The following is a 56775-nucleotide window of genomic DNA, read 5'->3' as shown; positions in this document are numbered from 1 at the left end:
CCCAAATTCATGATTTTGCGGGAGCGGCAACCAGAGCGCGCAGATCCGAAGGCCGGCCTCACAGCTTCACCCCCCGCAGCCGTAGCGCATTGCCAATCACCGAAAGCGACGACAGGCTCATCGCCGCCGCCGCAACGATGGGTGAGAGCAGGATGCCAAAGAGCGGGTAAAGGATGCCCGCCGCCAGCGGAATCCCCGCCGTGTTGTAGACAAAGGCGAAGAAGAGGTTCTGGCGGATGTTTCGCATTGTCGCCTCGGCGAGGTGTCGCGCCCGCACGATGCCGCCGAGATCGCCCTTGACCAGCGTGATGCCCGCGCTCTCCATCGCCACGTCCGCGCCGGTGCCCATGGCGATGCCGACATCGGCGGCGGCCAGCGCCGGCGCGTCGTTCACCCCATCGCCGGCCATGGCGACCGAGAGCCCTTGCTTGCGCAACCGCTCGACGAGGGCGTGCTTCTCCTCGGGGCTGACCCCGGCATGCACCTCGTCGATGCCCAGATCTTTCGCGACGGCTTCTGCCGTGGCTTCGGCGTCGCCGGTGGCCATGACGATGCGCAGCCCGGCCGCATGCAGGGCGCGGATCGCCTCGGGGGTACTTTCCTTCACCCGGTCGGCCACGGCCACCAGCCCGGCGGCGCGCCCGTCCACGGCGACGAACATCGCGGTCTTGCCTTCGCGCTGGAGTGCGCTGGCCCGGTCCTTGAGAGGGCCGAGGTCCAGGCCCTCATCCGCCATCAGCGCCGCGTTGCCGAGCGCCACGCGCTGGCCGCCGATGCGACCGGTCACGCCCTTGCCGGTGACCGCCTCGAAGTCGCTGGCCTCGCGCTCCGGCGCCCCGGCCTTGCGCGCGCCGGCGGTGATCGCCTCGGCCAGCGGGTGCTCGGAGCCGCGCTCCAGCGCGGCGGCGAAGGCGAGCAATTCGGACTTCTCAATGCCCTCCGCGGGCTCGGCGTCGGTCAGCGTCGGCTTGCCCTCGGTCAACGTGCCGGTCTTGTCGACCACCAGCACATCCACCTTCGAGAACCGCTCCAACGCCTCGGCGTCGCGGATCAGCACGCCCGCCTGCGCGCCGCGCCCGGTGGCCACCATGATCGACATGGGCGTCGCGAGGCCAAGCGCGCAGGGGCAGGCGATGATCAGCACCGAGACCGCCGCGACGAAGGCGTAGGAGAGCGCCGGGGACGGTCCGAAGACCACCCATGCAAGGAAGGCCAGCACCGCCACCGCGACCACGGCGGGCACGAACCACGCCGCCACCCGGTCGGCCATCGCCTGAATCGGCGCGCGCGAGCGCTGCGCCTTGGAGACCATCTCGACGATGCGCGACAGGGTGGTTTCGGAGCCGACGCTCTCGGCCCGCATCAGGAAACTGCCGGTCTTGTTGAGCGTGCCGCCGGTGACCGGCGCGCCTTCGGTCTTCTCGACCGGCAGCGGCTCGCCGGTGATCATGCTCTCGTCGACCGACGAACGCCCCTCGGTCACCACGCCATCCACCGGCACGCTCTCGCCGGGGCGCACACGCAAGATGTCGCCCGAGGCGACCTCGTCCAGCGGCACATCCTCCTCGGTACCATCCTTCACCCGCCGCGCGGTCTTCGGTGCGAGGTCCAAGAGCGAGCGGATGGCGTCGCCGGTGCGCTCGCGCGCCGCCAGCTCCATGACCTGCCCGACCAGCACCAGCACGAGGATCACCGCCGCCGCCTCGAAATAGACCGGCGTCATGCCCATGCCGTCGCGCATCGCCGCCGGGAAGAGCCCCGGCGCCAGCAGCGAGACCAACGAGAAGACATAGGCCGCCCCGGTGCCGAGCGCGATCAGCGTCCACATGTTGGGCGCGCGGTTGACGATCGAGGCCCAGCCTCGCTTGAAGAACGGCCAGCAGAGGATCACCACGGGCGTCGCCAGCGCGAACTGCACCCAGCCGAAGCGGCCGTGCCCGATCCAGTCGGCAAAGGGAAGGCCGACATGCGCGCCCATCTCGAGCAGGAAGACCAGCGCCGCGAGCGGGGCTGCGATCTTCAGCCGGCGTTTCATGTCGAGGTATTCAGGGTTGGGGCCGCTCTCCGCCGAGGGCATCAGCGGCTCCAGAGCCATGCCGCAGATCGGACAGTCGCCGGGCGCATCGCGGATGATCTCGGGGTGCATCGGGCAGGTGTATTTCGTGCCTTCGGGCATCTTCTGCGGGCCGGGAGTGGTCCCGAGATAGGCTGCGGGGTCGGCCTCGAATTTCGACTGGCAGCGCGCCGAGCAGAAGTAATGCTTTGCATCCTCGTGCTTGAGCATGTGCGCCGCGCTGGAGCGGTCAACCTTCATGCCGCAGACGGGATCGGTGGCGGTGAGATAAGCCTCCGGATCGGCGTTGAACTTCTCGCGGCAACCTTCGGAGCAGAAGTGGAAGAGGTGCCCGCCGTACTCGAGGCTGGGTTTGCCCGCCGCAGGATCCACGGTCATGCCGCAGACCGGATCGCGGGTGACCTCCGACGCCGCGCCATGGGGCGCTGCGCCCTGCGAGTCGTGAGCCTGGGTCATGGGAACCTCCGGTCGTCGTGGTCAGTGTCCCGCTACAAATGAGGCTTCCAGTGGGGGGAAGGTCAAGACGTTCCGGCAAGGTGCCGCCATGGGCGAGAGACGCGCTCGTGGCGTACATTATAGCTGCGGAGGACTGCGGGAGGGCCGAAATCGTTTGCGGGCGGCGGTCGTCCGGGCGTTGGGATGGAGGCTGCCTGAAGCCAAATTCCTGGAGAGACCGCATAGGCCTCACGAAGCCGGGATCGGATGTGTTGGCGCATTTGCGCAGCGTCAATGCCGAGAGGCAGGGTTGGTGGGAGACTCGAGAGTCGGGGAACCAGCTTTGGGAGGCCGGCGTGAAACGTCTTCTGTTCACAACAATGCTCCTCGCCACGCCTGCGATGGCGGACTTGGAGGGGGACGGTCACATGATGGACTGGGGTTTCGGCCACGGCGTGACGATGGTCTTCGGCCCGGTCCTGTGGCTGATCGTGCTCGGTGTCGTGGTTGTCGGGGTGCTCTGGTTCGTCCGAAAGAACGAGCTGGGAGGTGCCTCGAAAGGCCATCAGGCTTCGCTCGCGGAACTCGACATGCGCCTCGCGCGGGGCGAGATCGAGCCCGAGGAATACGCTGCCCGGAAGAAGCTGCTGGCGGGCTGACGGGGTACGGTCCGGGAGTGTCAGAAGCGGACCCCGGTCAGCGGAAAGCCCGGTATCAGCCCGGCACCGCCGCGTAGCCCGCGACCTTCAGCGACTGCAGGATCGCGTCCTCGTCGCTTGCGCCGGTGATGGAGATGGTTTTCGACGGCAGATCGCAGGCGACCTTTGCCATGGGCTCGGTCGCCGCGACGGTGTCCTTGATCGTGGCCACGCAGTGACCGCAGCTCATGTCTTCGACCCTGTAGAGGCTCATCGCGTATTCCTTTTCTGCTGTGCGACGGTAGAGGTAGGAGCTTCCCGCGCTGGAAGGTCAAGAGCGGTCCGCGGGGCTTTCTGTTGACGCCGATCCCGCTCATGACAACTTATGCGGGACTCTATTTTCCGTGGTTTCAACCCAGACCCGACAAGACGAATGTTTTGCCGTCTCAAGCCTATAGGCGTATAGTGGCGCCACTACCGCCGTCGTGCGGGAGAAGCCCGGGCGGCGATAGCGTGAACCTGAATGAGGAGGACGCTACCATGACATGCCCAAAAATCTACGCGACCGCAGGGACCTTGATCCTGCTCGCCTCAACGGCCCTGGGTCAGGCCACCGACGTCACCGTGGACAGCTTGATGGACCGGCTCGACGGCGTTGCGCCGGCGGCGGTGCTCGCGAATTCCACGCTGCTGAACCCCACCGCGAGCGGTGAGATGCAGGTCCTTCGCGAGGGCAGCAATGGCTGGACATGTATGTACCCCGGCACCAACCCGATGTGCGCGGACGGGGCGGCGATGAGCTTCCTGCAGGCCTGGATGATGAACGAGGACCCGCCGGACACGCTCGGCTTCGTCTACATGCTGCTGGGGGACGAGGGCGCCAGCAACACCGACCCGCATGCCGAGGGCGAGACAGCGGACAATCATTGGGTCGTTACCGGACCGCATGTCATGCTCCTGGGCAAGGGCGCTCAACCGCTGCTCGACAGCTACCCGACGGAGGTCCCGGAAGGTGCCGGCGCGCCGTGGGTCATGTGGCCGGGAACTCCCTATGCCCATCTGATGCTGCCGATTGACTGACGCCCCGAGGGTCGGTTCGTTCGGCCACGAGGGATCGGCCCTGCTTCACCGACGGGCACCAGACACATGTCCTAACTTCTACGGAAATGAGGTTTTGTGGCTCGTCTCCCGGGCGGCGCTCAGGGCTTGGTGCGCGATGATCTGCGGCGCCGGATCAATTCGGGGCGGCTCCCGCTCTGTCGGCCCGCAAGATCCTGTCAAGAGGGTAGGAGAGGCGGCTTCCCCCGACCACCTTGCCACATCCCCCGTGGGGGGATAATGAATCGGCATGACAAAGCCGCATCGCCATGCAAGCCACCCCAAACTTGTCGCCCGGCTGAAACGAGCCGAGGGCCATTTGCGCTCGGTTGTCGAGATGATCGAGGCGGAGCGCCCCTGTCTGGAGGTCGCCACCCAGCTGCAGGCCGTGGAAAGCGCCATTCGCAATGCGAAACAGGCGCTGATCCACGATCACCTGGACCACTGCCTCGATGCGGACAGCTCCGAGCACGACCGGGCCGAGCTCAAGGCCATCACCCGCTTCCTTTGAGGTCCCCATGCTGGACATCCTGAAAGACCGCACCTACCGGCATCTCTTCCTGGCACAGGTGGTGGCCCTTTTGGGCACCGGGCTTGCTACCGTGGCCCTCGGGCTGCTGGCCTACGACCTGGCCGGCGAGGGCGCGGCCATGGTGCTGGGCACGGTCTTCACCATCAAGATGGTGGCCTATGTCGGCATCGCGCCCATCGCCGGGGCTTTCGCGGACCGGGTGAACCGGCGGGCGCTGCTGGTGGCCCTCGATCTCGTGCGCGCTGCCTGCGCGCTGGCGCTGCCCTTCGTCACCGAGGTCTGGCAGGTCTACGTGCTGATCTTCCTGCTGCAATCGGCCTCGGCCGCCTTCACCCCCACGTTCCAGGCGACGATCCCCGACGTGCTGCCCGAGGAGGCGCGCTACACCCGCGCCCTCTCGCTCTCGCGCCTCGCCTATGACCTCGAGAACATCGTCAGCCCGACGCTGGCCGCGCTGCTACTGGCGGTGATGAGCTACAACACGCTGTTCCTCGGCACGGTGGCGGGCTTCGTCGGCTCGGCGCTGCTGGTGGTCTCGGTGCTGCTGCCGAGCCCCAAGGACTCCGAGCCGCGCGGCATCTACGACCGCACGACCCGCGGCATCCGCATCTACCTCGCCACGCCGCGCCTGCGCGGGCTGCTGGCGCTGAACCTCGCGGTCGCGGCGGCCGGGGCGATGGTGCTGGTGAACTCGGTGGTGCTGGTGCGCGGCACGCTCGGCCTTTCGGAGAGCGCGCTGGCCTGGACCATGTTCGCCTTCGGCGCGGGATCGATGGCGGCGGCTCTGCTGCTGCCGCGACTGCTCGACCGGCTGCCGGATCGTCCGGTCATGCTTGTGGGGGCCGGGCTGATGGTGGCGACGCTGCTCGGGCTGGCGACTGCCATCTTCGCCTCCGGCCTGCACTGGGGCGTGCTGCTGCTCGCGTGGCTGCTGGTCGGCTTCGGCTATTGCGCCGTCCAGACGCCCTCCGGCCGGTTGCTGCGCCGCTCGGCCCACCCCGAGGATCGCCCGGCGCTCTTTGCCGCGCAATTCGCGCTGAGCCACGCCTGCTGGCTTCTGTGCTATCCCCTCTCGGGCTGGCTGATGACCCGCTTCGGCGCGGTGCCCGCGCTGCTCGTCCTTGCCCTGCTGGCGGGGGCCGGGATCCTGCTCGCCCTGCGTCTCTGGCCGGCGGGCGATCCCACCGAGGTCGCGCACAGCCACGACAACCTGCCGCCCGATCACCCGCACCTGAAGGGCGGGCACCAACACAGCCATGCGCTGGTGATCGATGACGCGCACCCCCGCTGGGCGACGCGCTTCTGAGCGGCGCGGAGGTCACGCATGGTCGGCGCCCGCGCGCCCTGAACGAGGCGCGGGTCTTGTTCATTCGGCGCGAGGCTGAATGCGGATCATCTCAATCAAGAGTGCCTGCAAGCTCTTCGATGAGCAACTTGATGCGTTTGAGGCGCACGCTCGGGGGGCGCCCACGTGGCCAAATGGACCATAGCTCTTGGTACTGCGGGATTGGCAGCTTCGCGACATCCACACGATCCGCGAGAAGGAATGCCGCGAGGCCGCTGCGCGGCAACAGGGTGTAGCCCACACCTTCGGCGACGGGGGCCGGTATCTGGCCGATCTGGTTGACGTAGCTGCGAACCCTCAGCCTGTCCGATCCGGTAAAGGCTCCCGGGAAGTTCTGCGGCAAGAGATCGTCGGCGTAACGATAGACATCCGGATGCGCGATGAGGCCCAGGGTCTCGAGGTCGTCGAACGCGGCAACCCCGCCTGCCTGCATCGGTAGCAAGAGGCAGAGTTCCTCTTGCCCCACATGCTGAGCTTCGATCCGTGGATGCCCCGGGTCTTCGCCGACCACCCCGAGATCGAAGCGCCCGTCCAGGACACCCGAAAGGATGTCGGCCTGAGGTGCAGCCTCGACGTGGATCGCGAGGCCGGGAGCCTCCCGCATCAGCGCGATTGCGCGCGGGTAGAAAAGCATCGCGAAACTGCCCGAGCAGGCAAGCCGAAGCTCTCCGACATCCGGGTCATCCCGCGTGATGGCCTCGCGCAGCGCTCTTTCCTCGGCGCGCCGCGTCAGGCCGAGCTCTCGGAGCTTTTCTCCCGCGGTGGTCAGGCTGAAGCTCTTTCCATCCTGCGCGATCAACCGCTGCCCGAGCTGCTGTTCGAGCTTGCGCAGATGCTGCGAAACACCGGGCTGCGTCATGTTCAGCCGCTCCGCAGCGCGGGTGAAATGTCCCTCTTCGGCGAGGACGGTGAAGGTCTCGATCCAGGTGGCGTTGAGCATCGATTGATAACGTGGCGTTTGGATAAATATAAGATACGATAATTTCATATTGTGACATTGGCTGTCTACATCTCTTGCACCCCCAGACGACAGGAGATCGACATGAACACGACACCCCGCACGTTCTCGCATATTGGCCTCTCGGTTCCGGACCTCGACGCCGCGGTGAAATTCTATTCCGAAGTCATGGGCTTTTACGTGCTCATGCAGCCGAGCGAGATCGCCGAGGACGACAGCGCGATCGGTCTGATGTGCACCGACGTCTTTGGCCCGGGCTGGAAGCGGTTGCGGATTGCGCATCTCTCCACCGGAGATGGCATCGGTATAGAACTATTTGAATTCGCAGGGAACTATGTCCCCGAGGATAACTTCGCCTTCCGGCGGCACGGGACCTTCCATTTCGCGATCCAAGACCCGGATCTCGAGGGGCTGCTAGAGAAGATCGTCGCGGCGGGCGGCAAGCAGAGGATGCCGGTACGCGCATACTTCCCTGGTGAGAAGCCCTACCGCATGGTCTATGTCGAAGATCCCTTCGGAAACGTTTTCGAGCTCTACAGCCACAGCTACGAGCTAACCTACTCCAGAGGCGCCTACGCGTAGGCGACGGGGCAAGGCGATCCTCCGCGGTTTGCCGGGGCGCTGTTGTCAGCCCGGGAAGGTGACGGTGACCAGCAGCCCCGGCCGCGCGTCGCCGAGCGCCAACTCTGCGCGATGCAGGTCGGCGATGGCCTTCACCAGCGCCAGCCCCAATCCCGAGCCGGGGGTCGAGCGGCTGGCCTCGAGCCGCGCGAGGCGGCGCAGGACGTGATCACGCTGGCCCTCGGGAATGCCGGGACCGCCATCTCGGACCGCGAGCACCCGGCCGGTCAGCGAGATCCTGATCTCGGTGCGCGGCGCGTGGCGCAGGGCGTTTTCGATGAGGTTCGCAACCAGTCGCGACAGCAGGTGACGATCACCGCTCACCGGGAGCGGGGACTCTACTGAGCAAGTCAGCAGTCCACCACTGTCCTCGGCGGATGGGCCGTAGATCTCCACCATGTCTTCGAGCAGGCCACCGAGGTCCACGCGGGTGAACGCCTCGCGCCCCTGTCCGCCCTCGAGCTGCGCGATTTGCAACAGGGATTGGAATGTCGCGATGATCTGCGCGGTCTCGGTGCTCGCTTGTGCCAGCGGCTCGCGCGCCCGATCTGGAAGGTCGCTTCCGGCAAGCTGCTCCAGCCGCACCGCGACGCGCTGGATCGGGGTCTTGAGATCATGGGCAATGTCGGCACCGATCTGGCGGAGCGCCCCTACCGCGGCTTCCTGTGCCTCGGCCATGCGGTCGAGGTCGCGCGAAATATCGCCAAGGTCCGTGTCGGGATGCGGCGCCCCCACACGGGCAACGAGGTCACCCTCGCTCAGCGCGTGCCGCGTGCTGCGGATCGCCTCCACCCGCGCCGTCGTCCGGCGCACCACGACGATGCCGATGGCCGAGGTCAGCAGCAACGCCGGCAGCAGCGCGAAGCCGAGGATCGCAATGAAGGTCTCCTGCAGCTCGGACATGCTGTCGCGCCCCACCGCCACCGTCAGTGCGCCGCGTTCAAGATCGGCATGCCGCACAAGATAGCTGTCGGCGACCGGCTCGGGCAGGGCAACGTCGTCGTCTCCGACGATGCCTTCGGGCAGGTCCGAGGCGATATTGGCCACCGTCTGCCCGTCCAGCTCGAGCCGGATCAGCAACGCGCGCCGGTCGGCTGCGGCGGCGACTTCACCCGCACGCTCAAGCCGCTCTTCGGTCTCGGGGATCGCCCGGATTTCCTCGATGGTCTGGTCGGCGCGCAAGGCGATCTCGGCGCCGAGCGCCTGATGCATGATCACATAGGCAATGCCGAGCCCAACCGAGGTGAAGACGGTGAACACCGTGATCAGCACCACCGAGAGCCGCAGCGGCGTCGAGCGGAACCGTGTCATTCCGCGATCCGGTAGCCCGAGCCGCGCACGGTTTCGATCAGCGTCACCTCGAAGGGCTTGTCGACCTTGGTCCGGAGCCGGCTCATGTGGCTTTCGACGACGTTGGTCTGCGGATCGAAATGGATGTCCCAGACCCCCTCGAGCAGCATGGTCCGCGTCTGCACACGCCCTTTGCGGCGCAGCAGGTGTTCGAGCAACGCAAACTCGCGCGGCTGCAGGTCGATCGGCTGGCCGCCCCGGGTGACCTTGCGGGTCAGCAGGTTCATCTCGAGATCGCGCGCCCGCAGCACCGTCGGCTCGTCCGAGGGCGGCGGTCGGCGCGCCAGCGCGGCAAGGCGGGCGGAGAGCTCGCCGAAGGCGAAGGGCTTGGTCAGGTAGTCGTCGGCCCCGGCGTTCAGCCCGTCGATACGGTCCTCGATGCCACCAAGCGCGGTCAGCAACAGCACCGGCGCCGGGTTCCTCGACGCGCGCAGAGTGCGCAGGATCGACATGCCGTCGACATCCGGCACCATCCGGTCGAGCACCATCACGTCGTAGCTGCCCGTCATCGCCTGCATCAGCCCGTCGCGGCCATTGTCCAGCAGGTCGACCACATGGCCCTCGGCGCGCAGGCCGGTGGCGACGTAGTCTCCGGTCGTGGGATCGTCTTCGATGACGAGGATATGCATTGGGTCTCCCAAAGATAGGGGCGGCAGGGGAACCCTGCCGCCCGAGCGGTTGTAACGGACGGGAATGCGCCTGTCAGTCGTTGTCCTCGCCGTCCTCGCCCTGCTCGTGATCTTCGTCGTCATCGGTTTCCGTCACCTTGGTCACCGCGCCGCTGGAGGGATCGACGAACCAGGTCTGCATCGCGCTTGAGGCGTCGGCGATCTCGACCTCGTAGCCCCAGCTGCCCAAATCGTTGTCCTCCCAGCCCGCCGAGATCGCGATGCCGCCGGTCTCGTTCTGCGCGGCATCCACCGCCTGCGTCAGGGTCATGCCGCTCGCCTGGACCGCCTGGATTTCCTCGGCGTCCGTCATCTCCGCGCTCTTCTCGGTGCCGGCCCAGGCGGCACCGGCCTCGCCGGCGGCGAGGGTCACGGGGATCAGGCTCAGGGGGATGATGCGTTTCATGGGTCTTTCTCCTCTTCGGGCCCGGCGGCGTGCCGTGACCTCGTGACAGAGAGATGGACGGCGGCCTCTGGCGGCGCATGACGACGGGATTGATAATCCGTAATGCCGAACGCCGTCACATTACGGTTTCCCAACCTTCCCGTCAGACGGGCGCAGACCCCGGGCCCCAGAACGACCTCATCGACCATTTCGGTGAGGATTTCGCCATGAAACAACTCCTGCTCGCCACGGCGCTGATTGCCCTCCCCGTGGCGGTCTTCTCCGGCGTGGAGCATTTCGTCATCGGCGCCACCGCTGCTCCGGCGCAGCAGGGCGCGGGACCGTCGCTTGGCGATCTGTCGAAATTTGCGGCGATCGTGAGCGACACCCAGAAGATCGCGGCGACAGGTGATCTTGTCGCCGCCGAGGCGCGGATCACCGACCTCGAAACCGCCTGGGATGACGCCGAGGAGGAGCTGCGGGCAAAGGCCCCGGACCCGGCAGGGGTCGAGACCGCTCTGAGCGATCTTCGGGCCACCCTGGCCGATCCGACCCCGTTCGCCGCGGTCGGGGGCGCAGCTCAGACCCTGGACGGCATCGCCGTGACCGACGCCGCGGGGCATCCGCTGCCCTGCGAGGTCATGCTGTCCGATCTCCGCGACGCGCTGTCCGCCGGGCGCGCATCCGACACGGCCAGACCGCAGATCGCCGATCTCCAGTCCAAGGCGACCGAGCGCTGCAATGCCGACGATGACCGCCGGGCGGATGCCTTTTCGGCCCAAGCCCTTGCCCTTCTAACGCCAACCAAGGTGACAAGATGACCGCTCTCGACACAGGCATCGAGCTTCTCGACGGCCGCCAGACCAATCCCCGCAACAAGGTGCCCGACGTGACCGCTGCCTTCTGGCTCATCAAGCTTATGGCGGTCACCATGGGCGAGACCGCCGCGGATTATCTCAACGTCAATCTCGGGATGGGGCTGACCACCACGTCGCTGATGATGACGGTGCTGCTGGTCGGAACCCTTGCCCTGCAGTTCTCGCGCGATCGCTACGTTCCCTGGACCTACTGGCTGAACGTCGTGCTGATTTCCGTCGTCGGCACGCTGATCACCGACAACCTCGTGGACAATCTCGGCGTCAGCCTCGTGACCTGCACGGCGGTCTTCAGCGTCGCGATCGCCGCCTGTTTCGCGCTCTGGTACGGCGAGGAAGGCACGCTGTCGATCCATGACGTCGACAATCCGGTGCGCGAGGCCTTCTACTGGGTCGCGATCCTCTGCACCTTCGCGCTCGGCACTGCCGCGGGGGACCTTGTCGCCGAGCAGTTCGGACTTGGCTACCTCGCCTCGGGCATCCTCTTCGGATCGGTCATCGCGAGCCTTGCTTTCGGCTACTTCGCACTTGGCCTCGACGGCATCCTCGCCTTCTGGCTCGTCTACATCCTGACCCGGCCGCTCGGCGCGTCCTTCGGAGACCTGCTGTCGCAGCCGGCGGACTACGGCGGGCTCGGCTTCGGCACGGTGACCACCAGCCTCGGTTTCCTCGCGTTCATCATCGCCACCGTCGCGGCCATGAGCGTCGGTCTGCGCCGGCGCTGACCCCTCCTTTTGAAACTGCCGCGGGCGGTCTCCTCGCGGCGCGCATAGGAGGCGGGGTGATCCGGCCCACGCAGGCCTTCGCCAAGTCCAATGACGCAATAGCACCTCCCCGCGGACCAGAAGACATGAGGCATATACCCATGAGAAAATCAGCACTTCTTGCGGCGGTCCTGACGCCATTCCTTCTCATTGCGGCGATTGAATCGCAGTGGCCGGCATATGCCGCATACGAGCTTGGTGGTGTGGATGCGACGTCCGGGGTGGATAGCGGTGCCACGCCTCAGGACGTCCTCAGTGCGGTCGGAGAAGCCCAAGGCGACCCCCTGACCCTGCTTGCGGTGGGCGACATCGCCAACTGCGCGGAGGCGCCCGGCCTTGCCAGCGCCTTTCCGGTCAGCGCCAACCTGCTTGGCCTCGCTTCCGCCTTCGATCCGGCGACGGCCCCGGCGGTGCCAACCGTGGAGCTCATGGCGCAATGGCCGAACGCGCCGGTCCTGGCGCTTGGCGATCTGGTCTACAGCTCGGGAAAACCCGTGGAGTTCTCTGACTGTTTCGATCCGCTGTGGAAGGACAATCGCGCACGGACGCTCCCCACGCCCGGCAATCACGAATACAATACGCCCGATGCCTTTGGGTACTACCAGTACTGGGGCGAGCGCGCGGGCCCCGGCGATCTGGGCTACTACGCCACGCACCACGGCAACTGGCTGATCCTCTCGCTGAACAGCGAAACCGACGCCAGCCCCGGATCGCCACAGGCGCTTTGGCTGAAAAAGACTCTGGCCGCCTCTCCCGAGGCCTGTGTCCTCGCTTTCTATCACCGGCCCGCCTATTCGCTGATGGAGCGGGGAGGCCGCGACAACGCCGTCGCGCTGTTCAGGCAGCTGGAGCAGGCCGGGGCGAGCGTGGTTCTCAACGGGCACAACCATTTCTACGAGCGCACGCTGCCGCTCGACGCGGAGGGTTCGCCGGATGCAGAGAACGGGACGGTGTCCTTTACCGTCGGCACCGGTGGCGAGACGTCGCGCGAGATGCCGACGCTGGATACCACCGCCAAGGCCATCTTCGGTCATCTGGGTGTCCTGCGGCTCGAGCTTGGACAAGACGGCTATCGCTGGTGGTTCGAGGATGCGGAGAGCGGCGCCACGATGGACGCCGGGCAGGCCCCCTGCGTCCTTCGGCGCACCCGCGCCTAGAAGATACCAATCCGCGTCGCCAGCCGCTTCCAGTCGCGCATCCGCTGGTCGAGATCCCGTACCGAGCCGTTTGCCGTCGCGTGGATGAGAAGCCCGGTCGCCGCGGTGAGCCCGAGGAGCGACTCCAGGAATAGCCCGGTCTTCGAAGGCGTGTTGATCACCGCGTCGGTGACCTCATGCGCCCAGTGGCAATATTCATCGGTCACCACCACCACCGTCCGGCCCTGCTCGCGGGCCAGCCGGGCGATGGTCTCGCATTCCGCAGCATAGGGGATGACATCGATGACCAGCAGGCAGCTGCTACCGGGGGCAGGGGGATCGAGCCATTCGGACAGCATACTGTCATGGCCCGACAGGAACCGCACGCGCGGACGGGCGAGAGCGAGGCGACGGGCGGTGTCCTCGGCGAGGCCGCGCACGGTCTGGAAGCCGGTGACGTAGACTTCCTCTGCCTCGCGCAGGTAGCGCTCGGCGGTCTGGAAGGCGGGGCTGCCGATCTTGGAATAGACGGTGCTGACCGCTCGCAGCTCGGCGGTCATCTGCTCCTGCCAGTCCTCGGGCAGTTCGAAGCCCTCCTCGGCGAGGCTCTCGCCGGTGACCGAGTAGCGATGCCGAAGCATCGCCTTGAACTCCTTCATTCCGGCGCAGCCGAAGCGGCGCAGCATCCGGCCCACCGTGATCTCGGCCACGCCCGCCTTCTGGGCGATGGACTTGCCGGTCTCGAAGGAGATCGAATTGAGGTTGAGCAGGAAATACTGCGCGACCTTCGCCTCCTGCTTGGGCAGCGAGGCCATGCCTTCCTCGAGTCTGCTCACGAAATCATCGATTGGTGCCTCGGCGTAGGACGCAAACCCGTGTGACATGACAGATCTCCCAATGACAGAAAACTAACATTTGACGAAAATGACAGTAACGAACCATTTTGGCGACTCAAGGCAAAACCGAAAATCAGCCTGACAGGGAGCCATTGAATCCATGAAGAAGATGCATCTCGCCGCGACGACGGCGCTGACCCTCGCGCCGTTGGCGGCCTCCTCCGAGACGCTGTCGATCTACAACTGGGGCGATTACATCAACCCCGCCGTGCTCGAGGCCTTCACCGAGGAGACCGGCGTAGAGATCACCCTCGACAGCTACGGCTCGAACGAGGAGATGCTGGCGAAGATCCAGGCCGGGGCGACCGGCTACGACATCGTCTTTCCGTCGGTGCACATGCACGACATCATGTTCCAGCTCGGCCTGCTGGCGAAAACCGACATCGGCGCGTCGCCGGACTTCAAGAACATCGACCCGCAGTTCGTCCGCGCCAAGACCGACCCCGATGCCGAATACTGCCTGCCCTACGCCTGGGGCAACGTCGGCATCGTCTACAACAAGGAACTGGCGGGTGACATCAAGAGCTGGGACGACTTCTTTGCGCTCGGCGACGCGGGCAAGAAGATCACGCTGCTGGACGACCTGCGCGAGACCATCGGCATCGGCTTGATCAAGACCGGTGCCTCGGTGAACTCCACCGATCCGGGCGAGGTCGCGGCGGCGGCGGATTACATCATCGACCACATCGCCGGCGTCACCGCCTTCACCTACGACTCGGTGCCTCAGGTGATCTCGGGCGACGTGGCGGCGGCGCATTGGTACGTGGGTGCGAACCTCTACGTCTCGGAGAACCCCGAGACCATCGGCTACATGATCCCCGAGGAAGGCGCGACCATGTACCAGGAAGATATCTGCGTTCTGGAGTCGGCGCCTAACAAGGACGCGGCGAAGAAGTTTCTCGAGTTCTACCTGCGCCCCGAGATCGCGGCTCTGAACGTCGAGCAGCAGATGAATGGCACGCCGAACCTGCCCGCGCAGAAGCTGATCCCGGTCGAGCTGTCGTCCAACGAGACGATCTACCCGCCGGAGTCGGTGATGGAAAAGCTGCAGATCTTCGAGGATCTGGGCCGCGACCTGCAGCTCTACAACTCGGAATGGACGCGCATCAAGACCGCGCAATGACGCCCTTTGACACCTACCCGGCGGGGGTCTTTCCCGCCGGACTGCAGGACCGCACGCCCATGTCTTCCCCTCTTGAAATCCTCGATGCCCGCAAGTCCTTCCGGACCCCAGAGGGCGGCACCATGACCGCGCTCGACGGCATCTCGCTGAAGCTCGCCAGCGCCGAGTTCGTCACCCTGCTCGGCCCCTCGGGCTGCGGCAAGACCACGCTTCTGCGCACCATCAGCGGCTTCGAGACGCTGGACGCGGGCGAGGTGCTGATCGATGGAACCGCCGTCACCCAGATGCCCGCGCACCGCCGCCCGGTGAACACCGTGTTCCAGCGCTATGCACTCTTCGGCCACATGAGCGTGGCGCGCAACGTCGGCTACGCGCTCGAGATCGCCGGGCGAGACAAGCGCGAGATCCGCGCCCGCGTCGGCGAGATGCTGGAACTGGTGGGCCTTGCGGGGATGGAGAAGCGCGCGATCCAGCAGCTCTCTGGCGGCCAACAGCAGCGCGTGGCGCTGGCGCGGGCGCTTGCCGCGAAACCCAAGCTGCTGCTGCTCGACGAACCGCTTTCGGCGCTCGACAAGAACCTGCGCCAAAAGATGCAGCAGGAATTGAAGGCGCTGCAGCGCGAGCTCGGCATCGGTTTCATCTTCGTCACCCACGACCAGGAAGAGGCGCTGACCATGTCCGACCGGATCGCCGTTCTGGCGCATGGGCAGATCCAGCAGATTGGCGCGCCGACCGAGCTTTACCAGACCCCGGCCAACCTCTTTACCGCCGATTTCCTCGGCGAGAGCAACCTGCTGCCGGTCAAGGTCGCGGCGGGCAGGGCAGGGCTCTGCGACGGGCAGAGCTTTGCCACCGCGCGTCCCGCCGGGGAGGCGACGCTGCTGCTGCGCCCCGAGGCGCTTTCGGTGACGCCGCCCGAGGATCACGCGCTCAGCTTCACCGGCACCATCCGCGAGACCTACTACACCGGCACCGACCACCAGATCGCACTGGAAACCCCGGCTCATGGCACGATCCACGCGCTGCTGCGCAGCGGCAGTGCGCTGCCCGGCCTCGGGGCCGAGATGACGCTGCACGCGCCCGCGCAGGGCCTGCACCTGATAGACGAGGTCGCCGCATGAGCCTCGCCCGCCGCAAGCTGCTGCAGCTCATCGGCCTCCTGGGCGCGCCGACGGTCTTCCTTCTGGTCTTCTTCTTCGGCCCGCTGCTGATCATGCTGGTCTACAGCCTGCTGACGCCAGGGCTCTACGGCGGGGTCGACTGGATCTTCTCGCATCTCAACTACGGGCGTATCCTCGGCTGGGCCGACACGCGCTACGAGAAATTCGACCCGGTCTACATCGCGATCTTCCTGCGCTCGCTGAAACTGGCGGCGCTGACCGTGGTGGCGAGCCTGGCCGTCTGCTACCCCGCCGCCTTCTGGATCAGCCGGATGCGGCCCGGGATGCGCGACTTCGCGATCTTCCTCGTCACCCTGCCGTTCTTCGTCAGCCTGATCGTGCGGCTCTTTGCCTGGGTGCTGATCCTGCGCCCGACCGGGTTTCTCAACCAGGGGCTCATGGGGCTCGGGCTGACCGGCGCGCCGATCGAGTTCCTCTATACCGACTTCGCGGTGATCCTCGGGATGACCTATGTCTTCATCCCCTTCATGTTCCTGCCGCTCTACGGCTCGATCGAGAAGCTCGACCTTGCGCAGATCGAGGCCTCCTCGGACCTTGGGGCCACCCGCTTCCAGACCTTCCGCAAGGTGATCCTGCCCGCCACGCTGCCCGGCATCGTCGGCGGCTCGGTGATCACCTTCATCCCGGCCTTGGGGAACTTCATCGTGCCCTCGGTGCTGGGCGGGGCAAAAGTGCTGATGATCGGCAACCTGATCGAGCAGCAGTTCCTCTCGGCGCGCAACTGGCCCTTCGGCTCGGCGCTGGCGATGCTGGTGATGAGCGCGGTGCTGATCCTGCTGATCGCGCAGTTCCGGCTCGCCAAGAAGGAGGCACAGTCATGATCTTGCGCCGCCTGCTGAGCCTCTACGGGCTGCTCTTCTTTGTCTTCGTCTACGCGCCGATCCTGCTGGTGGTGATCTACTCGTTCAACGCCAACACGCTGAACATGATGATCTGGGACGGTTTCACGCTGGACTGGTACCGCCAGCTCTTCGGCATGGAGACCTCGCTGACGCAAAGCGCCACCTTCGTCGACAGCACCGACCAGCTCTGGGGCGCGGTGCGCACCAGCCTGATCGTCGCGCTCTCGACCTCGGTCTTCTCGACCGTCTGCGGCACCGCGCTGGCTCTGGCCGTGGCGCGCTACCGCTTCCGGCTGGCGCGTTTCTACCGCACGCTGATGACGCTGCCGATGATCATGCCCGACATCGTGCTGGGCATCGCGCTTCTGATCTTCTTCATCACCATCGGCATGAATCTGTCGATGCTGACCATCATCATCGGCCAGTCGACCTTCCTGATCTCCTACGTCTTCGTGACGGTCTCGGCCCGGCTTGCCGAGGTCGATACCTCGGTCGAGGAGGCCTCGGCCGACCTTGGTGCCACCCCGGCGCAGACCTTCCGCAAGGTGACGCTGCCGGGCATCGCACCGGGAATCCTGGGCGGCTGGCTGCTGGCGTTCATCATCTCGATGGACGACCTGGTGATCACCTATTTCATCGCCGGCACCGGTAACACCACGCTGCCCATCCATATCTGGGGCCTGCTCCGCCGCGGCATCAAGCCCGAGATCAACGCCATCGCCACGCTGATGCTGCTGTTCACCCTGGTGATCGCCGCCGCCGGCCTCTACTTCAGATCGAGACGACAGAAATGACCTGCAAGACCAAGCCCCGCGCTCGTGCGCTGGGGATCCCCCTGCCCGGCACCCCGGGGCCGCTCAATGCCATCACCGACGTGCCGGGAATCGAGGTCGGCGCCGCCGAGTTGCTCTCGACGCGTGATCCGTCACTCGCCACCCGCGGCATCCAGGTGCAGACCGGCGTCACGGCGATCCTGCCGCGCGGCCGTGATCCCGAGCCGAAGCCGGTCTGGGCCGGGCAGTTCAGCCTCAACGGCAACGGCGAGATGACCGGCGCGCATTGGGTGCGCGATGGCGGCTGGCTGGCCGGGCCGATCATGATCTCGAACTCCCACGCCATCGGCCCTTGCCACACCGCGGCGGTGCGCTGGATGATCGAGACCTACGGCGCGACCTGGGAGGACAACCACCTCTGGGCGATGCCGGTGGTGGCCGAGACCTATGACGGCGTGCTCAACGATATCAACGGGCTGCATGTGACCGAGGCGCTGGCCCGGCAGGCGCTGGATGCGGCGAGGCCAGGTCCGGTGCGCGAGGGCAACTCCGGTGGCGGCGCGGGGATGATCTGCTACGAGTTCAAGGGCGGCACCGGCACCGCCTCGCGCCAGCTCGAGGTCGAGGGCCAACGCTTCACCCTTGGTGCGCTGGTGCAGGCCAACCACGGTCTGCGTCCGTGGCTGACGGTCGCGGGACGGCGGGTCGGGGCGCAGATGACCGAGCACCGGATCCTCGACATGATGACCGAGCGCGGCTCGATCATCGTCATCCTCGCCACCGACCTGCCGCTATCCTCGAGCCAGCTCGAGCGGCTGTCGCGTCGCGCCGCCATCGGCATCGGCCGGGCGGGTACGCCGGGGGGCAACAACTCGGGCGACATCTTCCTCGCAGTCTCCACCGCCAACGAGATGCCGCTGCCGCAGCTCTCCGGGCCGTGGCGGCAGATGACCTGCCTGAACGACGAGCTGCTCGACCCGGTCTACATGGCCGCCGTCGAGGCGGTGGACGAGGCGGTCCTGAACGCGCTCTGCGCCGCCGAGGACGTGCCCATGGCGCGCCCCGCCGTGGGCATCTGCCGGGCGATGGACACGGACCGGCTGATGGAGCTGTTGGAGGACTGAGGCGGCCTCATCCCAAGCAGGGAGTCCCGGTCGCCCGCCTTGCGCCTTGCGTCCATGCGGGCGACCGGGACTCCCGCGCTTGGTCGACAATATCTCGAATTACGGGACCAGCGCACGATCCGGACTTTCCGAGACCGCGGGAAGACCTGTTGACCCTGCAAGCATTGCCCGGTCACAGACCCGCGTCAGGCGCCGGCCTCATGAACTATGGTGCCGTCGCAAATCGTCATCACGGCGCGGCTGGCCTCGGCGCTGTGGCGCAGGTCGCGCGGATCGCCGTCGAGCAGGACCACATCGCCCACCATGCCGACCTGCAGCGCGCCACGGTCGCCCTCGGCGAAGAGCGCATGGGCACCCCCCTCGGTATAGGCCGCGATCACCGCTTCGAATGGAATGCGCTGGTCGGCGACGTCTTCGGCCCAGGGCTGGCGGACGAGGGCCGAATGGATCGCGTTGAAGGGTGAGAGCGGCGCTGTCGGCCAATCGGTGCCGAAGGCGAGCGTCGCGCCGCTGTCGCGCAGGGACTTCCAGGGGAAGGTGTCCTTCCAGCGCGTCCGCCCCATGATCGAGACCGTGGGTTCGAGAGGCAGGCCGCTGGAGCCCGGCGGGTGCACGGGCTGCATCGAGGCGATGACATCCAGCTCGGAAAACCGCGGCAGGTCGTCGCGGTGCAACATGTCGATATGCTCGACACGGTGGCGCGCATCGCGGGAGCCGTTCGCGCTCCGCGCGGCCTCGTATCCATCGAGCGCTGTGCGCACGGCGGCATCGCCGACGCAATGGACCTGGATCTGCAGCCCCCTGGCGTCGGCATCGCGGCAGATCGCCTCGAACCGCTCGGGTGTGAAGAGCGGCTCGCTGCGGAACCCCTGCCGGTCGGGATAGTCGTCGGTGCGGTAGGCCGTCCAGGTGTCGAAGACGCCGTCGAGGAACATCTTGATCCGCCCGTATGAGAGCCTGTCCGTGCCCTTGCGGTTCGCGGCGTCGATCAGCGCATCGATCCGTGCGGCATCATGCGAGGGCGAGAGCCGCATCGCCAGGGAAACGCGGATCGGCAGTTCGCCGTCGCGTTCCATCTCGCTCAGGAGCTCGGCCTGGTAGAGGTTGCCATCCATGTTGACGGCGGTGGTGATGCCATAGGCTGCACAGGCGCCGAGGGCTGCGGCGATCGCGGCCTTGTCGGCGGCGCGCTCGGCCTCGGTCACCGGCCCCGGCTCATCGCCGGCCATGGCCGCATTCTCGCGTCCGCCATGGGCAGAGAGCCGCCCGACGAGACGCATCGCGTTGCCCTCTCGCAGCTCGCCATTGGGTTTGCCGTCGGCGCCGAGGACGATCTCGGCGTTTTGCACTTCCGGGACCTCGTCCATCAGGCCCGCAGCGGTGAGCGCGGCGGTATTGGCCCAGGCCGTGTGCAGATCGACCGAGAAGATCATGAGCGGCTGCTCGGGCAGCAGCGCGTCGAGCGCGTGTCGGTCGGGCCGGGTGCCAGGGCCGAGAATTTCGTAGTTCGCGGAGACCGCGGAGAGCAGGGGGGCGTCTTCGCGACCGGGTCGATAGGCGTCGAGCGCGGCGGCGAATCCCTCGCGCGTGTCGATTCCGAAGAGGTTGAGTTGACCGAGCGTGATGCCGCCCTGGAAGAGATGCAGGTGGCTGTCGCAGAACCCGGGCGCGATCCAGAGTCCCTCGGCCTCGACCCGCCGCGCGGGTGCGGTACATGCGGGCATGTCGCCGGGCTTGCCGATCCAGGCGATCCGCCCCTCGGCAAGCCGCAGCGAGACGCGATCCGCGGTATAGATGTTGCGCGCGTTGTGGAGCTCGATCGTCTGGGGCATCTAGCGGGGGCTTTCTCCTGGCTCGAAGAGCCCGGCCAGAGCAGGTCCAGCCGGGCGAAGCGCTTATTGCAGCAGGTCGGTCCAGACCTTGGTCACCAGATCCTGCGCGGCGGGCGAGCAGGCCTTGGAGAATTCCACCGGAACCGTCGGGAAGAGTTCAGGCGCGTTCTCGGGGGTGTACTTGGCCTTTTCGAGGTCCAGCTTCACCGGCGAGGAGTGCGCGTAGTAGTTGTACTGGATGGTCGCGTTCTCTTCGGTTGACATGAAGTCGATGAACTGCTTCGCGGCCTCGACATTCTCGGCGCCCTTCGGCACCACGAAGCTGTCGAGCCAGCCGACCAGGCCTTCTTTCGGCATCGCATAGGCGAGGTTCGCGCCATCGTTGCGGTTGCGCAGCACGTTTCCGTCCCACCAGAAATGCGCTCCGACTTCGCCGGTCCCGAGACGGTTCTCGATATTGTCCGAGCTGTAAGCCGCGACATCGGGCTTCTGCGCCATCAGCAGGTCATAGACCTTCTTCATCTCGGCCTTGTCCTCCGAGCAGAAGGGCACGCCGAGGAACAGCTGCGCGGCGCCGACAACCTCATCCGGGTAGGACAGCGAGGCGACCTTGCCTTTCAGCTCTTCGGGCGGGGTGAAATAGGTCGCCCAGCTGTCGATCGGCCCCTCGTAGACATCGCGGTTCACGGCAAAACCGGCGGTGCCATAGGCGAGCGGGATCGAATAGCCGTTGGTCGGATCCCACCATTGGCGCTTCCACTTTTCGTCAACCTGCGCGTAGGCGGCGAGCTCCATCGCGTTGATATTCTCGAGCAGGCCCTCGTCGATCATGATCTTAACGAAGTGCTGCGACGGCGTGACGATGTCATAGCCCGACGATCCCGCCTGCAACTTGGTCAGCGCATCCTCGTTGGAGTTGAAACCGTCGACATTGACGTCGATGCCGGTCTCGGCCTCGAACTTCTCGATCAGCTCGGGCGCGATCGAGTCCGACCAAGTGTAGAGGTTGAGCGTGCCTTCGGCATAGGCCGGCAGTGCGAGGGCAAGGGCCAATGCTGTGCCGAGTGTGATCTTTTTTCTCACTTTTTTCTCTCCTGTTGGGTGGTTTTTTTCTTGGGTCAGCCGCGCCGCATCCACCGGGCCGAGAGACCCAGGGCAAGCAACGCGAGGACGAGGGAGGCCAAGATCAGCAGGGTCGAAATCGCGTTGAGCTCGGGCGTCGTGCCCCGCTTGATCAGGCCGAAGATGTAGACGGGCAGGGTGGTGGTGCCGCCGGTATTGAGCATGTTCGAGGTGATGAAATCGTCCATCGAGATCACGAAGGCGAGCATCGCCCCTGCGAAGACCCCAGGCAGGATCAGCGGTAGGGTCACCCGCCGGAAGGCGGTGAAAGGCGCCGCGTAGAGATCCTTGGCGGCTTCTTCGTAGTCGCGGCTCATCCCCTGCAGGCGGGCGCGGATCGGCAGGAAGGCGAAAGGCGTGCAGAAGGCCGAATGCGCCACGATCAGCCGGGCCATGCCATTGCTGAACCCGATCTGCGAGAACAGGATCAGCGAGGCGACTGCCACCACGATTTCCGGCAGCAGGAGCGGCAGGTTGACCACCGTCTCCGAGAGCCTCCGGAAGCGCATGTCCGGGTTGCGGCTCAGAACCATCGCGGCGCTCAGCGCGACGAGGGTCGCCACCACCGTCGCCGTCAGCGCGACGATCAGCGAGACGCGCAGCGCATCGAGCAGGGCGTCGTTCGAAAGCGCGGCGGTATACCACTTGGTGGAAAAGCCGGTCCAGACCGACACGAGGCGGTTCTCGTTGAAGGAAAACCAGATGACCACGGCGATGGGGGCATAGAGCCAAAGGAAGAAGACCGCGGTGACCAGCCCCGCTCCGGGGTAGTGGCGCACGTTGTGATGTCGGCTCATGCGCGTGTCTCCCGATGCATGGCCCGGCGGGCGTTGAGGACCAGGACGATCACCACCATCGCAAGCAGCACGAGGGCCACTGCCGCCCCGAAGGGCCAGTTGCGGCCGCCGCCGAACTGGGTCTGGATCAGCGTGCCCATCATCATCTGCTTTCCGCCGCCGAGCAGCATCGGCTCGAGAACGGTGCCAAGCGCCGGCACGAAGACGAGCACGGCCCCCGCGGCGAGCCCCGGCCAGGTCAGCGGCAGGATCACCCGGCGCGCGGTCGTCCAGCGGCTGGCATAGAGATCGGCCCCGGCCTCGAGCAGCGCGGGATCGAGCTTTTCGATCGCCGCGAAGACCGGCAGCACCATAAGCGGGATGTAGCTGTAGACCATGCCGACGAGCATCGCCCCGGGGGTGAAGAGCAGGGTGCCCTCTCCGCCGATCCAGTGCCAGAAGCGGCCGACGATCCCGTCATTGCCGAGGATGATGAGCCAGGCGTAGACACGCACGATCATCGAGACCCAGAAGGGCAGGGTGACGAGGTAGATCAACAGCGCTTTCATCCGGGGCGAGCGGGTGGCGATCACATAGGCGACCGGCAGCGACAGGATCATGCAGATCGCAGTCGTGGCGGTTGCGAGCAGAAGGGTGCGCCCGATGATGCCCAGGTATTTCGGATCGAAGGCGAGATTGCCGTCCCAATCCTCGCTGAACAGGATTTCGCGATAGGAAAGCAGGTTGAAAGCCCAGTCGAACCCGCCGTAGGTGCCGCGATCTGCCACCGAAACCATCGCGACGATGATCAGCGGCACCATCAGCGTTCCCAGCATCAACGACCATGCCGGAACGAGACCCCAGACGCGGAATCCCCTCATTGCGCCAGGATCCGCACGGAGTCGTCGCGGAAGCCGAGCCTGACCTCCTGCCCGACCGGATAGCTTTCTGCCTGACTGAGGCCGTTGCGGCGCGAAACCCGAAGCTCCACGCCAGCAGTTTCGACGACGTAATGGGTATATCCGCCCATGTAGTTGCGTGCGCGGACGGTGCCGGTCATGACGTTTCCGACCGCCTGTTCCTCGAGCCCGATCTTCTCGGGGCGCAGCGACATGGTCGCGGGGCCGGTGTCGGTCAGCCCTTTGTGCGCCGCGGTGATTTCAAGCCCGAGCGGTGTGCGGATCCGGGCCCGTTCGCCGTCGAGCGCGGTCACCTCGGCGTCGAGGAAATTCGACTCGCCGATGAAGGCGGCAACGAAACGGTTCACCGGCTCCTCGTAGATCTCCGAAGGGGTGCCGATCTGTTGGATCTGGCCCTGGCCGAGCACGCAGATCCGGTCGGACATGTCGAGCGCCTCTTCCTGGTCGTGGGTCACGAAGATGAAGGTGATGCCGGTCTGGCGTTGCAACGCGCGCAGTTCGTTGCGCATCGCCTGGCGCAGCTTGAGATCGAGCGCGGAGAGCGGCTCGTCGAGCAGGAGAACCTTCGGCTCGGGCGCCAGCGCACGGGCCAGTGCGATCCGCTGGCGCTGGCCGCCGGAGAGCTGGTCGGGGCGACGCTTTGCAAAGGGCGTCATGTGCACCAACTCAAGCATCTCGGCGACGCGCGCCTGCCGGCGCGCCTTGTCCCAGCCGAGGTTCTCCAGGCCGAAGGCGATGTTCTGTTCCAGCGTCATGTGCGGGAAGAGCGCATAGCTCTGGAACACCGTGTTCACGTGTCGCTTGTGTGCCGGCAAGTCTTCGATCTCTTCGCCGAAGAGGACGATTGCGCCCTCGGTCGGCGTCTCGAAACCGGCGATCATCCGCAGGAGCGTGGTCTTGCCGCAGCCCGATGGGCCGAGCAGCGTGAAGAACTCGTTCTCGTGGATGGTGAAGCTGACATCGTCAAGTGCCTGGAAATTCCCGAAGCTTTTCGAGACCTTGAAGACTTCGACGGCTTTTCCGCGTGTCATGTGCGACTTTCCTGTAGCTCGGTGCCGGACCCGGGCGGGGTCATGCGAGTTGCGTGACCTCGCGGCGGAACGGAAGCGCGTCGCCGATATCCGGCCCGTCGAGGTCGCGCGCGTAGCGATGCCCGGCATAGGTGGCCCATGCGATCGGTCCGGGCGCGCTGGCATCGCCGATCACCTTGACCGACTTGATGCCGGCATCTGCCCATTCCGCCTGCCGCGCGGACAGTTCCTGGAACAGCGCATCATCCGAAATCCGCGAGGCCACCATCACGACGGCGTCGCAGCCGATCGCCGACTTGAGCCCGGTATAGGTGCATTCGGTCTCCACCTCGCCCGCGCGCAGCGCCGCGATCCCGGTGTTGAGCACGATCTTCACGCCGTTCTCGACGAGCCGGCGGTGGATCGCCCCCTGTTCCAGTGTGTTCAGGGTCCAGTCCGAGACATAGGCCGAGGGGGTTACGAGGGTCACGTTGCAGCCCGCCTTGGCCAGAAGCTCGGCGATGACGCCGCCCATGTAATAGTGATCGTCATCGAAGAGCACGACTTCTCCCTTGGGCAGCTTGCCCGCCATGATGTCATCCGGCGTGAACACCGGCATGGCCGGATCGGCGGGGATAGGCGCGACATGCTGACGGGAAACGCCGTCTGCCCGCCAGTGGGCACCCGTCGCGATACAGATATTCTCGAAGCCGAACTCGAGGATTTCCTGAGCGGAGAGGTGGCTGTCGAAATAGGTTTCGGCATTCGGACGCTGCGAAAGCTGGTAGGTTCGGTAATCGACGACACGTCCCCATGCCGAGAGCCCCGGCAGCTTGCGCTCGCGCGCGACGCGGCCGCCGAGTTCGCTGCCCGCTTCGGCCAGCGCCACGTCATAGCCGCGCAGCGAGAGCGCGCGCGCGGCCTCGAGCCCGGCCGGGCCCGCGCCGACGATCAGCACGTTGGAGCTTGCGCCCTTGGTGTTCATGGTCTCGGGGTGCCAGCCCTTGCGCCATTCTTCCATGAAGGTCGGGTTCTGCGTGCAGCGGCTGATCGACATGGTCATGTCGCCGGTGATGCAGATGTTGCAGCCGATGCACTCGCGGATGTCCTCGATCCGACCTTCCTCGATCTTCTTTGGCAGGAAGGGGTCGGCGATCGAGGGGCGGGCGCAGCCGATGAAGTCGAGCACACCCTGCCGTACGAGTCGCGCCATCAAGTCGGGCGAAGTGAAGCGGCCGACGCCCACCACCGGTTTCGAGGTCAGCTCGCGGATGCCGGATACCAGCACCTCCTGCGCGGCCTCTTGCTTGAAGCGGGAGGGACCGGAGCAATCTTCCCAAGTGCCCTGGGCGAGGTCCCACAGGTCGGGCAGGTCGGCGTTCATCTCGATGAACTCGCGGACCTCGGCATTCGAGAAGCCGAGCTTGCCGATGTGCTCATCGAGGCTGACGCGCAGGGTGATGCCCATGGTGTCGCCGACGGCGTCGCGCATGTCGGCGATGACCTCGTTGACGAAACGCGCGCGGTTTTCCAGCGAGCCGCCATATTCATCTGTGCGCTGGTTGGTGGCCCGCGACAGGAAGTGCTGGAAGATGCCGAAGCCGTGGGCGCCGTAAAGGCAGATCAGGTCGAAGCCAGCCATCTTCGAGCGTTTGGCGGCGTTGACGAACCAGCGGCGCAGGTTGCGGATGTCGGTCTTGTCCATCGCGCGCGCCTGCACCGGGTCGTTGGTGAAGGTGCGGATCGGCAGGGCGGAGGGCGCGAGCGGCACCTCCTTGGTGTAAAGGTTCGGGCCGTTGATCCCGGAATAGGCCAATTGGATGCCGGCCAGCGCGCCCTTGGTCTTCATCGCGTCGGACATGCGGCGCAGGGCCGGGATGTCGGCATCGTCCCAAAGGCGCAGCTCGATGAAGGGGGTGATTTCCGAAGTGTGGTGCATCTCGGTCTGTTCGGTGAAGATCACGCCCCAGCCGCCTTCGGCCTTGATCCCGCGCATCGCCGCCACGGCCGAGGGATCGCGATAGCCACCGCCGTTGCAGTGCGGCACCTGGTAAAACCGGTTCTTGGCGGTCAGCGGGCCGATCTTGGCGGGTTCGAACAGGATGTCGTAGCTGGGATTTCGCACCGTCTTCTCCTTGGCGGCGTGTCGTTCGGCCGGCGGTCGGGCCGGGCTATGCGTGTTGATCCGCCGGGGCGGTTTTGAAGTAAATTACGCCTTCCGGAAGCTTGACTTAGGCTTTGCCTAATGACTTACGGAAGTGGCGAAGTGCCTGCGTAATGAGCAGCTTGGGAACGGTTCAGGAAGCGCTGGGGGCACCCTTGGCGCGGACCTGAAGGCCCGGCGCGCGCGTGGGCGTGATCTCGGCCCGCGCATGGTCGATGAAGGCCTGGATCGTACGGGAGTTCCGCGCTCCCTCGGTCATCAAGAGGCCGAGGTTAAGCGTGCGGACCGGCCCTGTCAGGGGAATGAAACGCAGGGGACGACCGTCGGGCGCGCGCTCGGTGATCGGGCGGACGTTTGCCATCCCGTAGCCAAAGCCGTTGGCCACGAGCGAGCGCATGACGGCGATATCCCGGGTGCGCTCCTCGATCATCGGCGTAATGCCAAGCGCGGTGAAGAAAGAGAGGAAATAGTCGCTGCTCATCGGCAGGTCGAGAAGCACCATCGGGTAGTCCGACAGCTCGGCCGGGGAGACGCTTTCGAGGTGGGCAAGCTCGTGGGTCTCGTGCACCAGGGCAAAGGGAGGCAGTTCGATCAGCGAGATGAACTCGAGATCGGACGGCACGTTCAGGTCATAGGTCAAGGCGACGTCGATCCGTGCCGACCGTAAGCCGTCGAACAGCTCCTGCTGGTCGCGTTCGAATTGCCGGAACTCGACATCCGGCCAGGCCTCGACGAAGCTGCGCCGCAATTGCGGCAGCACGATCTGCGCGAAGGTGACCAGGCAGCCGATATTCAGTGGGCCGCGGACCTTGCCCGTGATGTCATTTGCCAGATCGCCGAGCGTCGCGGCCTTGTCGAGCACCTCGCGCGCGACCTCCATGAAACGCGCGCCGCCCTGGGTGAGCGAGAGACCGTGCGCGTGGCGGCGGATAAACAACTGCAGGCCGAATTCGGCCTCGAGTTGCGAGATGGCCGAGGAGATGGAGGGAGAGGAGACGCTCACCTTCTGGGCGGCGAGCGCGATCGAGCCGCACTCGCCCACAGCGACAAAATACTCGAGTTGGCGCAGTGTGAAGCGTAAGGGCAAGGCTAAATCCGGGGCGGCTTGTGTTAGCCGTTTCCTACTACAGCCGCCCGCGCCGCGCCAGACGCGTCAATAGCTGATCCAGACCGTCTTGAGCGCCGAATACTTATCGAAGGAGTGGATCGACAGGTCCCGCCCGAAGCCCGACTGCTTCATTCCGCCAAAGGGAGTCATCGCGGACAGCGCGTCCACCGTGTTGACCGAAACCGTGCCTGCGACCAGCGCGTCGGAGACGGCCATGGCCCGGGTCAGGTCGCGCGTCCAGACCGAGGCTGCGAGCCCGTAGACGGAGTCGTTGGCCATCGCGATCGCCTCGGCGTCATCTTGGAAGGTCTGCACCGCCAACACCGGGCCGAAGATCTCCTCGCGGGCGATCCGGGCGTCGCGCGGCACATCGGCGAAGATAGTAGGCTGAATGAAGGCATCCGAGCCGCCGAGGGTCAGGCGGTTGCCACCGGCCACAAGGCGGCTGCACTGCTTGCCCGCGGCAAGGAAGCCCTCGACCCGCTCGGTGTGTCGGGCATCGACCATCGCGCCCATCTTCGTGTCCGGGTCGAGCGGGTTGCCGGGGGTGATCGCCTCGGCGCGGAGCCTCATGCGCTCAATCATCTCCTCGGCGATGCTTTCATGCACGAGCATCCGGGAATTGGCCGAACACACCTCCCCCTGGTTGAAGAAGATCCCGAAGGCGGCCTTGTCCGCGGCGGCGTCCAGATCGGCATCCGGGAAGATCAGGTTGGGGCTCTTGCCACCGGTTTCCAGCCAGACCTGCTTCATGTTGCTTTCGCCGGCGTAGCGCTGGAACATCTTGCCGACCTCGGTGGAGCCGGTGAAGACAAGGCAATCCACGTCAGGATGGCGACCGAGCGCCTGTCCGGCATCCTCGCCGAAGCCCGGCACGACGTTGAGCACGCCGTCGGGCAGCCCGGCTTCGGCGGCCAACTCGGCAAGCCGCAGGGCAGAGAGCGGTGACTGCTCGGCAGGTTTCAGCACGACCGAATTGCCCGTGGCAAGCGCCGGGGCAAGTTTCCAGGTGGCCATGTCGAGCGGGAAGTTCCACGGCACCACCGCGCCGACCACGCCGAGCGGCACGCGCCGGATCAGCGCCAAGTCGCGGCCGCCGGTCGGGGCGACCTCGTCATAGAGCTTGTCGATGGCCTCGGCATGCCACTGGAAGAAATGCGCTGACCCGGGGACGTCGACGTTGACTGTTTCGGAGATCGGCTTGCCCATGTCGAGCGTGTCCAGAAGGGCGAATTCCTCGAGGTTCTCGCGCAGGAGCGCCGCGAGCCTAAGCAGGACCTCCTTGCGCTCGCCGGGGGTCTTGCCGGACCAGCGGCGATCCTCGAAGGCGGCACGGGCAGAGGCAACCGCGCGGTCGATATCCTCCGCGCCGCCGCGTGCCACCGCGGTCAGGACCTCGGCGGTGGCGGGGTTGACGCTCTCGAAGCGCGCGCCGGATGCCGCGGGCACGAAGCGCCCGTCAATCCAGCACTGGTTGCGCAACGACAGCGCCGCGGCGCGGGTGGTGTAATGGGACAGGCTTTGCATCATTCGTCTCTGGGAATGCGATAGGTAGGCATCGCGGGGGTCACGGCCCTGCGCGGGCCGGTGTCGAGCAACTGCTCTGGATGGGGTCCCTTCGTGTCGAAGGGGCCGAGGCGTGTAGGGGCCATTCCGCTGCTTTCCGCTTAGACCGCTTCGGGCATCGGTAGCTCAGCGGGCGCATAGGCAAGGTAGCCGCGCTGCTTTGCGATATGATCGGCCACATACTTGGCGTCGTGCCAGACGCCCCAGATGAACGACGAGCCGCGCCGCGTCTGCCAGGGCAGGCCAAGGAAATAGACGCCGGGCACCGTGCCGATGCCCCGCTGGTGCCGCGGCTTTCCGGCTTCGTCGAGCACGTCCACCGCGAGCCAGCTGTAGTCCGAGGTGAAGCCCGTCGCCCAGAGGATCGTGGTGATGCCTGCCTGCCTCAGGTCGAGCGAGCGGATCGGATCGGTCATGCAGGCCGGATCCGCGCCAATCCGCCGCGCCTCGGGCTCTTCCGGCAGGTCGAGCCCGTTCAGCGCCACATAGGCATCGGCTTCGTCGAGCAGGGACAGGTAATTCGCGTCGCCGGCTGCGATATTCGCGGCGAGATCCGGGGCAAAGCTGAGCATTCCGTCGGCAAAGCCCTCGCTGCGGCCGAGCAGGACCATGCCGCGCTCGGCCAGCTTGCGGAAGTCGACGGTCTGGCCGCCACGCGCGCCGCTGACCGCGATGGTGGTGTGCTCCGAGGCCGGGTTCGCTTCGGCGTCCCACTTGTTGAGCACGCCGAGCCACCAGACGAAATCGCGACCGCGATAGCTGCGCGGCGGGCGGTCATGCGGGCCTACGGAGAGGTAGACCTTGCGCCCGGCGGCCAGCAATTCGTCGGCGATCTGCACGCCGGACGAGCCGGCGCCGACGACAAGCACCGCGCCTTCGGGCATTTGCCCCGGATTGCGATAGGCACTCGAATGCAGCTGCGCGATTCCTGCGGATTGCGGCACCAGCGGCGGGATCGCCGGGTGCTGGAAGGCACCGGTGGCGGAGATGACGTATCCGGCCTCGATGATCCCTTCGCTGGTTTCGACGCGGAAGCCTGGGCGCCCCTCGAGCCGGGTCACCCGGGTCACCGAGACGCCGCAGCGCACCGGCGCGCCGATGAGCTTGGCGTAGGCCTCGAAGTAGTCGGCGACCTTCTCCTTTGGTACGAAGGCATCGGGATCGCCCGGGAACTCCATGCCGGGGAAGCGATCGTGCCAGGCGGGGCCGTTGGCAACCAGCGAATCCCAGCGCTCTGAGCGCCAGCGCTCGGCGATCCGCTTCCGTTCGAGCACGATATGCTGGATGCCGCTTCTGCCCAGATGCTCGCTCGCCGCGAGGCCGGCCTGTCCCGCCCCGATGACAAGGGCTTCGGTCTTTTCAACTGACATCGTTCAGTCCTTCTGTGCAATCTTGTGTGCTTCGGGGAGTCCGGGGCGCAGGACGTCGGGGGCCATGGCGCCGGGCAGGGCGCAGATCGTTCCGTCGGGACCCAGCGGAATGCCGCAGATTGGGGCCAGCAGGTCTGTCACTGGGCGGATCATGGCTTGAAACTCCGGGTTGCCGGCTTGTTGGCGGAGGATGACGCAGGAATGGGTGAGGAAAAAGAAATTCCTACGTCAGCATGGATTAGGATTGGGCTAACCCATCACCGAACGCCCTTGCTAGGAGGCCTTGGGTTTTCCGAACCGGCTGAAAGGCTCTGCGTCTCGGACATCTGCCAGACGACGCCGCGCAGAGCTGGGCGCGATGCGGCCTCAGTGATGCGATTTGGCGCAGGCCTCCATCGCCCACGCAGACCGACTGTTCTGCGGCGCGCGCCGCCAAACGCGGGCGCGGCAGTACGGGGATGAAGAAACTCTCCCGGCCAATAGGATCATGCAAACCTGAAATCCGGTCTTCGTCAGGACAACCGCCTGCATGCTGATCGTTGTTAGGTTGGACGTGCCCTCCGTTCGGTCCGGAGGGAAACCAACATACCACACGAATGCCGTTGGATGGGGGCACTCCCTGCGTCGGTCATATCGCGTTCGAGCGAATGACCCGGGACGCATGCCGACCATTCTTGATCCGACCCGGGTCAGTCCGAGATGTGGATGATGACCGCCACGTCGTGCAAGCCTATGCCGCCTTGGCAGTGAAAGCGAGGGGAGGGGTGGCGGGCCATGAAGGATTCGAACCCTCGACCGACCGCTTAGAAGGCGGTTGCTCTATCCAACTGAGCTAATGACCCGTCGGAGTGTGAGTAGCCCAGCTCGGAAGCATCCGCAACAGCGCCCTTGCAGGTCCGCTCCGAGGCATTGGCGCAAAGCGTGAAATTTGCCCCAGAGGTCCTCCGGAGCCAAAAGGTCAACGTCTTGATAGCATGATGATCGGTCAGCCAGGCTCCGAGTTGGTCAGCGGGCGAGCAGTCAACCCGTCCATCCCGCCGGGCCAGCGAGGCAAAGGAGCCGCGCGGCACGGCAGGGCCGCCGGTCATCGCGTTTGCCCAGGGGTTTGCGCTGGCGGAAAGGTCGGGCGGTGGGTAGGTGACGCCACGTGCGACAGATCCTTTCACCTGCTTATGGCCTCCCGACTTGAGAAACCGCGCGCTTTGCGTTAGAGGCAGCCGGTCCGCCTCGATCTCAATAGGTGAGCCGATGTTTGCCGAATTCTGGAACAGCTATCTCGCCCCGCTCCTGGGTCGCCCCAACCGCGTTCAAATCGCGGCGCTCTGCCATCGCGTGGAGGACGGCCGACCGGAAGTGCTGATGATCACCTCGCGCACCACGAAGCGCTGGATCCTTCCCAAGGGCTGGCCAGTGCGCGGCACCGATGGCGCCGGCACCGCGCTGCAGGAAGCCTGGGAAGAGGCGGGGGTGAAACATTTCGGCCCGCGGCCGTTCCGCATCGGGCAATACCGCTACCGCAAGATCGTCAACGGCCGCCTCCCTGTCACCACCGACGTCGACGTCTACGCGGTGGCGGTCGAGAAGCTGCTGGACCACTTCCCCGAAATGGCCGACCGAGAGCGCCGCTGGATGTCGCCCGACGCCGCGGCCCAGGCGGTCGAGGAAGAACAACTCAAATCCATCCTCGCGGACTTCCCGGCGCTGGTCTCGCGGGCACGGCAAGGCTGAGCCCCGAAGGGTCCGGCCGGGCCCCTGGATTTCAAGGACATTCAACGTGACCGAACAAACCACGCCTCAGTGGAAGACGCTCGACAAGGACCTGAACCGTCTTGCGCGTCTTGAAGAGGCCACCATGCACGCCTCGCGACCGCTGGTCGGCGTGGGGATCAGCCTCGTCTTCGTCTCGCTCGCCGCGGTGGCCGCCGCGATCCTGACCGGCGGCGCGACGCAGAGCCTCGCGGTGGTCGTGGCCGCCGCCTTCGGCGCCTACATGGCGCTGAACATCGGCGCCAACGACGTGGCCAACAACATGGGCCCCGCAGTGGGTGCCAAGGCGCTGTCGTTGCTCGGGGCCATCGCCATCGCCGCGATCTTCGAGACCGCCGGCGCGCTGATCGCGGGCGGGGACGTGGTCTCGACCATCTCCAAGGGCATCATCGACCCGGCGGGGCTCGCCGACACCGGCGTCTTCGTGCGGGCGATGATGGCGGCGCTGCTCGCGGCATCGATCTGGGTGAACATCGCGACATGGATCGGCGCGCCGGTCTCGACGACCCACTCGGTGGTTGGCGGCGTGATGGGTGCGGGGATCATCGCCGCGGGACTCGGCTCGGTGAACTGGTCGACCATGGGCGCCATCGCAGCGAGCTGGGTGATCTCGCCGTTGCTCGGCGGCATCATCGCGGCAGGCATGCTGGCCTTCATCAAGTGGCGGGTGATCTACGTCGAGGACAAGATCGCCGCGGCCCGCACCTGGGTGCCGGTGCTGATCGGGATCATGGCCGCGGCCTTCTCGACCTATCTCGCGCTCAAGGGCCTCAAGAAGGTGGTTGCCATCGACTTCTCGACCGCCCTGGTGATCGGCGCGGCGACGGGGGTGGGGATCGGCCTTATCTCGGTGCCTTTCATCCGCCACCAGTCGAACGGGCTCGAGAACCGCGCCCGCTCGCTCAAGACGCTGTTCCGGCTGCCGTTGGTGGTCTCGGCGGCGCTGCTGTCCTTTGCCCATGGCGCCAATGACGTGGCCAATGCGGTCGGCCCGCTGGCGGCCATCGTCTACGTGCAGCACTCGGCCAGCGTCGCGGGGCAAGTGGCGATCCCGCTCTGGGTCATGGTGATCGGGGCGCTCGGCATCTCCTTTGGTCTCGTGCTCTTCGGCCCGAAGCTGATCGGCATGGTCGGCAACCAGATCACCAAGCTGAACCCGATGCGCGCTTATTGCGTCGCGCTTTCGGCGGCGGTGACGGTGATCGCGGCCTCCTGGCTTGGGCTGCCGGTCAGCTCGACCCATATCGCCGTCGGCGGGGTGTTCGGCGTCGGCTTCTTCCGCGAGTGGTACGTCGAGCGCCGCGCCCGCCGGTTCCACCGCAGCCTGCCGCCCGAGAGCCTGCCGCGCCAGGAACGCGCCCGCCGCAAGCTGGTGCGCCGGTCGCACTTCATGACGATCGTCGCGGCCTGGGTGATCACGGTTCCGGCTGCGGCGCTGCTCTCGGCGGCCTGCTTCCTGTTGCTGCGCGCGATTGGGTTCTGAGCCATTCCGAACCGCGCGGGGCTTGCCCCGGAAACGTTCAGCAGACCTGAAGAAGGCCCCGCGCGCATCGCGGGGCCTTTCGTCATGTCAGGGCTTGCCGCGCAGCATCTCCTCGACGAGCCGCTGCACGTCGAGCGCCTCCTGCGGGGTGGCCAGCCGGTGCGGCTTGCCGGCAATGCAGAGCAGCATGTCGTCCAGTTGGGCGCGCAGCGCGACGGCACGCGGCTCGCCGGGCAAGGCGGGAACGGCAACGAAGGCGCCGCCGGTCGAGACCGCCTCATCCGAGAAGTTGGAGACCCGGTGGCAGGCCTTGCTGCCCTTCACAGTGAATTCCTGCCGGTCTTCCTGCGCGCCACCGGTGCTGGCGAGGATCGAGACCGGCACGCCGGCCTCGGTCTCGAGGCGGGCGAGCAACGCGGTCTCGCAGAGCGCCGGGTCGGCGGGGTAGGAGGGGCGCGCCCAGGTGACCGAGAGCGGGCCGAGGATGCGCTGGCTGAAGAACAGGAAGTGCGAGAGCACCTCGCGGGTCATACCGCCCTCGGCGCGGAAGCGCAGCCAGTCTGCGGCCTGCTGCCAGGCCCGCGGCCAGGCGGCATAGGTGACCACCATGTCGACCCCCGCGAGATCGCCCATCGCGCCTGAGCGTGCAGCCGCGGTGATGTTGCTCAGCGCTGCGCCGGCGGCCTGGGTGAAGTTGACCGCCGCCGGCACGCCGCTGGCGCGCAGCTTGGTCACCAGTTCCTCGCTTGCGGCCAGATCGACGCCGAGCGGCTTTTCCAGGAAGACCGCCTTGCCTGCCGCGGCGGCCTCGAGCGCATAGGCCATGCGCGGCTCCGGCGGGCAGGCGAGGTAGACAAGGTCGGCGGCGGCGATGGCCTCGGCGGCGCTGGCCGCCACGGGAGTCTCGGGTGCAAGCGCCTGCGCCGCGGCGCAGCCCTCGGCCGAGGGGTCCCACATCGCCACGACGGAATAGCCCGCGTGGAGCTGCATGTGCTCCAGCATCCGCCGCCCCATGATCCCCAGTCCGATGATTGCCGTCTTCACTGCCATGGTCCCACCTGCTCCTGCTGTCCTGGTCCGTACCCCGGTGCCTGCCCGGCGCAGCCCTTGCGCCCGGCGCGAGGCACCAGCCCGGGTTCCTCGCATGGCGCTGTGGCAGAGACCAGAGCGGCGCTCAGCAATCGTGCAGATGTTGCCGCGCTGCGTCGCGCTCGGGCGGCGCGCGGATTTGCACGCGGCGGAAGATCGGCTAGACCTCCTCCGCGTCCCTGACACCGGGACCGCAGACCGCCGGAGAGGAAGATCGCTTGGATTACCGCAGCTACCTGTCGCCCGAAATCGTGGCCTTCGTCGATGAGACCATCGCCTTTTACCCCGAGGATCTGGACCCGCGCGACTGGCCCGCGCAGCGCGCGGTCTATGACCGCATGGCGGCGCATTTCCACCGGGGGAGGCCCGAGGGGCTTGCAGTGCTTGATTGCGAGATGAACGGCGTGCCGGTGCGGCTCTACGGGGCGGTGTCCCCGGTCACCGTGGTCTACGCCCATGGCGGAGGCTTCGTGCTGGGTGGGCTTGAGAGCCATGACGACGTCTGCGCCGAAATGGCGCAGCGGACTGGCTGCAGGGTGGTCTCGGTCGATTACCGGCTGGCGCCCGAAAACCCGGGGCTGGCGGCTTATGAGGATCTGGTCCGCGTGGTGGAGCTCTGCTGCGTGGAAGGGCCCGTGATCCTCTGCGGTGACAGCGCGGGGGCCTCGCTCAGCGCCACGGTCAGCGGCACCCGCGCGGACCTCGGGCTGCGTGGGCAGGTGCTGGTCTATCCCGGCCTCGGCTTCCCGCACGAGGGTGGCAGCTTCGAGCAACACGCCGAGGCGCCGCTGCTGAGCGCGCGCGACCTCGGCACCTACCGCGAGGTGCTGGGCGGTGATCCCGACGACCCGCGTCTTGTCCCGGCGAAGGGTACGCTGTCGGCGCTGCCGCCGACCTGGCTCTTCCCGGCGGAATGCGATCCGCTGCATGACGACGCTCTGCGCTATGCCGAGGCCGCCCGGGCGCAGGTGCCGAGGTGCACCTGCAGAGCCACGCCGGGCTGGTGCATGGTTGGCTGCGGGCGCGCGACGTGAATGACCTCGCGCGGGACAGTTTCTCGCAGATCGTGGCGGCGCTGGTTCAGCTCTCGCGCTGACGCGGACGGCTGCCGCGGGCCTTGCGGATCGGGTGGCCAAAGGCCAGACGGAAGGCCCTGCTCAGTGCTGAGGCATTGGCATAGCCGCAGCGCAGGGCGATCTCGCCCAGGTCGTAGTCGGTGCCCGAGGCCAGCTCGCGGGCATGGGTCAGCCGCATGAGCTGGTAGTAGCGCCCGGGAGACATCGCCAGCTCGGCCTGGAAGAGGCGGTTCAGCGTCCGCCGCGTCAGCCCCGCGCGCCGCGCCAGCTCTTCGAGGGGAAGCGGGGTCTCGATGGTCTCGACCATCAGATTGACGATCTCGCGCAGCCGCGCGGTGCCCTTGCCGACCAGCCAGTTCGCGCCGCGCCCGCTGCGCTGCTGGCGCTCGGCGTCATGCACGAACATGGTCGAAACGAGGAAGGCATCCGCCGGGCCGAACTGCTCGGAGATGATCGCCAGCATCAGCTCGAGCGCCGTCGAGGCGCCGCCGCAGGTCGAGACCCGTCGCCCTCGCACGAAACGCGCATCGCTCGGCTGGACCTGCGGAAAGGCCTCGGCGAACTCGGCGAGCACCGCCCAGTGGATCGTTGCGCCCTGATCATCCAGTAGGCCCGCCGCGGCAAGCAGCCAGCTCCCGGTGTCGGCCCCGACGATGGCCCGCGCGCCGCGCGTCAGCCGGCGCAGCGGCGCCAGACGCTCCGGCCTCGCGTGCTCACGGTAGCCATAGCCGGTCACGACGATCAGCAGGTCGCATCGGTCGCAGTCGGCGATGGCTGTATCGGGAGAGATGTTCAGCCCGCTGGAGCTGCGCGCCGGCCCGTCGTCCGGCGTGACGATCCGCCATGACAGCCCGCCTGCACCCTGGTCGCGGACGGCTCGCAGCGGCTCCAGAAGGCACGACAGAACCATGTTGGAGAAGCCGTCGTAGAGCAGGAGGGTGACGTTTTTCATCGCAGCAGGCAGATTTGGAACATATTTTGTCACGATAGGGACATTTTACCAGGGGGTCCCGAGATATCCTTCGCGCGATTGGCAGTCGGACGCGCGCCCGATCACGAGGCGTGCCGCCCCCTTAGAAGGGCGCCGCAGCGGCTGCCGTAGCAGGAATATCAGGAGTTCTCCATGCCTCTGGCGATGAACAAAGAGGTTTTCATCACCTGCGCGGTGACCGGCTCGGGCGGCACGCAGGACCGCTCGCCGCATGTTCCGCGCAGCCCCGCGCAGATCGCCAAGAGCGCGATCGACGCGGCGAAGGCCGGCGCGGCGGTGGTGCATTGCCACGTGCGCGACCCGGAGACCGGCGCCCCGTCGCGCGATCCCGCGCTCTACCGCGAAGTGACCGATCGCATCCGCGACGCCGAGGTCGATGTCGTCCTGAACCTCACAGCCGGCATGGGCGGCGACATCGTCTTCGGATCGACCGAGGCACCTTTCCCGGTCAATGCAGCCGGTACCGACATGGTTGGCGCCACCGAGCGCATGGCCCACGTCGCGCAATGCCTGCCCGAGATCTGCACCCTCGATTGCGGCACCATGAACTTCGCCGAGGCCGACTACGTGATGACCAACACGCCGGGCATGCTGCGCGCCATGGGTGGCATGATGACCGCGCTCGGCGTGAAGCCCGAGATCGAGGCCTTTGACACTGGCCATTTGTGGTTTGCCAAGCAGCTCGTTGCCGAGGGCGTGCTGACCGGCCCCGCGCTGGTGCAGCTCTGCATGGGGGTGCCCTGGGGGGCTCCCAATGATCTCAATACCTTCATGGCCATGGTGAATGCTGTGCCCGAGGACTGGACGTGGTCGGCCTTCAGCCTCGGTAGGGACCAGATGCCCTTCGTTGCGGCCTCGGTGCTGGCGGGCGGCAACGTCCGGGTCGGGCTCGAGGACAACCTCTGGCTCGGCAAGGGCCAGCTCGCGACCAACGCGCAGCTCGTGGAGCGCGCGGCCTCGATCATCGAGAACATGGGCGCGCGGGTGGTCGGCCCCGAGGCGGTCCGGGCGCGGCTCGGCCTGGTGAAACGCGCTCCGAGGGTGCTGGCATGAGCGCTGAGCGCAGGACCGCCACCATTGTCGGCGGCGGGGTCATCGGCGGCGGTTGGGCCGCGCGCTTCCTGCTCAATGGCTGGAACGTGAGGGTCTTCGATCCCGACCCCGAGGCCGAGCGCAAGATCGGCGAGATCATCGACAATGCCCGCCGCGCCTTGCCCGGGCTCTACGACCGAGCGCTGCCGGACGAAGGGGCGCTGACCTTCTTCGACGACATGGCCGAAGCGGTTGCCGGGGTGGATTGGGTGCAGGAAAGCGTGCCCGAACAGCTTGCGCTGAAGCACAAGGTGCTGGGCGCGCTTTCGCAGCTGGCACCGCGGGGCGCGGTGATCGGCTCCTCGACCTCGGGTTTCAAACCCTCGGAGTTGAACGCGGAGGGGGCGCGCGCCATCGTCGCCCACCCATTCAACCCCGTCTACCTGCTGCCGCTGGTCGAGCTGGTCGGCACGCCAGAGCGCACCGGCCCGGCCGCCGAGGTCCTGCGCTCGATCGGCATGTTCCCCCTCATCCTGCGCAAGGAGATCGACGCCCATATCGCAGATCGCCTGCTCGAGGCGGTCTGGCGCGAGAGCCTCTGGTTGGTCAAGGACGGCGTCGCCACCACCGAGGAGATCGACGAGGCGATCCGCATGGCCTTCGGCATCCGCTGGGCGCAGATGGGTCTGTTCGAGACCTACCGCATCGCCGGGGGCGAGGCGGGGATGAAACACTTCATGGCGCAGTTCGGCCCGGCGCTCTCCTGGCCCTGGACTAAGCTGATGGACGTGCCGGAGTTCACCCCCGAGCTGGTGGACCTCATCGCGGGCCAGTCGGACGCGCAGTCCGGGCACCTGTCGATCCGCCAGCTCGAGCGGCTGCGCGATGACAATATCGTCGGGATGCTCCGGGCGCTGAAGCGCAGCGGCTCCGGGGCCGGGGGCGTGCTGACCTCCCACGAGGCGGCGCTGGATCAAGCCGGTTCCAAGGACGGGTTGCCGATCACCGCGCAGCGGCAGGTGCCCTCGAGCTGGACCGACTACAACGGCCACATGAACGAGACCCACTACCTCGAGGCCGCCTCGCTGGCGACCGACCGGCTGATGGAGATGGTGGGCGCGGGGCCCGAGTACATCGCCTCGGGCCGCAGCTATTTCACCGTCGAGAGCCACATCCGCTACATGGATGAGGTGCGCGCGGGCGAGCAGATCACCGTCACCACGCAGGTGCTCAAGGGGGAGGGCAAGAAGATGCATCTCTTCCACCGGCTCTGGCGCGCCGACGGCGCGCTCGCGGCGACGATCGAGGTGTTGCTGCTGCACACGGATCTTGCCACGCGGCGCTCCAGCCTGCCGGATCAGCCTGTCGCCGAGGCGCTGGCTGCGCTGGCGGAAAAACATGCTGAAATGGACAGCTGCGGGGCCGGGCGCTTCGTCGGAGAGCGGCGATCCGGCGAATAAGTTGAGAAATTTGAGAATTACCAATAGGAAGTAGCGCAACGGAAACGACGGGCCTCCTTCCCGGAGAGGGGCCCGCAAGAAACGCAAAGAAAGAAACAGGGGTATCAGATGACCAATAAGAACAAGACTTCGACCTATCAGCGGTTCAGCCGCAAGGGCCTGTCGCGCCGCAGCCTGCTTGGCCGAGCCTCCGTGCTCGGCCTTGGCGCTTTGATCGGGGGCGGTGTGCCGTTCAGCGCGGCGCTGGCGCAGGAGCCGGTCAAGGGCGGCATCCTGAAGATGGGCCTCGGCGGCGGCGAGAGCACGGAATCCCTCGACCCGGCGATGGCGCTGGTTCAGGTGGCCTTCCACACCACCCGCACCTTCGGCGAGACGCTGCTCGACGTGAACCCGGACGGCTCGCTCGACATGCGGCTGGCCACTGATGTCAGCTCGAGCCCCGACGCCATGACCTGGACCTTCGCGATCCGTGAAGGCGTCAAGTTCCACGACGGCTCGGAGCTGACAGCCGACGACGTGCTCGAAACCATGCGCCGCCATTCGGACGAGGATTCCCAGTCCGGCGCGCTCGGCATCATGAAGGGCATCAAGGACATGCGGGTCGAGGGCGGCAATTTCATCGTCGAACTCGCCGAGGCCAACGCCGACCTGCCCTACCTGATGTCGGACTACCACCTGGTGATCCAGCCGAACGGCGGCCGTGACAACCCCGGCGCGGGCATCGGCACCGGCCCCTACCGCGTGGTCGAGGCCGAGCCGGGCGTGCGCTACACCTTCGAGAAGTTCGCTGACTACTGGGACGACAGCCGCGGCCATTTCGACGGTGTCGAGTTCGCGGTGATCAACGATGCCACCGCGCGCAACGCCGCGCTGCAGTCGGGGCAGGTGCACATCATCAACCAGGTCGCGCCCAAGGTCGCCGGCCTGCTCGGCCGCGCGCCGGGCCTCGAGGTCAAGAGCGTGGCGGGGCGCGGGCACTACGTCTTCATCATGCATTGCGACACCGCCCCCTTCGACAATGCCGACCTGCGCATGGCGCTGAAATACGCGATCAACCGCGAGGAGATGGTCGACAAGATCCTGCAGGGCTATGGCTCGGTCGGCAACGACATCCCGATCAACGCGTCCTACCCGCTGTTCGACGACACCCGCCCGCAGCGCGCGTATGATCCCGAGCTGGCCAAGGAGTTCTACGAGAAGTCCGGCCACGACGGCAGCCCGATCGTCCTGCGCGTTGCCGAGGGCGCCTTCCCCGGCGCAGTGGACGCGGCGCAGCTTTTCCAGGAGAGCGCGCGTGCCTGCGGCATCCCGCTCGAGATTAGCCGCGAGCCCGATGACGGCTACTGGTCGGACGTGTGGAACGTGGAGCCCTTCTGCGCCTCCTACTGGTCGGGCCGCCCGGTGCAGGACCAGATGTACGCCACCGCCTACCTGTCGACCGCCGACTGGAATGACACCCGCTTCGACAATGCCGAGTTCGACGCCAAGCTGGTCGAAGCCCGCGCCGAGCTGGACCAGGAGAAGCGCAAGCAGCTCTACCGCGAGATGGCCGACATCCTCGCCGACGAGGGCGGGCTGATCTGCCCGATGTTCAACGACTTCATCGAAGGCGTGAGCGACCAGATCCAGGGCTGGGAAGAAAGCGGCGTTCTCGAAGTGATGAACGGTCTCGCACCGCACAAGTGCTGGCTGGCCTGAGGCCGCCCGCATGAACGCTTACATCGCGAAACTTGTGGCCCAGCGTATCGCGCTGGGTCTGCTGCTCATATTCCTCGTGTCGATCATGATCTTCCTCGGCACGCAGATTCTCCCCGGGGATGTGGCGCAGGCGATCCTCGGCCAGTCGGCCACGCCGGAGTCCCTTGCCAACCTGCGCGAGGAGCTGGGCCTCAACGCCCCCGCGACCGAACGCTATTTCTCCTGGCTCACGGGGATCCTGCACGGCGATCTCGGCACCTCGCTCAGCAACGGCCGCGACATTGCCGGCGCGATTTCGGAACGGCTGGGCAACACGCTCTTTCTGGCCGCATGGGCAGCGCTGATCTCTGTGCCGTTGGCGATCATCCTGGGTCTGGTCTCGGTGCTCTACCGCGGCCGTTGGCCCGACAAGGTGATCTCCGCCGCGACGCTCTCGGCGATCTCGGTGCCCGAGTTCATGATGAGCTACATCCTGATGTACTACGTCGCGGTGCAGCTCGGCTGGGCGCCCTCGGTGGCCATGCTCAACGACCGCATGAGCCTTTTCGAGAAGCTCCACGCGATCTCGCTGCCGGTGGCCGTGCTGGTGATGGTGGTGCTCGCGCATATGATGCGCATGACACGCGCCGCGCTGCTCAACGTCATGCAGTCGGCTTATATCGAGACCGCCGAGCTCAAGGGCATCCGCCGCTCCGCAGTGATCTGGCGCCATGCCTTTCCGAACTCCATCGCGCCGATCGTCAACGTGGTCATGCTCAACATGGCCTATCTCGTCGTCGGCGTGGTCGTGGTCGAGGTGGTCTTCGTCTACCCCGGCATGGGCCAATACCTCGTCGATCACGTCTCCAAGCGCGACGTACCTGTGGTGCAGGCCTGCGGGCTGATCTTTGCCGCGGTCTACATCTTCCTGAACATGGTCGCGGACATCGTGTCGATCCTCGCGAACCCCAGACTGAGGCACCCGAAATGAGGCGCGTTCCCATCCCCGCCCTGGTCGGGCTTGCCATCACCGGCCTCTTCCTCTTCAGCGCCATCGCCGCCCCGCTCATCGCCCCCTACGGCGTCAGCGAGGTCGTCGGCGACGTCTGGGAGCCGGCCTCCTCCGAGTTCTGGCTCGGCACCGACAACATCGGGCGCGACTTGCTCTCTCGGCTGATCTGGGGCGGGCAGACCACCATCCTCGTCGCCAGCGCGGCCACGGTGGTCAGCTTCGTCACTGGCTCCGTCGCCGGGCTCTTCGCCGCGGTCATCGGCGGCTGGGTCGACCAGGTGCTGTCGCGCTTCGTCGATCTGGTCATGGCGATCCCGACACTGATCTTCGCGCTGGTGGTGCTCTCGGTCATGCCGGTCACCATTCCTGTGCTGATCCTTGTCATGGGGCTGCTCGATTCCACCCGCGTCTTCCGCCTGTCCCGCGCCGTCGCCAGCGATATCGCGGTGATGGACTACGTCGAGGCGGCCGAGCTGCGCGGTGAGGGCCGGGTCTGGACCATCTTCCGCGAGATCCTGCCCAACGCGCTTTCGCCGCTGGTTGCCGAGGCCGGCATGCGCTTCATCTTCATGGTGCTTTTCGTGTCGACCCTGTCATTCCTCGGGCTTGGCGTGCAGCCGCCCGGCGCAGACTGGGGCGGCATCGTGAAGGAGAACAAGGACGGCATCGTCTACGGCATTCCCGCGGCGCTGCTGCCCGCTGTGGCCATCGCGGCGCTGGCGATCAGCGTCAACCTCGTGGCCGACTGGGTGCTCGACCGCACCTCCTCGCTGAAAGGAGGCCGCAATGGCTGATCCGCTTCTGCGTATCGACAACCTGAAGATCGAGGCGACGGCGCAGCCCCCCCGGCGAGGCGCCGCGCCGCATCACCATCGTCGACGGCGTCTCGCTCACGCTCGAAAAGGGCAAGGTGCTGGGCCTCATCGGTGAGTCCGGTGCCGGCAAGTCGACCATCGGCCTCTCGGCCATGGGGTACGGCCGCGGCGGCATCGAGCTGACCGGCGGGGAGATCTTGCTCAACGGGCGCGAGATCCGCGAGGCGTCGGGGCGCACCCTGCGCAGCCTGCGCGGGGCCGAGGTGACCTATGTGGCGCAATCCGCCGCCGCCGCCTTCAACCCCGCCAAGTGCTTGATGGACCAGGTGGTCGAGGCCAGCGTCAGCCACGGCCGCGCCACCCGCGCCGCCGCCGAGGCGCGCGCCGTGGAACTCTTCCGCAAGCTCGGCCTGCCCGAGCCGGAAACCTTCGGCAGCCGCTACCCGCACCAGGTCTCGGGTGGGCAGTTGCAGCGTGCGATGACCGCCATGGCGCTCTGTCCCGAGCCCGACCTGGTGATCTTCGACGAGCCCACCACCGCGCTCGACGTGACCACCCAGCTCGGCGTTCTGTCGGCGATCAAGGCAGCGATCCGCGAGCAGGGCGTCGCGGCGCTTTACATCACCCATGACCTCGCCGTGGTGGCGCAGATCGCCGACGACATCATGGTGTTGCGCCAGGGCAAGACGGTCGAATACGGCACCACCGAGCAGATCATCACCGCGCCGCAGGAGGACTACACCAGGGCGTTGGTCTCGGTCACCGCCAAGGCGCACGAGGAAAAGATCACCGATCTGCCGCCGGTGCTCGAGATCGAGGGGCTCACCGCGCGCTATCGCGGCATGGATCGAGACGTGCTCTCCGATATCAACATGGCGATCCAGCCCGGCACCACGCTGGCCGTTGTCGGCGAGTCCGGCTCCGGCAAGTCGACGCTGGCGCGGGTCATCACCGGTTTGCTTCCGCCGGTGGCGGGGCGCATCACCTTCGACGGGCGCGTCCTGCCCGCCGTGCGCAAGCGCCGCACGCGCGAGGATCTGCGCGAGCTGCAGATGGTCTACCAGATGGCCGACGTCGCGATGAACCCGCGCCAGACGGTGGGCACGATCATCGGCCGGCCCTTGCGCTTCTACTTCGGCATGAAGGGCCGGGAACAGCGGCGCAGGGTGATCGAGCTGCTCGACCAGATCGAGCTGGGCGAGGCGTTCATCGACCGCTACCCCGCGGAACTCTCGGGCGGCCAGAAGCAGCGCGTCTGCATCGCCCGCGCGCTGGCCGCCAAGCCCAGGCTGATCATCTGCGACGAGGTGACAAGCGCGCTCGATCCGCTGGTCGCCGAAGGCATCCTCAAACTGCTCGCCGATCTGCAGGCACGTGAGCAGGTGTCCTATCTCTTCATCACCCATGACATCGCCACGGTCCGCGCCATCGCCGACACGATTGCCGTCATGCACCTCGGCAAGCTGGTGCGCTACGGCACCAAGTCCGAGGTGCTGGCGCCGCCCTTCGACGACTACACGGACATGCTGCTGAAGTCGGTGCCGGAAATGCGCCTTGGCTGGATGGAGGAGGTGACGGCCCGCTGAGAGCCCTCCGGTGAGCCGGTGCCGCCGCGCCCGTCCCGCGGGCGCGGCGGCACGCGTTTCGCCTTGAAACCGCTCCTGTCGCCTGTCTAGCTTGTCGCGAAGGAAAGGCGCCTGACGCGCCGTGAAGGAGAGCTCCCCATGACCCGACCCGCCATGTCCGCCAGTGCAGGTGCCCGCTGATGGAGGCCGTCGTCATCCATGCGCCGAAAGACCTGCGTCTTGATACCATGCAGGGTGCCCCGGCGCCCGGTCCGGGCGAGGTGCGCATCGCGGTGAGCCATGGGGGTATCTGCGGTTCGGACCTGCATTACTACCTGCACGGCGGTTTCGGCACGATCCGCATTCGCGAGCCCATGGCGCTGGGGCACGAGGTCTCGGGCATCGTCACCGATATCGGCGCCGGGGTCAGCGGGCTCTCGGAGGGCGATCGCGTGGCGATCAACCCCTCGCGCCCCTGCAATGAATGCGAGTACTGCCTGCGCGGCATGGCCAACCATTGCCTCGATATGCGGTTCGCCGGCTCGGCCATGCGCTTCCCGCACGAGCAGGGGTTCTTCCGAGCGCAGCTGACGCTGCCGGCACGGCAGGCGGTACGGCTGTCGCACAAGGCGGATCTCGCGCTCACCGCAATGTCCGAGCCGCTGGCTGTTTGCCTGCATGCGGTGGCGCAGGCAGGCAGTCTGATCGGCAAGCGCGTGGCGGTCTCGGGCTGCGGGCCCATTGGCTGCCTGACGATCGCTGCCGCGAAACTCGCCGGGGCCGAGGAAATCGTGGCGACGGATATCTCCACGGCGGCGCTGGACGTGGCGAAAACCATGGGCGCGGACCGGGTGATCGATCTCGCCGGCCATGAGGCCGCGCTCGAGCCGCTGCAGGCGGGCAAGGGGCAGGTGGACGTGCTCTTCGAATGCTCGGGCGCGCCGGCAGCGGTGGTCGCGGGGTGTTCGATCCTGCGCCCGCGCGGCACCATGGTGACCGTGGGCCTTGGGCCCGAGACGCCGCTGCCGATGACCGTCATTGTCGCCAAGGAGCTGCGGCTCATGGGCAGCTTCCGCTTCGATCCTGAGTTCGCCACTGCGGCGCGGCTGATCGACAGCGGGCGGCTCGACGTGAAGCCTCTGCTCACCGGCGTGTTGCCGGTGGCGCAGGCACAGGACGCCTTCGAACTTGCCGCCGACAAGACCCGCGCGATGAAGGTGCAGATCGCCTTTCCCCAGACCTGATCAAATTCGAGCAAAGGCCCGGCGCGTGAGCATCCCGCGCCGGACCAGCGCCACGAGGAAGATCGCCGTCAGGATCAGGATGATCGTCGGTGCCGGGGCGCTGTCGAGGAAGAAACTGAGGTAGGTGCCCGCCAGCATGGCCAGAAGACAGGCGGCACAGGCGGCGACCATCATCTTTCCAAAGCTGCGCGCGATCAGGAAGCCGATGGCGCCCGGCGCGATCAGCAAGCCGACGGCGAGGATCAGCCCGGTGGCGCGCAGCGTCGCCACGATGGTCAGCGAGATCAGCGTCAGCAGCCCGTAATGCAGCAGCCCCACGGGCAGCCCGCTCGCCCGCGCCTGCGCCGGATCGAAGGCGTGCAGCAGCAAGTCCTTCCATTTCAGCAGCAGCACGCCCGCAACGACCAGCGAGATCAGCCCGGCGGTCCAGAGATCCTCGCGACCCACGCCCAGCATGTTGCCGAAGAGGATGTGGTCGAGGTGCACATTGGTGTGGATCTGCGTGTAGAGCACGATGCCGAGCGCGAACATGCCCGAAAAGACCACGCCCATCACCGTGTCCTGCTTCACCCGGCTGTTGCCTGCGAGAAAGCCGGTGGCAAGGGCCGTGACCATACCCGCGCCAAAGGCGCCGAGGATCAGCGGCAGGCCCAGGATATAGGCCAGCACGACGCCGGGCAGGATCGCATGGCTGATCGCGTCGCCCATCAGCGCCCAGCCCTTCAGCACGAGGAAGCACGACAGGAGCGCCGTGGGAACGGCGACGATGGCGCAGATCGCGAAGGCGTTCAGCATGAAGGGGAACTGGAAGGGGGCGAGCAGGGTCTCGGTCATGCGAGGTCCTCCAGCGCGGCGCGGGCCTTGCGGCGGGCGGCGAGGCGCCCATGCTTGGGGGCGAAGGTGAAGGTCAGCAGGAAGATCGCCGTCTGCAGGAGCACGATGATCCCGCCCGTCGCCCCGTCAAGGAAGTAGCTGAGGTAAGCGCCCGCAAAGCCGGTGGCCGCGCCGATCGCCACCGAGGTCGCGATGAGCCGCGGGAAGCGGTCGCAGAGCAGGTAGGCGGTGGCGCCGGGGGTGACCACCATGGCGATCACAAGGAAGGCGCCAACCGTCTGCATCGCCGCCACCACGCAGGCCGAAAGCAGGGTGAAGAAGAGCGCCTTCAGAACCCCCGGCCGAAGCCCGATGGAGCGGGCGTGGCCCTCGTCGAAGAAGACGACCATGAGGTCCTTCCATTTTGCCAGCAGTACCGCCAGCGAGACGAGCCCGATGATTGCCAGTTGCAGCGTGTCCCCGGGAGTGATGGCGAGGATGTTGCCCATGGTGATGGTCTGGATCGAGATCGCCATGGGGTTCACAGAGGCCATGAACAGCCCGAGCCCGAAGAAGGAGGTGAAGATCAGCCCGATGATCACGTCGCTCTTCAGCCCCGAGCGGTCCGAGAGCAGCAGCATCGCCGCCGCCGCCAGCCCGCCCGACAGGAAGGCGCCGAGTGCAAAAGGCAGGCCGAGCAAATAGGCCCCGGCGACGCCCGGCACCACCGAGTGCGAGAGCGCGTCGCCGATCAGCGACCAGCCCTTGAGCATCAGGTAGCTCGACAGGAAGGCGCAGACCGCGCCCACCAGCGCCGAGACCCACATGGCGTTGGTCATGTAGCCGTAGGTGAAGGGCTCGAGCAGGCTCATTCCTCGCGCTCCTTCGCCGCCCGGCGGGTCTCGCCGCCGTAGCGCACCAGTGGGCGCTCGTCGTCGGTGAGGATCGAGACGCGGCGAGGGTCTGCATCGTCGTGCAGGTCGGCGCCCTCGATGGTGAAATGCCGAAGCACACCGCCAAAGGCCTCCTCCAGCGCGGCGCGGGTGAAGGTGGTCTCGGTCGGCCCGTAGGCGAGCACAGTGCCCTTGACCAGCACCGTTCGGTCGCAAAATTCCGGCACGGTGCCGAGGTTGTGGGTCGAGACCAGCATGACCCGTCCTTCGTCCTTCAGCTCGCGCAGGAGGGCGATGATTTGCTCCTCGGTCTTCACGTCGACGCCGGTGAAGGGCTCGTCGAGCAGGATCACCTGTCCTTCCTGCGCGAGCGCGCGGGCGAGGAAGACACGCTTCTTCTGACCGCCCGAAAGCTCGCCGATCTGGCGGTGGCGGAAGTCCGACATGTTGACCCGGGCCAGCGCCGTATCGACCGCCTCGCGGTCAGCCTGCGACGGGCGGCGTAGAAACCCCATGTGGCCGTAGCGGCCCATCATCACCACGTCCTCGACCAGCACCGGAAAGGACCAGTCGACCTCCTCGGACTGCGGCACATAGGCGACGAGGTTGCGCTTCAGTGCCGCCTTCACAGACAGACCAAGCAGGGTGATCCTGCCCTGCGCCACCGGCACGAAGCCCATGATCGCCTTGAACAGCGTCGACTTGCCTGCGCCGTTGACCCCCACCAACGCGGTGATCGTGCCGCGCGGGATCTCGAAGCTGGCGCGGCGTAGCGCGGTGTGGCCGTTGCGGTAGGTGACAGTGACGTCCCGGGCGCGGATGCCGTCCATCGTGGCGCTGTCCTTCATGGGGGCCTGCGTTTGCATCATTGCGCCGCGAGCCCCGCCTCGAGCCCCTCGGCAATGGTGCGCGAGGTGACGGCGAGCAGATCGAGGTAGCTCGGCACCGGCCCGTCCGGCTCCGACAGGCTGTCGACGTAGAGTACACCGCCATAGGCCGCGCCAGTCTCGCGCGCCACCTGCTCGGCGGGGCGGGTGCTGACGGTGCTTTCGCAGAAGACCACGGGGATTTGGTTCTGCTTCACGCCGTCGATCACCGCGCGCACCTGCTGGGGGGGTGCCCATCTGGTCGGCATTCATCGGCCAGAGATAGAGTTCCTTCATGCCGAAGTCGCGGGCGAGGTAGCTGAAGGCGCCCTCGCAGGTGACCAGCCAGCGCTGCTCTTCGGGGATGGCGGCGATGCGCGCGCGAAGCGGCTCGAGCGCGCTGCGCAGCGCGTCCTTGTAGGCGGCGGCATTGGCGGCATAGGTCTCGGCGTTTCCGGGGTCGTGCTCGGCGAAGGCGCTGGTGATATTGTCAATGTAGATCAGCGCATTCTCGAGCCCCATCCAGGCGTGCGGGTTGGGCTTGCCCTGATAGGCACCTGCGGAGATCGGAATGGGGTCGATACCGTCGGACAGGGTGACCGAGGGCACGTCCCGCAGGTTCGACAGGAACTGTTCGAACCACAGCTCGAGGTTCAGTCCGTTCCACAGGATAAGGTCCGCCCCCTGCGCCCGCACGATGTCGCGCGGGGTCGGCTGGTAGCCGTGGATCTCGGCGCCGGGCTTCGTGACCGAAACCACCTCGGCGGCCTCCCCGGCGACCTGTGCGGCCATATCCGCCAGCACGGTGAAGGTGGTGACCACCTTCATCTTGTCGGCCGCTGCGGCGGGCTGGGCGATCAGCAGGCCAAGGCTGGCAAGGGCGGTGGCGAGCCGGGGGGGTGGCGGGCATGGGTTTCTCCTCGGGGTGCTTTCGAAAAAATGTAAATGCGAGGCATTCGCAAAAGTCAAGTTAGATGCGAGTCGTTCTCATTTATGTGCGGGGCGTCGCCTTCCCCCCGCGGCGTGGTTGCCTCGTTGCCGGACCGGGGCTATCAAACTGACCTGAACAGGAGTTGCCCATGACCGCGGTCTCGACCGATTTTGCCCAGGCCTTGCGCGATGCGGGGCTGCGCGTGACGCAGCAGCGCATGATCGTGATGTCCGTGCTCATGGAGTCAGAGGATCACCCCAACGCCGACGAGCTCTTTGCGCGGACCAAGGCGATCGACGGTTCGGTCTCCTTTGCCACGGTTTACCGGACGCTGGCGGCGCTCGAGGAGGCGGGTCTGATCCGCAAGCTCAGCTTCGAGCATGAGTCGGCGCGCTTCGAGGTGACGCCCGCCGCCGAGCACGACCATCTTGTCGATGTCGACACCGGCGAGGTGATCGAGATCGAAAGCGCCGAGATCGAGCGGCTCCGCCGTGAGCTGGTCGAGCGGCTGGGCTACGAGATCATCAGCCACAACACGCTGATCCGGGCGCGCAAGAAGCCGCGGTCCTGAGGGCGGCGCGCGCATCCGCCGGGGCTTTCACGCGCATTTTCCGAAAGATGCCCTCGGGGGAGATTTGCTCCGCCGCCGCGCTCGGGTAGTGTCTCGATATGGATTCGGGCATCGATTGGCATTGGGCGCGCGCGGCGCTGGACTGGCAGCTTGAGCTGGGCGCCGACGAGGCGATCGGCGAAGCGCCGGTGGACCGTTTTGCGCTGGAGGCGGCGGAGCAGGCCGCGCGGGCACAGCCTGCCGTGGCACAGCCCGAGCGCGGGGGCGCGCCTGCGCCCATGGCCGCGCCCGTCGGTCCCGACGCGGTGCAGCTTGCGACAGAAGCCGCGAAGGCGGCGGGCAGCCTCGAGGCGCTGCGCGCCTCCATGGAGGCGTTCGAGGAATGCGAGCTGAAGCGCGGCGCGCGCAACCTCGTCTTCTCGGACGGTGTTGCGGGCGCGCGGGTGATGATCGTCGGCGAGGCGCCGGGCCGTGAGGAGGATCTGCAGGGCAAGCCGTTCGTCGGCCGCGCCGGGCAGTTGCTCGACCGGATGCTCGCGGCGATCGGCCTCAACCGGGCAAGCACGGTCTACATCACCAACGTTTTGCCCTGGCGTCCCCCGCAGAACCGCGATCCGCGCCCCGACGAGATCGCCATGATGAAGCCTTTCCTCGTTCGGCATATCGAGCTGGCCGATCCCGACCTGTTGGTGATCATGGGCAATATCTCCTGCGACGCGCTCCTGGGCAAACGCGGCATCACCCGGCTGCGCGGCAAATGGGCCGAGGCCGAGGGCCGCCCGGCGATACCGATGTTCCACCCTGCCTACTTGCTGCGCCAGCCCGCCATGAAACGCGAGGCCTGGGCCGACCTGCTGGAGCTGCAGGCCAGGCTCAAGGCGCTGGGGTGAGGCCGGTGCGGGCCGGGCGCATCTGTGCCGGGGCCGTGTTTGCGTTGCTGCTCGCGGTTGCCGGGGCCTTCGCCGACGGCTTCAGCCCCGATTACATCGCGCTCTTCCGCGATCACGCAGCGGAGGTCGAGGAGCCGTCGCCGGGGTTGGAAATCCTCGAGCTGCCGGGGCCGGTGATCCTCACCCGCCGCGACGGAGAGGGGGTGCGGGCCGAGGATCAGAGTGGCCATGGTCCCGCCGGCTGCGCGCTTTCGCGGCTGGTCGAGATCACCGCCGCAGTGCAGCTCTGTCCCGACCTTCTGAACATCGCGGAGCGGGATCGGCTGGCCACGCTCCTGCTGCGCGCCGCCCGTTTCGCCGCCGAGAACACCTACCCGCCGCTCACGGACGACGAGCGCGAGGATGCGCTGGCGGCAGCGCTGGCCAAGGCGCGTCTGGCGCAGGGCGGCACCTGTCCGCAGCCCGAGACCGAGGCCGACTGGGTGCGCTTCGCCCGCAGCCTCGCCACCGACGAGGCCGCCCGCCGCTTTGCCCATATTTTCGCCGTGCCGCGTCTGCCTGTGGCGGAGCCCTGCCCGTGACGCTATGGCTGACGCCGAAACCCCTGTGATCCCAGTCCTGACGGAGCCCGCATGAGCCGCATCGACGAAACCCGAGAGTTCATCCCCGTCCGCATCGCGGTGCTGACCGTGAGCGATACCCGCGGCCTAAATGAGGACCGTTCGGGCGCTACGCTGGTGCAGCGGCTGACCGATGCGGGGCACCTGCTGGCGGATCGCGCAATCGTGAAGGACGACCGGGCGGCCATCTCGGACCAGCTCCGCGCCTGGATCGCCAGCCCCGAGGTGGATGTGATCATTTCCACGGGCGGCACCGGTCTCACCGGTCGCGACGTGACGGTCGAGGCGCACCGCGATGTCTACGAAAAGGAGATCGAGGCCTTCGGCACGGTCTTCACCATGGTTTCCATGAAGAAAATAGGTACGTCCGCGGTGCAGTCGCGGGCCACGGGGGGGGGTCGCGGGGGGCACTTACCTCTTCGCTTTGCCCGGCAGCACCGGTGCCTGCAAGGATGCCTGGGACGAGATCCTCTGCTGGCAGCTCGATTACCGGCACATGCCCTGCAACTTCGTTGAGATTTTTCCGCGCCTTGAGGAACACAAACGGCGGAAATGATACACTGCCGGGTATCACCGTGACGGCTTGGATTGCGCCGGGCATCGGGCGTAAGCTGTATGCGGCCAGACAGGGGGGGCTCGGCCCCTCCATTTCGCGGGACGATCACATGCGGTTTCTTCGCCGGAGCCTAGCCGGGCTCTTTCTCCTTTCGCTGACGCTGGGCCTGCTGGCCTGGGCCGGGATTCTCGTGCGCGACGCGGTGCAGACCCGGCTCGCCGACACGCCGCATATCCCGCAGGCGCGAGAGCGGGTGTTCGCGGTGAACGTGGTGCCGGTGCGGCTGGAGACCGTGATCCCCGAGATGACCGCCTTTGGCGAGATCCAGAGCCGCCGCAGCCTCGAATTGCGCAGCGCCGTGGGCGGCACGCTGATCGACCTGGCGCCCGCGTTCGTCGAAGGCGGGCGGGTTGCCGCCGGCACGCTTCTGGCGCGCATCGACCCGGCGGACATGCAGGCCGAACTGGAGCGCGCGCAAAGCGCCCTGCAGGACGCGGAGGCAGAGCGTCGCGAGGCGATCCGCGCGGTCGAGCTGGAAAAGGACGCACTGGCCGCCGCCGAGGAACAGGCGGCGCTGCGCCAGCGCGCCTACCAGCGGCAGGCCGACCTGCAGACCCGCGGCGTCGGCACTTCGGCCCTGGTGGAAGAGGCCGAACTCTCGGCCTCCTCGGCGCGGCAGGCCGTGGTAACCCGGCGGCAGGCGCTGGCCCAGACCGAGGCACGCGTCGACCAGAGCACCACCGCGCTCACCCGCGCGCATATCGCCCTCGACGAGGCGCAGCGGCGGCTCGTCGAAACGGAAATCCGCGCCGAATTTGACGCCCAGCTCGAGGATGTCTCGGTGGTCGCCGGGCGCCGGATCTCTGCCAACGAACAGCTTGCGACGCTGGTGGACCCTGCGGCGCTGGAAGTGGCCTTCCGCGTGTCGACCCAGCAATACCTGCAACTTCTGAACGCCTCGGACCAGCCGCGCGAGCTGCCCGTGACGGTGACGCTGGATTTCTACGGCGCCTCGGTGAGCAGCGCGGGCACGCTGATCCGCGAGGGTGCGGCGGTGGGCGAGGGGCAGACCGGTCGCCTGCTCTTTGCGGCACTGGAAGAGCCCCGGGGTTTCAAGCCGGGGGACTTCGTGACCGTCAAGATCGCCGAGCCGCCGCTCGAACGGGTGGCGCTGCTGCCTGCCACGGCGCTTGGCCCGGCGGGCGACGTGCTGGTACTCGGCGCCGACGAGCGGCTCGAGGCGGTGCAAGTCGAGCTGCTGCGCCGGCAGGGCGACGAGGTGCTCGTTCGGGCAGCGTTGGACGGGCGCATGGTCGTTGCCGAGCGCACGCCGCTTCTGGGCGCCGGGATCAAGGTGCGCCCGCTCAACACCGAGGCCGGCAGCGGCCCCACCGGCCCCGACGTGCAGGCCGAGGCCACCATGCTCGAGCTGACCGAGGAGCGCCGCGCCCGGCTCGTCGCTTTCATCGAGGGCAACGAACGCATGCCCGCCGAGGCCAAGCAACGCCTGCTCGCGCAGCTTTCCGAGCCGATGGTCCCCGCGCAGGTGATCGAGCGGCTCGAAGCGCGGATGGGGGGGCTGAGCCGATGCGGCATATCCCCGGCTCCGCCAGTGGACTCCTGAGCTATTTCACCCGCCACCGCACGGTGGCCAACCTGCTTCTGGTGCTGCTCATCGGCGCTGGGGTGCTTGCCGTGCCCAACATGCGCGCGCAGTATTTTCCCGACGTGATCGAGGACCAGATCGACGTGCGCGTCAGCTGGGACGGCGCCGGGGCGCAGGACATCGACAACGCCATCGTGCAGCTGCTCGAGCCGACGCTGCTGGCGGTCGAGGGTGTGGTGGCGACCGAGAGTCTCTCGCGCGAGGGCTCGGCGCGCATCGAGCTCGAGTTCGAGCCGAACTATAACATGGCCAAGGCGCTTGACGACGTGCAGACGGCGGTGGACACCGTCGACAACCTGCCCGAGGAGGCGGACGATCCACGGGTGACCGCGGGCGGCTGGCGTGACCGGGTGACCGACGTGGTGATCACCGGGCCTGTGGGCGTGGACCAGCTCGGGCGTTTCGCCGACGAGTTCGTCGTACGGCTCTTCGCCGAGGGGGTGACCCGCACCACCATCCGCGGCGTCGCGGCGCCGCAGATCATCGTCGAGGTGCCCACGGCCAACTTGCTCGGCTACGACGTCACCATGCAGCAGATCTCCGAGGCGATCTCGGCCGAGGTGGATGCCGCGCCGGCCGGCGATGTCAGCGGCGCCAATGCCCGGGTCCGCGCCGGAGTCGAGAAGCGCGCACTGCGCGACATCTCGGCCATCGTGCTGCGCTCCGAGCCCGACGGCACCAAGCTGACGGTCGGCGACGTGGCGCTGCTGCGCGAGGAAGGGATCGACCGCGAGAGGGCCTATTACGTTGGCGACCACCCGGCGATTTCGGTCCGGGTCGACCGCTCTGCCGACGGCGACGCAATCAAGATTCAGGACGCGGTGGCCGAGGTGGCGCGCGAGTTCCAATCGGTGCTGCCCGAGGGCACCACCGTCGATCTCATCCGCACCCGCGCCGAGGCGATCACCAATCGGCTCGACCTGCTGCTGCACAACGGCCTGTCGGGGCTGGTGCTGGTAGTGGGGCTGCTGTTCCTCTTCCTCAACGCGCGCACCGCGCTCTGGGTGGCGGCGGGGATCCCGACCTCGATGCTGGCGGCGCTGGCGCTGATGTATGCCTCGGGGCTGACGCTCAACATGATCTCGCTCTTTGCGCTGATCATCACGCTCGGCATCGTCGTCGATGACGCCATCGTGGTGGGCGAGCATGCGGATCACCTGCATCGCCGGCATGGGCTCGGTCCGGTCGAGGCCGCCGAGACCGCCGCGCGCCGCATGGCGCTGCCGGTGTTCAGTTCGACACTGACGACGGTCATCGCCTTCTTCGGGCTTACCGCCATTGGCGGGCGCTTCGGCGAGATGATCTCGGACATCCCCTTCACGGTGATCGTCGTGCTGCTGGCGAGCCTCGTGGAATGCTTCCTGATCCTGCCCAACCACATGGCTCATGCGATCGCCAAGTCCACCGAGCAGCACTGGTACGACTGGCCTTCGCGCATGGTGAACCGCGGCTTCCGCTGGATGCGCGAGACGCTCTTCCGCCCGTTCATGGCCGGGGTGATCGCGGCGCGCTACGCGGTGCTGGCCGGGGCGGTGCTGCTGCTGGCCGCGCAGGCGGCGAGCTTCATCCGCGGCGACGTGGTCTGGCGCTTCTTCAACTCGCCCGAGCAGCCTTCGGTCAGCGGCAACTTCGCCATGGCGCCGGGCGCCACGCGCGCTGATACGCTGGCGCAGATGCGCGAGCTGCAGCGCGCCACCGAGGAGTTGGGCCGCGAGTACGAGGAGAAATACGGTCGCAACCCGCTCGACTACGTGATCGCCGAGATCGGCGGAAACTCCGGGCGCGAGCTGGCCGAGGCCGAGAACAAGGAGCCGGACCAGCTCGGCGCCATCTCGATCGAGTTGATCGAGCCCGACTTCCGCCCCTATTCCAGCTTCCAGTTCGTCGCAGACCTGCAGGAGCGGGTCGCGCAGATGCCGATGCTCGAAGTGCTGAGCTTCCGCGGCTGGCGCTCGGGGCCGGGGGGGGGATGCGCTTGACGTGCAGTTCTACGGCGCCGATGCCTTGACGCTGAAGCGGGCCGCCGAGGATCTGAAGTCCGCGGTGCTGCGCTACCCCGAGGTCTCGGCGGTCGAGGACAACCTGTCCTACGACAAGGACGAGCTGGTGCTCGAGCTGACCCCGCAGGGGCAGGCGCTGGGGCTGACGGTGGACGATCTCGGCGCGGTGCTGCGGCACCGCATCGGCGGCATCGAGGCGGCAACCTTCCCCGTGGGGCCGCGCAGCGCGGAGGTGCGGGTGGAACTGCCGAAGTCGGAGCAGACCGCCGACTTCCTCGAGCGCACCCAGATCCGCACGCCGCAGGGCGCCTATGTCCAGCTCGCCGACATCGTGCGGGTCGCGCGGAGCAGCGGCTTTTCGACGGTGCGGCGCGAGAACGGGCTGCGCACGGTCTCGGTCACCGGCGACATCTCGGAGGATGACGCCGAGCGCGCTGCCGAGATCATGCAGGCGCTGCAGGAGGAGATCCTTCCCGCGATCGCCGCCGAGCGGCAGGTCGAATACCGCGTCTCGGGGCTGGCCGAGGACGAGCAGGACTTCCTGGCGGATGCCGGCGCAGGCCTCGTGCTCGTGCTGCTGGGCATCTATCTCGTGCTGGCCTGGGTCTTCGCCAGCTGGACGCGGCCGCTGGTGGTGATGGCGGTGATCCCCTTCGGCCTTGTCGGGGCGGTCTATGGCCACGCGCTCTGGGACGTGCCGCTGTCGATGTTCACCGTGGTGGGACTTCTCGGCATGACCGGGATCATTATCAACGATTCCATCGTGCTGGTCAGCCAGATCGACGAATACGCGCCGGACCGCGGCATCTTCCAGGCGATCATCGACGGAGCCTCGGACCGTCTGCGGCCGGTGTTCCTGACGACGGCGACCACGGTGCTCGGCCTCGCGCCGCTGCTCTACGAGCGCAGTTCGGACGCGCAGTTCCTCAAGCCGACGGTGATCACCCTGGTCTACGGGCTCGGCTTCGGCATGCTGCTGGTGCTGCTGGTGGTGCCGGCGCTGCTGGCGGTGCAGCATGACATCGCCCGGCGCATCGCCGCGGCCCGCCGCGGCGCGCGCCACCGCCACGGC

General features: G+C 66.9%; 48 protein-coding genes, 1 tRNA gene and 4 pseudogenes. 29 read left to right on the top strand and 24 right to left on the bottom strand.

What is annotated here, in order from left to right; translation table 11 throughout:
• Window positions 1-58: 58 nt before the first annotated feature.
• Window positions 59-2530, bottom strand: a complete 2472-nt coding sequence (locus CLG85_RS13795) for a heavy metal translocating P-type ATPase (protein WP_260349112.1) — start codon at window positions 2528-2530, stop codon at window positions 59-61.
• Window positions 2531-2865: 335 nt separating this feature from the next.
• On the opposite strand from CLG85_RS13795, the gene CLG85_RS13790 reads away from it, so the two are divergent.
• Complete coding sequence (locus CLG85_RS13790) at window positions 2866-3168, top strand: SHOCT domain-containing protein (RefSeq protein ID WP_235865351.1); 303 nt, start codon at window positions 2866-2868, stop codon at window positions 3166-3168.
• Window positions 3169-3223: 55 nt separating this feature from the next.
• Here CLG85_RS13790 and CLG85_RS13785 read toward each other — a convergent pair whose 3' ends face one another.
• Window positions 3224-3421, bottom strand: coding sequence for a heavy-metal-associated domain-containing protein (locus CLG85_RS13785; protein WP_095881636.1), 198 nt, complete (start codon window positions 3419-3421; stop codon window positions 3224-3226).
• A gap of 266 nt (window positions 3422-3687) precedes the next feature.
• Here CLG85_RS13785 and CLG85_RS13780 point away from each other — a divergent pair, with 266 nt between their 5' ends.
• From CLG85_RS13780 to CLG85_RS13770, 3 genes are all read left to right on the top strand, one after another.
• Window positions 3688-4227 (top strand): hypothetical protein, encoded by a 540-nt coding sequence (locus tag CLG85_RS13780; RefSeq protein WP_095881635.1) that lies wholly within the window; start codon window positions 3688-3690, stop codon window positions 4225-4227.
• Between the two features lie 268 nt (window positions 4228-4495).
• Window positions 4496-4756, top strand: a complete 261-nt coding sequence (locus CLG85_RS13775; protein ID WP_095881634.1) for a metal-sensing transcriptional repressor — start codon at window positions 4496-4498, stop codon at window positions 4754-4756.
• A gap of 7 nt (window positions 4757-4763) precedes the next feature.
• Window positions 4764-6083: an MFS transporter gene (locus CLG85_RS13770; RefSeq protein ID WP_095881633.1), complete on the top strand. Its 1320-nt coding sequence runs from the start codon at window positions 4764-4766 to the stop codon at window positions 6081-6083.
• Window positions 6084-6174: 91 nt separating this feature from the next.
• Here the strand turns inward: CLG85_RS13770 and CLG85_RS13765 are convergent, their stop codons facing one another.
• Window positions 6175-7062, bottom strand: coding sequence for a LysR family transcriptional regulator (locus CLG85_RS13765; RefSeq protein WP_095881638.1), 888 nt, complete (start codon window positions 7060-7062; stop codon window positions 6175-6177).
• A 102-nt stretch (window positions 7063-7164) separates the two neighbouring features.
• Between CLG85_RS13765 and CLG85_RS13760 the strand changes: the two genes are divergently transcribed.
• Window positions 7165-7662 carry a lactoylglutathione lyase family protein gene (locus CLG85_RS13760; protein ID WP_095881632.1) on the top strand — a complete coding sequence of 166 codons (498 nt, stop codon included), beginning with the start codon at window positions 7165-7167 and terminating at the stop codon, window positions 7660-7662.
• Between the two features lie 45 nt (window positions 7663-7707).
• Here CLG85_RS13760 and CLG85_RS13755 read toward each other — a convergent pair whose 3' ends face one another.
• From CLG85_RS13755 to CLG85_RS13745, 3 genes are all read right to left on the bottom strand, one after another.
• On the bottom strand, window positions 7708-9012 hold the full coding sequence (locus CLG85_RS13755) for a sensor histidine kinase (RefSeq protein WP_095881631.1): 1305 nt from the start codon (window positions 9010-9012) through the stop codon (window positions 7708-7710).
• The gene (locus tag CLG85_RS13750; protein ID WP_095881630.1) at window positions 9009-9680 is read right to left on the bottom strand and encodes a winged helix-turn-helix domain-containing protein; all 672 of its coding nucleotides are present in this window, start codon (window positions 9678-9680) and stop codon (window positions 9009-9011) included. Before CLG85_RS13750 ends, CLG85_RS13755 begins: the two co-directional genes overlap by 4 nt.
• A gap of 73 nt (window positions 9681-9753) precedes the next feature.
• Window positions 9754-10125, bottom strand: a complete 372-nt coding sequence (locus CLG85_RS13745; RefSeq protein WP_095881629.1) for a PepSY domain-containing protein — start codon at window positions 10123-10125, stop codon at window positions 9754-9756.
• Between the two features lie 53 nt (window positions 10126-10178).
• Between CLG85_RS13745 and CLG85_RS13740 the strand changes: the two genes are divergently transcribed.
• From CLG85_RS13740 to CLG85_RS13730, 3 genes are all read left to right on the top strand, one after another.
• Window positions 10179-10925: a hypothetical protein gene (locus CLG85_RS13740; protein ID WP_141244494.1), complete on the top strand. Its 747-nt coding sequence runs from the start codon at window positions 10179-10181 to the stop codon at window positions 10923-10925.
• On the top strand, window positions 10922-11704 hold the full coding sequence (locus CLG85_RS13735) for a COG4705 family protein (protein ID WP_095881627.1): 783 nt from the start codon (window positions 10922-10924) through the stop codon (window positions 11702-11704). The genes CLG85_RS13740 and CLG85_RS13735 overlap by 4 nt, the downstream gene beginning before the upstream one ends.
• Before the next feature lie 140 nt (window positions 11705-11844).
• Window positions 11845-12900, top strand: a complete 1056-nt coding sequence (locus CLG85_RS13730; protein WP_176476533.1) for a metallophosphoesterase family protein — start codon at window positions 11845-11847, stop codon at window positions 12898-12900.
• On the opposite strand, the gene CLG85_RS13725 is transcribed toward CLG85_RS13730, so the two are convergent.
• Window positions 12897-13763 carry a MurR/RpiR family transcriptional regulator gene (locus tag CLG85_RS13725; RefSeq protein WP_095881625.1) on the bottom strand — a complete coding sequence of 289 codons (867 nt, stop codon included), beginning with the start codon at window positions 13761-13763 and terminating at the stop codon, window positions 12897-12899. The two genes, CLG85_RS13730 and CLG85_RS13725, sit on opposite strands and share 4 nt — an antisense overlap.
• A 112-nt stretch (window positions 13764-13875) precedes the next feature.
• Here CLG85_RS13725 and CLG85_RS13720 point away from each other — a divergent pair, with 112 nt between their 5' ends.
• Genes CLG85_RS13720 through CLG85_RS13700 form a run of 5 tightly spaced genes read left to right on the top strand, consistent with a single transcriptional unit; the run spans window position 13876 to window position 18818 of the window.
• Window positions 13876-14898: a polyamine ABC transporter substrate-binding protein gene (locus CLG85_RS13720; protein ID WP_095881624.1), complete on the top strand. Its 1023-nt coding sequence runs from the start codon at window positions 13876-13878 to the stop codon at window positions 14896-14898.
• On the top strand, window positions 14895-16019 hold the full coding sequence (locus CLG85_RS13715) for an ABC transporter ATP-binding protein (protein WP_235865350.1): 1125 nt from the start codon (window positions 14895-14897) through the stop codon (window positions 16017-16019). Before CLG85_RS13720 ends, CLG85_RS13715 begins: the two co-directional genes overlap by 4 nt.
• On the top strand, window positions 16016-16900 hold the full coding sequence (locus tag CLG85_RS13710) for an ABC transporter permease (RefSeq protein WP_095881622.1): 885 nt from the start codon (window positions 16016-16018) through the stop codon (window positions 16898-16900). Before CLG85_RS13715 ends, CLG85_RS13710 begins: the two co-directional genes overlap by 4 nt.
• On the top strand, window positions 16897-17715 hold the full coding sequence (locus CLG85_RS13705) for an ABC transporter permease (protein ID WP_095881621.1): 819 nt from the start codon (window positions 16897-16899) through the stop codon (window positions 17713-17715). The genes CLG85_RS13710 and CLG85_RS13705 overlap by 4 nt, the downstream gene beginning before the upstream one ends.
• Entirely contained in the window at window positions 17712-18818 is a 1107-nt protein-coding gene (locus CLG85_RS13700; RefSeq protein WP_095881620.1) for a DmpA family aminopeptidase, read from the top strand. Before CLG85_RS13705 ends, CLG85_RS13700 begins: the two co-directional genes overlap by 4 nt.
• Before the next feature lie 185 nt (window positions 18819-19003).
• Here the strand turns inward: CLG85_RS13700 and CLG85_RS13695 are convergent, their stop codons facing one another.
• From CLG85_RS13695 to CLG85_RS13645, 11 genes are all read right to left on the bottom strand, one after another.
• Window positions 19004-20650, bottom strand: coding sequence for an amidohydrolase (locus tag CLG85_RS13695; protein WP_095881619.1), 1647 nt, complete (start codon window positions 20648-20650; stop codon window positions 19004-19006).
• Between the two features lie 63 nt (window positions 20651-20713).
• Window positions 20714-21733: an extracellular solute-binding protein gene (locus CLG85_RS13690; protein WP_235865349.1), complete on the bottom strand. Its 1020-nt coding sequence runs from the start codon at window positions 21731-21733 to the stop codon at window positions 20714-20716.
• 35 nt (window positions 21734-21768) lie between these two features.
• Entirely contained in the window at window positions 21769-22569 is an 801-nt protein-coding gene (locus CLG85_RS13685) for an ABC transporter permease (protein WP_095881617.1), read from the bottom strand.
• Window positions 22566-23429 carry an ABC transporter permease gene (locus CLG85_RS13680; RefSeq protein ID WP_095881616.1) on the bottom strand — a complete coding sequence of 288 codons (864 nt, stop codon included), beginning with the start codon at window positions 23427-23429 and terminating at the stop codon, window positions 22566-22568. The genes CLG85_RS13685 and CLG85_RS13680 overlap by 4 nt, the downstream gene beginning before the upstream one ends.
• The gene (locus CLG85_RS13675; RefSeq protein WP_095881615.1) at window positions 23426-24499 is read right to left on the bottom strand and encodes an ABC transporter ATP-binding protein; all 1074 of its coding nucleotides are present in this window, start codon (window positions 24497-24499) and stop codon (window positions 23426-23428) included. The genes CLG85_RS13680 and CLG85_RS13675 overlap by 4 nt, the downstream gene beginning before the upstream one ends.
• A 40-nt stretch (window positions 24500-24539) precedes the next feature.
• On the bottom strand, window positions 24540-26603 hold the full coding sequence (locus CLG85_RS13670) for an oxidoreductase (RefSeq protein ID WP_260349107.1): 2064 nt from the start codon (window positions 26601-26603) through the stop codon (window positions 24540-24542).
• 172 nt (window positions 26604-26775) lie between these two features.
• Entirely contained in the window at window positions 26776-27729 is a 954-nt protein-coding gene (locus CLG85_RS13665) for a LysR family transcriptional regulator (RefSeq protein ID WP_095881614.1), read from the bottom strand.
• A 66-nt stretch (window positions 27730-27795) separates the two neighbouring features.
• On the bottom strand, window positions 27796-29280 hold the full coding sequence (locus CLG85_RS13660) for an aldehyde dehydrogenase (RefSeq protein WP_217989731.1): 1485 nt from the start codon (window positions 29278-29280) through the stop codon (window positions 27796-27798).
• A 137-nt stretch (window positions 29281-29417) separates the two neighbouring features.
• Entirely contained in the window at window positions 29418-30686 is a 1269-nt protein-coding gene (locus CLG85_RS13655; protein WP_095881613.1) for a flavin-containing monooxygenase, read from the bottom strand.
• A 3-nt stretch (window positions 30687-30689) separates the two neighbouring features.
• Window positions 30690-30839, bottom strand: a complete 150-nt coding sequence (locus tag CLG85_RS13650; RefSeq protein WP_176476532.1) for a hypothetical protein — start codon at window positions 30837-30839, stop codon at window positions 30690-30692.
• A 612-nt stretch (window positions 30840-31451) separates the two neighbouring features.
• A tRNA-Arg gene (locus CLG85_RS13645) sits at window positions 31452-31528 on the bottom strand.
• Window positions 31529-31934: 406 nt separating this feature from the next.
• Between CLG85_RS13645 and CLG85_RS13640 the strand changes: the two genes are divergently transcribed.
• Together CLG85_RS13640 and CLG85_RS13635 are read left to right on the top strand one after the other, a co-directional pair.
• The gene (locus tag CLG85_RS13640; RefSeq protein ID WP_095881612.1) at window positions 31935-32414 is read left to right on the top strand and encodes an NUDIX hydrolase; all 480 of its coding nucleotides are present in this window, start codon (window positions 31935-31937) and stop codon (window positions 32412-32414) included.
• A gap of 46 nt (window positions 32415-32460) precedes the next feature.
• A complete protein-coding gene (locus CLG85_RS13635; RefSeq protein WP_095881611.1) occupies window positions 32461-33936 on the top strand; it encodes an inorganic phosphate transporter in 1476 nt (491 codons plus the stop codon).
• An 87-nt stretch (window positions 33937-34023) separates the two neighbouring features.
• Here CLG85_RS13635 and CLG85_RS13630 read toward each other — a convergent pair whose 3' ends face one another.
• On the bottom strand, window positions 34024-34986 hold the full coding sequence (locus CLG85_RS13630; RefSeq protein ID WP_260349105.1) for a Gfo/Idh/MocA family protein: 963 nt from the start codon (window positions 34984-34986) through the stop codon (window positions 34024-34026).
• Between the two features lie 257 nt (window positions 34987-35243).
• Here CLG85_RS13630 and CLG85_RS13625 point away from each other — a divergent pair, with 257 nt between their 5' ends.
• A complete protein-coding gene (locus tag CLG85_RS13625; protein ID WP_095884443.1) occupies window positions 35244-36059 on the top strand; it encodes an alpha/beta hydrolase in 816 nt (271 codons plus the stop codon).
• Between the two features lie 46 nt (window positions 36060-36105).
• Here the strand turns inward: CLG85_RS13625 and CLG85_RS13620 are convergent, their stop codons facing one another.
• Window positions 36106-37053, bottom strand: coding sequence for a GlxA family transcriptional regulator (locus CLG85_RS13620; RefSeq protein WP_260349103.1), 948 nt, complete (start codon window positions 37051-37053; stop codon window positions 36106-36108).
• A 171-nt stretch (window positions 37054-37224) separates the two neighbouring features.
• On the opposite strand from CLG85_RS13620, the gene bcoG reads away from it, so the two are divergent.
• The 7 genes and pseudogenes from bcoG to CLG85_RS13585 all read left to right on the top strand — a co-directional run bounded on the left by bcoG (window position 37225) and on the right by CLG85_RS13585 (window position 45897).
• Complete coding sequence (gene bcoG / locus CLG85_RS13615) at window positions 37225-38145, top strand: 3-dehydrocarnitine:acetyl-CoA trimethylamine transferase BcoG (RefSeq protein WP_095882379.1); 921 nt, start codon at window positions 37225-37227, stop codon at window positions 38143-38145.
• Window positions 38142-39584 carry a carnitine 3-dehydrogenase gene (locus CLG85_RS13610; RefSeq protein WP_095882378.1) on the top strand — a complete coding sequence of 481 codons (1443 nt, stop codon included), beginning with the start codon at window positions 38142-38144 and terminating at the stop codon, window positions 39582-39584. Before bcoG ends, CLG85_RS13610 begins: the two co-directional genes overlap by 4 nt.
• Window positions 39585-39692: 108 nt before the next feature.
• A complete protein-coding gene (locus CLG85_RS13605) occupies window positions 39693-41282 on the top strand; it encodes an ABC transporter substrate-binding protein (protein WP_095882377.1) in 1590 nt (529 codons plus the stop codon).
• Between the two features lie 10 nt (window positions 41283-41292).
• Complete coding sequence (locus CLG85_RS13600; RefSeq protein ID WP_095882376.1) at window positions 41293-42252, top strand: ABC transporter permease; 960 nt, start codon at window positions 41293-41295, stop codon at window positions 42250-42252.
• Window positions 42249-43067 carry an ABC transporter permease gene (locus CLG85_RS13595; RefSeq protein ID WP_095882375.1) on the top strand — a complete coding sequence of 273 codons (819 nt, stop codon included), beginning with the start codon at window positions 42249-42251 and terminating at the stop codon, window positions 43065-43067. The genes CLG85_RS13600 and CLG85_RS13595 overlap by 4 nt, the downstream gene beginning before the upstream one ends.
• Window positions 43060-44674, top strand: a pseudogene (locus CLG85_RS13590) (ABC transporter ATP-binding protein). The gene CLG85_RS13595 and the pseudogene CLG85_RS13590 overlap by 8 nt, the downstream one beginning before the upstream one ends.
• A 179-nt stretch (window positions 44675-44853) precedes the next feature.
• Window positions 44854-45897: an L-idonate 5-dehydrogenase gene (locus CLG85_RS13585; protein ID WP_095882373.1), complete on the top strand. Its 1044-nt coding sequence runs from the start codon at window positions 44854-44856 to the stop codon at window positions 45895-45897.
• Here CLG85_RS13585 and CLG85_RS13580 read toward each other — a convergent pair whose 3' ends face one another.
• The 4 genes and pseudogenes from CLG85_RS13580 to CLG85_RS13565 form a co-directional block, all read right to left on the bottom strand.
• The gene (locus CLG85_RS13580; RefSeq protein ID WP_095882372.1) at window positions 45898-46731 is read right to left on the bottom strand and encodes a metal ABC transporter permease; all 834 of its coding nucleotides are present in this window, start codon (window positions 46729-46731) and stop codon (window positions 45898-45900) included.
• Complete coding sequence (locus CLG85_RS13575) at window positions 46728-47582, bottom strand: metal ABC transporter permease (protein WP_095882371.1); 855 nt, start codon at window positions 47580-47582, stop codon at window positions 46728-46730. Before CLG85_RS13575 ends, CLG85_RS13580 begins: the two co-directional genes overlap by 4 nt.
• On the bottom strand, window positions 47579-48451 hold the full coding sequence (locus CLG85_RS13570; RefSeq protein WP_375796923.1) for a manganese/iron ABC transporter ATP-binding protein: 873 nt from the start codon (window positions 48449-48451) through the stop codon (window positions 47579-47581). Before CLG85_RS13570 ends, CLG85_RS13575 begins: the two co-directional genes overlap by 4 nt.
• Window positions 48452-48468: 17 nt before the next feature.
• A pseudogene (locus CLG85_RS13565) lies at window positions 48469-49333 on the bottom strand (metal ABC transporter substrate-binding protein).
• A gap of 215 nt (window positions 49334-49548) precedes the next feature.
• Between CLG85_RS13565 and CLG85_RS13560 the strand changes: the two are divergent.
• The 6 genes and pseudogenes from CLG85_RS13560 to CLG85_RS13535 form a co-directional block, all read left to right on the top strand.
• Window positions 49549-49971 (top strand): Fur family transcriptional regulator, encoded by a 423-nt coding sequence (locus CLG85_RS13560; RefSeq protein WP_108969493.1) that lies wholly within the window; start codon window positions 49549-49551, stop codon window positions 49969-49971.
• 98 nt (window positions 49972-50069) lie between these two features.
• Window positions 50070-50861, top strand: a complete 792-nt coding sequence (locus tag CLG85_RS13555; protein WP_260349099.1) for a uracil-DNA glycosylase — start codon at window positions 50070-50072, stop codon at window positions 50859-50861.
• Window positions 50858-51442 (top strand): hypothetical protein, encoded by a 585-nt coding sequence (locus CLG85_RS13550; RefSeq protein WP_235865534.1) that lies wholly within the window; start codon window positions 50858-50860, stop codon window positions 51440-51442. The genes CLG85_RS13555 and CLG85_RS13550 overlap by 4 nt, the downstream gene beginning before the upstream one ends.
• Before the next feature lie 51 nt (window positions 51443-51493).
• A pseudogene (moaB, locus tag CLG85_RS13545) lies at window positions 51494-52037 on the top strand (molybdenum cofactor biosynthesis protein B).
• 109 nt (window positions 52038-52146) lie between these two features.
• Window positions 52147-53661 carry an efflux RND transporter periplasmic adaptor subunit gene (locus CLG85_RS13540; protein WP_260349095.1) on the top strand — a complete coding sequence of 505 codons (1515 nt, stop codon included), beginning with the start codon at window positions 52147-52149 and terminating at the stop codon, window positions 53659-53661.
• Window positions 53625-56775: pseudogene (locus CLG85_RS13535) on the top strand (efflux RND transporter permease subunit); the annotation flags it as partial. The gene CLG85_RS13540 and the pseudogene CLG85_RS13535, both read left to right, overlap by 37 nt.

This window comes from Alloyangia mangrovi (assembly GCF_002300555.2).
GTDB lineage: Bacteria > Pseudomonadota > Alphaproteobacteria > Rhodobacterales > Rhodobacteraceae > Salipiger > Salipiger mangrovi.
The sequence above is the reverse complement of the archived record's forward strand: the minus strand, read 5'-3'. Positions and strand labels throughout refer to the sequence as shown.

Bases quoted from the DNA above. Each gene is read 5' to 3' on its own strand.
- CLG85_RS13755 (WP_095881631.1), bottom strand. From the start codon at position 9,012: ATGACACGGTTCCGCTCGACGCCGCTGCGGCTCTCGGTGGTGCTGATC.
- CLG85_RS13770 (WP_095881633.1), top strand. From the start codon at position 4,764: ATGCTGGACATCCTGAAAGACCGCACCTACCGGCATCTCTTCCTGGCA.
- CLG85_RS13780 (WP_095881635.1), top strand. From the start codon at position 3,688: ATGACATGCCCAAAAATCTACGCGACCGCAGGGACCTTGATCCTGCTC.
- CLG85_RS13730 (WP_176476533.1), top strand. From the start codon at position 11,845: ATGAGAAAATCAGCACTTCTTGCGGCGGTCCTGACGCCATTCCTTCTC.
- CLG85_RS13695 (WP_095881619.1), bottom strand. From the start codon at position 20,650: ATGCCCCAGACGATCGAGCTCCACAACGCGCGCAACATCTATACCGCG.
- CLG85_RS13650 (WP_176476532.1), bottom strand. From the start codon at position 30,839: ATGATCCGCCCAGTGACAGACCTGCTGGCCCCAATCTGCGGCATTCCG.
- CLG85_RS13710 (WP_095881622.1), top strand. From the start codon at position 16,016: ATGAGCCTCGCCCGCCGCAAGCTGCTGCAGCTCATCGGCCTCCTGGGC.
- CLG85_RS13760 (WP_095881632.1), top strand. From the start codon at position 7,165: ATGAACACGACACCCCGCACGTTCTCGCATATTGGCCTCTCGGTTCCG.
- CLG85_RS13630 (WP_260349105.1), bottom strand. From the start codon at position 34,986: ATGGCAGTGAAGACGGCAATCATCGGACTGGGGATCATGGGGCGGCGG.
- CLG85_RS13735 (WP_095881627.1), top strand. From the start codon at position 10,922: ATGACCGCTCTCGACACAGGCATCGAGCTTCTCGACGGCCGCCAGACC.
- CLG85_RS13640 (WP_095881612.1), top strand. From the start codon at position 31,935: ATGTTTGCCGAATTCTGGAACAGCTATCTCGCCCCGCTCCTGGGTCGC.
- CLG85_RS13540 (WP_260349095.1), top strand. From the start codon at position 52,147: ATGCGGTTTCTTCGCCGGAGCCTAGCCGGGCTCTTTCTCCTTTCGCTG.
- CLG85_RS13715 (WP_235865350.1), top strand. From the start codon at position 14,895: ATGACGCCCTTTGACACCTACCCGGCGGGGGTCTTTCCCGCCGGACTG.
- CLG85_RS13765 (WP_095881638.1), bottom strand. From the start codon at position 7,062: ATGCTCAACGCCACCTGGATCGAGACCTTCACCGTCCTCGCCGAAGAG.
- CLG85_RS13700 (WP_095881620.1), top strand. From the start codon at position 17,712: ATGACCTGCAAGACCAAGCCCCGCGCTCGTGCGCTGGGGATCCCCCTG.
- CLG85_RS13600 (WP_095882376.1), top strand. From the start codon at position 41,293: ATGAACGCTTACATCGCGAAACTTGTGGCCCAGCGTATCGCGCTGGGT.
- CLG85_RS13595 (WP_095882375.1), top strand. From the start codon at position 42,249: ATGAGGCGCGTTCCCATCCCCGCCCTGGTCGGGCTTGCCATCACCGGC.
- CLG85_RS13655 (WP_095881613.1), bottom strand. From the start codon at position 30,686: ATGTCAGTTGAAAAGACCGAAGCCCTTGTCATCGGGGCGGGACAGGCC.
- CLG85_RS13720 (WP_095881624.1), top strand. From the start codon at position 13,876: ATGAAGAAGATGCATCTCGCCGCGACGACGGCGCTGACCCTCGCGCCG.
- CLG85_RS13570 (WP_375796923.1), bottom strand. From the start codon at position 48,451: ATGAAGGACAGCGCCACGATGGACGGCATCCGCGCCCGGGACGTCACT.
- CLG85_RS13575 (WP_095882371.1), bottom strand. From the start codon at position 47,582: ATGAGCCTGCTCGAGCCCTTCACCTACGGCTACATGACCAACGCCATG.
- CLG85_RS13560 (WP_108969493.1), top strand. From the start codon at position 49,549: ATGACCGCGGTCTCGACCGATTTTGCCCAGGCCTTGCGCGATGCGGGG.
- CLG85_RS13685 (WP_095881617.1), bottom strand. From the start codon at position 22,569: ATGAGCCGACATCACAACGTGCGCCACTACCCCGGAGCGGGGCTGGTC.
- CLG85_RS13795 (WP_260349112.1), bottom strand. From the start codon at position 2,530: ATGACCCAGGCTCACGACTCGCAGGGCGCAGCGCCCCATGGCGCGGCG.
- CLG85_RS13660 (WP_217989731.1), bottom strand. From the start codon at position 29,280: ATGATGCAAAGCCTGTCCCATTACACCACCCGCGCCGCGGCGCTGTCG.
- CLG85_RS13740 (WP_141244494.1), top strand. From the start codon at position 10,179: ATGGACGGCGGCCTCTGGCGGCGCATGACGACGGGATTGATAATCCGT.
- CLG85_RS13620 (WP_260349103.1), bottom strand. From the start codon at position 37,053: ATGAAAAACGTCACCCTCCTGCTCTACGACGGCTTCTCCAACATGGTT.
- CLG85_RS13580 (WP_095882372.1), bottom strand. From the start codon at position 46,731: ATGACCGAGACCCTGCTCGCCCCCTTCCAGTTCCCCTTCATGCTGAAC.
- CLG85_RS13675 (WP_095881615.1), bottom strand. From the start codon at position 24,499: ATGACACGCGGAAAAGCCGTCGAAGTCTTCAAGGTCTCGAAAAGCTTC.
- CLG85_RS13605 (WP_095882377.1), top strand. From the start codon at position 39,693: ATGACCAATAAGAACAAGACTTCGACCTATCAGCGGTTCAGCCGCAAG.
- CLG85_RS13775 (WP_095881634.1), top strand. From the start codon at position 4,496: ATGACAAAGCCGCATCGCCATGCAAGCCACCCCAAACTTGTCGCCCGG.
- CLG85_RS13750 (WP_095881630.1), bottom strand. From the start codon at position 9,680: ATGCATATCCTCGTCATCGAAGACGATCCCACGACCGGAGACTACGTC.
- CLG85_RS13705 (WP_095881621.1), top strand. From the start codon at position 16,897: ATGATCTTGCGCCGCCTGCTGAGCCTCTACGGGCTGCTCTTCTTTGTC.
- CLG85_RS13585 (WP_095882373.1), top strand. From the start codon at position 44,854: ATGGAGGCCGTCGTCATCCATGCGCCGAAAGACCTGCGTCTTGATACC.
- CLG85_RS13725 (WP_095881625.1), bottom strand. From the start codon at position 13,763: ATGTCACACGGGTTTGCGTCCTACGCCGAGGCACCAATCGATGATTTC.
- CLG85_RS13680 (WP_095881616.1), bottom strand. From the start codon at position 23,429: ATGAGGGGATTCCGCGTCTGGGGTCTCGTTCCGGCATGGTCGTTGATG.
- CLG85_RS13555 (WP_260349099.1), top strand. From the start codon at position 50,070: ATGGATTCGGGCATCGATTGGCATTGGGCGCGCGCGGCGCTGGACTGG.
- CLG85_RS13745 (WP_095881629.1), bottom strand. From the start codon at position 10,125: ATGAAACGCATCATCCCCCTGAGCCTGATCCCCGTGACCCTCGCCGCC.
- CLG85_RS13785 (WP_095881636.1), bottom strand. From the start codon at position 3,421: ATGAGCCTCTACAGGGTCGAAGACATGAGCTGCGGTCACTGCGTGGCC.
- CLG85_RS13610 (WP_095882378.1), top strand. From the start codon at position 38,142: ATGAGCGCTGAGCGCAGGACCGCCACCATTGTCGGCGGCGGGGTCATC.
- bcoG (WP_095882379.1), top strand. From the start codon at position 37,225: ATGCCTCTGGCGATGAACAAAGAGGTTTTCATCACCTGCGCGGTGACC.